The 57,671-nt window shown below is 45.3% G+C and carries 43 protein-coding genes (1 of these 43 only partly in view); 17 read left to right on the top strand and 26 right to left on the bottom strand.

Annotated features, from left to right (window positions below; genetic code table 11):
• Nucleotides 1–18: 18 nt before the first annotated feature.
• The gene (locus tag AB4185_RS00635) at nucleotides 19–624 is read right to left on the bottom strand and encodes a LuxR/HapR/OpaR family quorum-sensing transcriptional regulator (RefSeq protein WP_032549310.1); all 606 of its coding nucleotides are present in this window, start codon (nucleotides 622–624) and stop codon (nucleotides 19–21) included.
• A gap of 337 nt (nucleotides 625–961) precedes the next feature.
• Here AB4185_RS00635 and hpt point away from each other — a divergent pair, with 337 nt between their 5' ends.
• Nucleotides 962–1,492 carry a hypoxanthine phosphoribosyltransferase gene (gene hpt, locus AB4185_RS00640; protein WP_017059438.1) on the top strand — a complete coding sequence of 177 codons (531 nt, stop codon included), beginning with the start codon at nucleotides 962–964 and terminating at the stop codon, nucleotides 1,490–1,492.
• A 74-nt stretch (nucleotides 1,493–1,566) separates the two neighbouring features.
• Here the strand turns inward: hpt and can are convergent, their stop codons facing one another.
• Nucleotides 1,567–2,235: a carbonate dehydratase gene (can, locus tag AB4185_RS00645; protein WP_017063246.1), complete on the bottom strand. Its 669-nt coding sequence runs from the start codon at nucleotides 2,233–2,235 to the stop codon at nucleotides 1,567–1,569.
• Between the two features lie 286 nt (nucleotides 2,236–2,521).
• On the opposite strand from can, the gene AB4185_RS00650 reads away from it, so the two are divergent.
• From AB4185_RS00650 to AB4185_RS00660, 3 genes are all read left to right on the top strand, one after another.
• Complete coding sequence (locus AB4185_RS00650; protein WP_017063247.1) at nucleotides 2,522–4,153, top strand: SulP family inorganic anion transporter; 1,632 nt, start codon at nucleotides 2,522–2,524, stop codon at nucleotides 4,151–4,153.
• A gap of 336 nt (nucleotides 4,154–4,489) precedes the next feature.
• A complete protein-coding gene (locus AB4185_RS00655; protein WP_017059435.1) occupies nucleotides 4,490–5,407 on the top strand; it encodes an ABC transporter ATP-binding protein in 918 nt (305 codons plus the stop codon).
• Between the two features lies 1 nt (nucleotide 5,408).
• Nucleotides 5,409–6,179, top strand: coding sequence for an ABC transporter permease (locus AB4185_RS00660; RefSeq protein WP_010435987.1), 771 nt, complete (start codon nucleotides 5,409–5,411; stop codon nucleotides 6,177–6,179).
• A gap of 85 nt (nucleotides 6,180–6,264) precedes the next feature.
• Here AB4185_RS00660 and panC read toward each other — a convergent pair whose 3' ends face one another.
• The 7 genes from panC to sfsA form a co-directional block, all read right to left on the bottom strand.
• Nucleotides 6,265–7,155 carry a pantoate--beta-alanine ligase gene (gene panC / locus AB4185_RS00665; protein ID WP_017059434.1) on the bottom strand — a complete coding sequence of 297 codons (891 nt, stop codon included), beginning with the start codon at nucleotides 7,153–7,155 and terminating at the stop codon, nucleotides 6,265–6,267.
• Nucleotides 7,156–7,163: 8 nt separating this feature from the next.
• Nucleotides 7,164–7,958, bottom strand: a complete 795-nt coding sequence (panB, locus tag AB4185_RS00670) for a 3-methyl-2-oxobutanoate hydroxymethyltransferase (RefSeq protein ID WP_017059433.1) — start codon at nucleotides 7,956–7,958, stop codon at nucleotides 7,164–7,166.
• Between the two features lie 22 nt (nucleotides 7,959–7,980).
• Nucleotides 7,981–8,466, bottom strand: a complete 486-nt coding sequence (gene folK, locus AB4185_RS00675) for a 2-amino-4-hydroxy-6-hydroxymethyldihydropteridine diphosphokinase (protein WP_004735459.1) — start codon at nucleotides 8,464–8,466, stop codon at nucleotides 7,981–7,983.
• On the bottom strand, nucleotides 8,463–9,818 hold the full coding sequence (gene pcnB / locus AB4185_RS00680; protein WP_372134660.1) for a polynucleotide adenylyltransferase PcnB: 1,356 nt from the start codon (nucleotides 9,816–9,818) through the stop codon (nucleotides 8,463–8,465). The genes folK and pcnB overlap by 4 nt, the downstream gene beginning before the upstream one ends.
• Before the next feature lie 183 nt (nucleotides 9,819–10,001).
• Nucleotides 10,002–10,877 carry a tRNA glutamyl-Q(34) synthetase GluQRS gene (gene gluQRS, locus AB4185_RS00685; RefSeq protein WP_372134662.1) on the bottom strand — a complete coding sequence of 292 codons (876 nt, stop codon included), beginning with the start codon at nucleotides 10,875–10,877 and terminating at the stop codon, nucleotides 10,002–10,004.
• Nucleotides 10,878–11,095: 218 nt separating this feature from the next.
• A complete protein-coding gene (gene dksA / locus AB4185_RS00690) occupies nucleotides 11,096–11,542 on the bottom strand; it encodes an RNA polymerase-binding protein DksA (RefSeq protein WP_017059430.1) in 447 nt (148 codons plus the stop codon).
• 135 nt (nucleotides 11,543–11,677) lie between these two features.
• On the bottom strand, nucleotides 11,678–12,403 hold the full coding sequence (gene sfsA / locus AB4185_RS00695) for a DNA/RNA nuclease SfsA (protein WP_017066814.1): 726 nt from the start codon (nucleotides 12,401–12,403) through the stop codon (nucleotides 11,678–11,680).
• 34 nt (nucleotides 12,404–12,437) lie between these two features.
• Here sfsA and hrpB point away from each other — a divergent pair, with 34 nt between their 5' ends.
• The 4 genes from hrpB to acnB all read left to right on the top strand — a co-directional run bounded on the left by hrpB (nucleotide 12,438) and on the right by acnB (nucleotide 22,565).
• Nucleotides 12,438–14,936: an ATP-dependent helicase HrpB gene (gene hrpB, locus AB4185_RS00700; RefSeq protein WP_372134664.1), complete on the top strand. Its 2,499-nt coding sequence runs from the start codon at nucleotides 12,438–12,440 to the stop codon at nucleotides 14,934–14,936.
• Nucleotides 14,933–17,332, top strand: coding sequence for a penicillin-binding protein 1B (gene mrcB / locus AB4185_RS00705; RefSeq protein WP_102331931.1), 2,400 nt, complete (start codon nucleotides 14,933–14,935; stop codon nucleotides 17,330–17,332). Before hrpB ends, mrcB begins: the two co-directional genes overlap by 4 nt.
• Nucleotides 17,333–17,370: 38 nt before the next feature.
• Nucleotides 17,371–19,704, top strand: coding sequence for a patatin-like phospholipase family protein (locus AB4185_RS00710; protein WP_372134666.1), 2,334 nt, complete (start codon nucleotides 17,371–17,373; stop codon nucleotides 19,702–19,704).
• Between the two features lie 272 nt (nucleotides 19,705–19,976).
• Nucleotides 19,977–22,565, top strand: coding sequence for a bifunctional aconitate hydratase 2/2-methylisocitrate dehydratase (gene acnB, locus AB4185_RS00715; RefSeq protein WP_017072021.1), 2,589 nt, complete (start codon nucleotides 19,977–19,979; stop codon nucleotides 22,563–22,565).
• 101 nt (nucleotides 22,566–22,666) lie between these two features.
• On the opposite strand, the gene AB4185_RS00720 is transcribed toward acnB, so the two are convergent.
• The 3 genes from AB4185_RS00720 to AB4185_RS00730 form a co-directional block, all read right to left on the bottom strand.
• Entirely contained in the window at nucleotides 22,667–23,800 is a 1,134-nt protein-coding gene (locus AB4185_RS00720; RefSeq protein ID WP_017059424.1) for a glycerate kinase, read from the bottom strand.
• Nucleotides 23,801–23,816: 16 nt separating this feature from the next.
• Nucleotides 23,817–25,082, bottom strand: a complete 1,266-nt coding sequence (locus tag AB4185_RS00725; protein ID WP_017059423.1) for a GntP family permease — start codon at nucleotides 25,080–25,082, stop codon at nucleotides 23,817–23,819.
• A 127-nt stretch (nucleotides 25,083–25,209) separates the two neighbouring features.
• On the bottom strand, nucleotides 25,210–26,364 hold the full coding sequence (locus tag AB4185_RS00730) for a sugar diacid recognition domain-containing protein (RefSeq protein WP_371724361.1): 1,155 nt from the start codon (nucleotides 26,362–26,364) through the stop codon (nucleotides 25,210–25,212).
• A gap of 131 nt (nucleotides 26,365–26,495) precedes the next feature.
• On the opposite strand from AB4185_RS00730, the gene AB4185_RS00735 reads away from it, so the two are divergent.
• The 6 genes from AB4185_RS00735 (at nucleotide 26,496) to AB4185_RS00760 (ending at nucleotide 32,905) form a co-directional block, all read left to right on the top strand.
• The gene (locus AB4185_RS00735) at nucleotides 26,496–26,864 is read left to right on the top strand and encodes a YacL family protein (protein WP_019824378.1); all 369 of its coding nucleotides are present in this window, start codon (nucleotides 26,496–26,498) and stop codon (nucleotides 26,862–26,864) included.
• Between the two features lie 238 nt (nucleotides 26,865–27,102).
• Complete coding sequence (gene glnK / locus AB4185_RS00740; RefSeq protein ID WP_004738200.1) at nucleotides 27,103–27,441, top strand: P-II family nitrogen regulator; 339 nt, start codon at nucleotides 27,103–27,105, stop codon at nucleotides 27,439–27,441.
• A 27-nt stretch (nucleotides 27,442–27,468) separates the two neighbouring features.
• Nucleotides 27,469–28,698 (top strand): ammonium transporter, encoded by a 1,230-nt coding sequence (locus AB4185_RS00745; RefSeq protein ID WP_017059420.1) that lies wholly within the window; start codon nucleotides 27,469–27,471, stop codon nucleotides 28,696–28,698.
• 295 nt (nucleotides 28,699–28,993) lie between these two features.
• Nucleotides 28,994–30,007 carry a Fe(3+) ABC transporter substrate-binding protein gene (locus AB4185_RS00750; protein WP_017059419.1) on the top strand — a complete coding sequence of 338 codons (1,014 nt, stop codon included), beginning with the start codon at nucleotides 28,994–28,996 and terminating at the stop codon, nucleotides 30,005–30,007.
• A 244-nt stretch (nucleotides 30,008–30,251) separates the two neighbouring features.
• Entirely contained in the window at nucleotides 30,252–31,877 is a 1,626-nt protein-coding gene (locus tag AB4185_RS00755) for an iron ABC transporter permease (RefSeq protein ID WP_017059418.1), read from the top strand.
• On the top strand, nucleotides 31,877–32,905 hold the full coding sequence (locus tag AB4185_RS00760) for an ABC transporter ATP-binding protein (RefSeq protein ID WP_065584918.1): 1,029 nt from the start codon (nucleotides 31,877–31,879) through the stop codon (nucleotides 32,903–32,905). Before AB4185_RS00755 ends, AB4185_RS00760 begins: the two co-directional genes overlap by 1 nt.
• A gap of 150 nt (nucleotides 32,906–33,055) precedes the next feature.
• On the opposite strand, the gene AB4185_RS00765 is transcribed toward AB4185_RS00760, so the two are convergent.
• From AB4185_RS00765 to AB4185_RS00825, 13 genes are all read right to left on the bottom strand, one after another.
• Nucleotides 33,056–34,468: a phosphoglucomutase/phosphomannomutase family protein gene (locus AB4185_RS00765; RefSeq protein WP_371724358.1), complete on the bottom strand. Its 1,413-nt coding sequence runs from the start codon at nucleotides 34,466–34,468 to the stop codon at nucleotides 33,056–33,058.
• 74 nt (nucleotides 34,469–34,542) lie between these two features.
• Nucleotides 34,543–36,948, bottom strand: coding sequence for a GH36-type glycosyl hydrolase domain-containing protein (locus AB4185_RS00770; protein ID WP_017066806.1), 2,406 nt, complete (start codon nucleotides 36,946–36,948; stop codon nucleotides 34,543–34,545).
• A gap of 127 nt (nucleotides 36,949–37,075) precedes the next feature.
• Nucleotides 37,076–39,022 (bottom strand): beta-N-acetylhexosaminidase, encoded by a 1,947-nt coding sequence (locus tag AB4185_RS00775; protein WP_372134668.1) that lies wholly within the window; start codon nucleotides 39,020–39,022, stop codon nucleotides 37,076–37,078.
• A gap of 12 nt (nucleotides 39,023–39,034) precedes the next feature.
• Entirely contained in the window at nucleotides 39,035–39,919 is an 885-nt protein-coding gene (locus AB4185_RS00780) for an N-acetylglucosamine kinase (protein WP_017066804.1), read from the bottom strand.
• A 2-nt stretch (nucleotides 39,920–39,921) separates the two neighbouring features.
• On the bottom strand, nucleotides 39,922–41,643 hold the full coding sequence (locus tag AB4185_RS00785; RefSeq protein WP_372134670.1) for a glycoside hydrolase family 9 protein: 1,722 nt from the start codon (nucleotides 41,641–41,643) through the stop codon (nucleotides 39,922–39,924).
• 98 nt (nucleotides 41,644–41,741) lie between these two features.
• A complete protein-coding gene (locus tag AB4185_RS00790) occupies nucleotides 41,742–42,737 on the bottom strand; it encodes an ABC transporter ATP-binding protein (protein ID WP_017059411.1) in 996 nt (331 codons plus the stop codon).
• A 74-nt stretch (nucleotides 42,738–42,811) separates the two neighbouring features.
• Nucleotides 42,812–43,795, bottom strand: a complete 984-nt coding sequence (locus AB4185_RS00795; protein ID WP_017059410.1) for an ABC transporter ATP-binding protein — start codon at nucleotides 43,793–43,795, stop codon at nucleotides 42,812–42,814.
• A 2-nt stretch (nucleotides 43,796–43,797) separates the two neighbouring features.
• Nucleotides 43,798–44,823, bottom strand: coding sequence for an ABC transporter permease (locus AB4185_RS00800; protein WP_017056648.1), 1,026 nt, complete (start codon nucleotides 44,821–44,823; stop codon nucleotides 43,798–43,800).
• Nucleotides 44,824–44,825: 2 nt separating this feature from the next.
• The gene (locus AB4185_RS00805) at nucleotides 44,826–45,812 is read right to left on the bottom strand and encodes an ABC transporter permease (RefSeq protein WP_017059409.1); all 987 of its coding nucleotides are present in this window, start codon (nucleotides 45,810–45,812) and stop codon (nucleotides 44,826–44,828) included.
• Between the two features lie 169 nt (nucleotides 45,813–45,981).
• Nucleotides 45,982–47,664: an ABC transporter substrate-binding protein gene (locus AB4185_RS00810; protein WP_017056650.1), complete on the bottom strand. Its 1,683-nt coding sequence runs from the start codon at nucleotides 47,662–47,664 to the stop codon at nucleotides 45,982–45,984.
• A gap of 700 nt (nucleotides 47,665–48,364) precedes the next feature.
• Entirely contained in the window at nucleotides 48,365–51,754 is a 3,390-nt protein-coding gene (locus tag AB4185_RS00815; protein ID WP_017059408.1) for a response regulator, read from the bottom strand.
• A 216-nt stretch (nucleotides 51,755–51,970) separates the two neighbouring features.
• Nucleotides 51,971–52,993 (bottom strand): 16S rRNA (guanine(1207)-N(2))-methyltransferase RsmC, encoded by a 1,023-nt coding sequence (rsmC, locus tag AB4185_RS00820; RefSeq protein ID WP_017066801.1) that lies wholly within the window; start codon nucleotides 52,991–52,993, stop codon nucleotides 51,971–51,973.
• 110 nt (nucleotides 52,994–53,103) lie between these two features.
• Nucleotides 53,104–54,189, bottom strand: a complete 1,086-nt coding sequence (locus tag AB4185_RS00825; RefSeq protein ID WP_017059406.1) for an AI-2E family transporter — start codon at nucleotides 54,187–54,189, stop codon at nucleotides 53,104–53,106.
• Between the two features lie 76 nt (nucleotides 54,190–54,265).
• Here AB4185_RS00825 and AB4185_RS00830 point away from each other — a divergent pair, with 76 nt between their 5' ends.
• Nucleotides 54,266–54,391, top strand: a complete 126-nt coding sequence (locus tag AB4185_RS00830) for a hypothetical protein (RefSeq protein ID WP_004734537.1) — start codon at nucleotides 54,266–54,268, stop codon at nucleotides 54,389–54,391.
• A 139-nt stretch (nucleotides 54,392–54,530) separates the two neighbouring features.
• Here the strand turns inward: AB4185_RS00830 and hemL are convergent, their stop codons facing one another.
• Nucleotides 54,531–55,826 (bottom strand): glutamate-1-semialdehyde 2,1-aminomutase, encoded by a 1,296-nt coding sequence (gene hemL / locus AB4185_RS00835; protein WP_010436060.1) that lies wholly within the window; start codon nucleotides 55,824–55,826, stop codon nucleotides 54,531–54,533.
• A 296-nt stretch (nucleotides 55,827–56,122) separates the two neighbouring features.
• Between hemL and erpA the strand changes: the two genes are divergently transcribed.
• Nucleotides 56,123–56,464 carry an iron-sulfur cluster insertion protein ErpA gene (gene erpA / locus AB4185_RS00840; protein ID WP_004734539.1) on the top strand — a complete coding sequence of 114 codons (342 nt, stop codon included), beginning with the start codon at nucleotides 56,123–56,125 and terminating at the stop codon, nucleotides 56,462–56,464.
• Between the two features lie 271 nt (nucleotides 56,465–56,735).
• Nucleotides 56,736–57,671, top strand: partial view of an efflux RND transporter periplasmic adaptor subunit gene (locus AB4185_RS00845; protein WP_372134672.1) — the 5' portion only. It continues 189 nt past the right edge of the window; 936 of the gene's 1,125 nt are visible here — the first part of the coding sequence; it begins with the start codon at nucleotides 56,736–56,738; the stop codon falls past the right edge of the window.

Consider the following 57,671-nt stretch of genomic DNA (forward strand, 5'->3'; position numbering starts at 1 on the left):
GAATCTCGAATCTCGAATCTACTTATAAATGCACAGCATGTTCAAATAGCTATCCGTTAAGCTTGAAAGCTCTTCTGGCGTTTCTACACGTTTCGCTTGGATGAATAGCGAGTAGCAAATGCCGTGGAATAGATTCGCTAGATGTTTAGGGTCGTGATCGTCACAGACTTCGCCGCGTTCAATAGCTTTGCTAAACATGTTTTGTACTAACATTTGGTTAGTGCGGTTCGTTGTTACGAATAGCGGCCATATTTCATCACGAGTCGAAGCGCTCCATTCGAACCATACATTTAACCAATGGCTATCTTGAGCCACTAACGTCACCATTTCAGTCGCAATATTATGTAGGTTTTGTTTTGCGTGAATATCCAGATCGATATTGTCTGAAAGGAAGTTAGAGAATTGGCGTACAACGTGATTTAGTACTTCATCAACCAGATCTTCACGGGTTGGGAAGTAGTTAAATACCGTTGCGACAGACACCTGAGCGATGTCTGCAATATCAGCGTGTCCACCACGACCGATGCCGCGGCGAGAGAATACCTCAAGAGCGATTTCCATCAATTGAAGTTTTCTTTTTAAAGGTGAAAGCCTAGTTCTAGGTCTCTTAGATATTGAGTCCATTTTATTTTCCTTGCCAACGAAATTTTTATATTAATGATTTTATTATTATTTAAGCCAAGATGAGTGTAATGGTGCATATGCGAATGGTCAATCCTTTCAGCTTGTTTTATAGACAGTTACATCAAACTTGATACATAAAGCGTGATCAGCATTGATGTGAAAGGAGACGAGTATTGGATAAGGCACCAGCGCACATTTCGTTGAGAATCTGACAGTAAATTCGAACCATAAGGTGGTGTGGGTATTTGAGCAGTGCTAGACTTACGCACAAAATTGAGCGACACAACTGACGAAACTGTCAACATTCGTCGCAATCACCAAATAGAATGAGAGCAGTATGAAGCATACAGTTGAAGTCATGATCTCTGAGCAAGAAGTTCAGGATCGAGTGAACGAACTAGGCAAACAGATCACGGAACACTACAACGGTAGTGAAGATCTAGTTTTAGTTGGCTTATTGCGTGGATCTTTTGTCTTTATGGCAGATCTTGCTCGTGCTATCGATTTAACTCACCAAGTTGATTTCATGACCGCGTCTAGCTACGGCAACGGCATGGAAAGCTCACGTGATGTTCGTATTTTGAAAGATCTTGATGATGATATCCAAGGTAAAGACGTTCTACTTGTAGAGGATATTATCGATACAGGTAACACGCTGACTAAAGTAAAAGAGATTCTGAGCCTACGTGGTCCTAAGTCTATCGAAATTTGTACGCTATTAGACAAGCCTTCTCGCCGTGAAGTGACTGTCGATACAAAATGGATTGGTTTTGAGATCCCAGACGAGTTTGTTGTTGGTGTTGGTATCGACTACGCACAAAAATATCGTCACCTACCGTACATCGGTAAGGTAGTACCTCAAGAGTAATCATTACGCTTGTGGTTTAGAAGTCATTAAAAAGCCCGCTTGATGCGGGCTTTTTGTATATATGACGGAATGGGTTAGCTTTGTTGACTAAGAAGAGGCGTCGTTAAGATCTTGTTTAATGCATCTAAGTGACTGTTCTCTAAAGTATCGTTACTTGAGCAACGTACGCCAAGGTCCTGTAGCTTGCCATCGCCAATACCATAAACCACACCATGGATTTCAACGTCTTGGCCACGCTCCCACGCATTTTGCATAATGGTTGAGTTACCTAGGTTATAAACCTGTTCTGCGACGTTAATTTCGCATAACTTGTCACCCCATTGCTCACGAGGAAGCCCCTCGATTTGCTTGCGGTATTTTAGGTAATTGTCACGGATGTGCAGTAACCAGTTGTTGATAAGACCAAGTTTAGGGTTATCAATCGCCGCGTTAACACCGCCACAACCGTAGTGACCACAGACAATAATGTGTTTCACTTTAAGCACATCTACTGCGTACTGAACAACAGATAGACAGTTTAGGTCTGTATGAACCACTTGGTTGGCCACGTTTCGGTGAACAAACAGTTCTCCAGAATATAAGCCAGTCAGGCGCTCGGCTGGAACTCGGCTATCTGAACAACCTATCCATAGAAAGCCAGGGCTTTGACCCTCTTCAAGCGTTGTAAAATACTCAGGTCTTTCAGAGCGAATTTCTTCAGACCATTTGGAATTGTTCTCAAAAAGCTGTTTTATTTCTGGCATCTTGCTTCTTACATCCCTCAATTAAGATGCTTAACTATACACAATGTTACAAATTCAATCTCGTAAAAACTGCGTCAAAATGTACTCATCTGACGTGTTCTAGTACGGAAAATCATAAACTTAGCCCACTATCAATAATCCGGTTATAAGACATGAATAATGTGATTGAATTAACACTTTCTGAACACTTGATACATTTGCTAAAGTTATAAGGTTTGTCATTTCATCATCAGGAAGGTGTGTTTTGTTTGGAAGTCGTTTTACGGATATCAATCTCAAAGGGGATATGTTTGGCGGTGTAACTACAGCCATCATCTCGTTACCTTTAGCATTGGCATTTGGTGTTGCTTCTGGCGCGGGAGCTGAAGCTGGCTTGTGGGGCGCCATTATGGTTGGCCTATTTGCAGCATTGTTTGGCGGTTCGAGTAGTTTGATTTCTGAACCTACCGGCCCTATGACGGTGATCATGACTGCCGTAATGACGAGTATGGTTGCTAAATATCCTGAAACGGGTATGGCAATGACCTTTACTGTCGTGATGATGGCCGGTGCATTCCAGATATTACTTGGTACGTTAAAGCTAGGAAAATACGTCACTTTGATGCCATATAGCGTGATCTCCGGATTCATGTCGGGCATTGGCGTTATTCTGATTATCTTGCAGCTGTCTCCATTGTTAGGGCATGCCGCTCCATCCGGTGGTGTAATGGGCACGCTCTCTGCTTTACCTGATACGCTAGCAAACTTAAAAGTGAGTGAGCTATTTCTAGGTGCTCTGACACTCGGTATTCTTTTTGGCTTCCCCGCTAAGTATCGTAAGTATGTGCCTGCTCAACTGGTCGCGTTAGTGGCTGTAACGCTCTTGTCCGTCATTATTTTTGATACCGACTCTATTCGCCGTATTGGTGAAATCCCAGCTGGTTTACCTTCCCTCGTTATCCCTACGATCAGCGCTGAACAGTTTACTACTATGGTTATCGATGCCTTGGTGCTTGGTACATTAGGTTGTATTGATACGCTTTTGACCGCGGTTATCGGAGATTCATTGACTCGTAAAGAGCATGACTCAGACAAAGAGCTTCGTGGCCAAGGCATTGCCAATATGATCTCTGGCCTGTTTGGTGCACTACCTGGCGCGGGTGCCACTATGGGGACTGTAACCAATATTCAGGTGGGAGCGCGTTCTCCGCTTTCAGGTGTTATTCGAGCTTTAGTACTTGCGCTCGTGGTATTGGTTGCAGGTGGTTTAACAGAACCGATTCCTATGGCAGTGCTGGCTGGTATCGCGATGTATGTTGGTTTCAATATCCTAGATTGGAGCTTTATCCAGCGCGCGCACAAGGTTAGCTATGCCGGCATGGGCGTGATGTACGGCGTGATGCTATTGACTGTGTTTGTTGACTTGATTATTGCCGTTGGACTGGGTGTGTTTATCTCGAATATTCTGATTATTGAAAGATTAAGCCGAGAGCAAGCCAGACAAGTTAAGGCGATCAGTGATGGTGATGATGAAGACGATATCCCATTGACTGATAGCGAACGTCAGTTACTCGATAGTGCCAATGGTAAGGTGCTATTCTTCTACCTATCAGGGCCGATGATATTCAGCGTTTCAAAGGCGATTTCACGTCAGCACTCAAGTATCTCTGACTATGAAGCGATGATTCTAGACCTGACAGATGTACCTATGATTGATGTCACTGTTGGCCTAGCGCTAGAGAATGCGATTAAAGATGCATTGGATGCGCAGTGTGAGGTGTATCTGCTGTGTCCTAATGAGAATACTCGTCAACAACTAGAGAAGTTCCACGTGATTGACCTAGTACCTGAATCCAACACTTATCGATTCAGATATGAAGCCCTGACGGCAGCAACAAGCTATGTCGACAGAGATGAGCATCAATTTGAGTCAGTTTAATTTTTCAGTAATAAGCTGATATGAATAATCTAATATGAATAAGCTATAGACGCTCACTTCAAGACTGATCATTAATGCCGTTAAGTGAATCACTTAGCGGCATTTTTATATTTATTGAACGTTGATTTAGTCTTCACGTAGCCAAGACGCTTATTTGTTTTCGAAAGAAACTCTCACACGATATTTGTATTAATCGTCAATCAACGATAAACTTGTTTGCAAAATGGCCGAGTTAACAAGTTTGGGTTAGTTTTCTGCTAGCTCGTTTTAAGCATTACTCTCTTCCTCAAGCTCGGTCGTCTACATCTTATCTATAGCAAATGGCAGTCTATCTCTATGTATGCATTAGAAATTGAGCAATTAAGAAAAACTTATGCTGGGGGCTTCGAGGCTCTTAAGGGCGTTAGTTTACAAGTAGAAAAAGGCGACTTTTACGCACTACTTGGTCCCAATGGTGCGGGTAAATCAACCACCATTGGTGTTATCTCTTCACTGGTAAATAAAACGTCAGGCAAGGTTAAAGTGTTCGGCTACGACATTGATACCGATCTGGAATTGGCGAAGCAGAACTTAGGCCTTGTGCCTCAAGAGTTTAACTTTAACCCGTTTGAAACCGTTGAACAGATCGTGCTGCAACAAGCGGGTTATTACGGCGTGCCAAAAGCATTAGCGAAAGAGCGAGCGAAAAAGTACCTATCTCAACTCGATCTGTGGGAAAAGCGTGGCGAACGCGCGCGTAACTTGTCTGGTGGTATGAAGCGTCGTTTGATGATCGCGCGTGCATTGATGCATGAACCTCATTTGTTGATCCTTGATGAACCGACAGCAGGCGTTGATATTGAACTACGTCGTTCAATGTGGGAATTCCTAAAAGAGATCAATGAGAAGCAGGGCATTACCATTATCTTGACCACGCACTACCTAGAAGAAGCAGAAATGCTGTGTCGCAACATTGGTATCATCAATCGCGGTGAGCTGATTGAGAACACAACAATGAAAGCGCTGTTGGGCAAATTGAGTGCTGAGACCTTTATTCTGGATCTGGAAGAGGGCACGACTGAACCTAAGCTTGAAGGCGTGAATAGCCAAGTGATGGTCAATGGCTCGCTAGAAATCGAAATCGACAAGAACCTAGGTTTGAATACCATCTTTGCTCAATTGAGCGAGCAACAGGTTAAAGTCCTCTCTATGCGTAACAAAGCAAACCGTCTAGAAGAGCTATTTGTGAGTATCGTCCGTGAGGGGAGTAAATAATATGTACAGCCTATATTGGACCGCTTTCTGCAGTTTGTTGACCAAAGAGATCAATCGCTTTACTCGTATCTGGGTGCAGACTCTGGTGCCGCCAGCGATTACCATGACGCTTTACTTCATCATCTTCGGTAACCTGATTGGTGCGCGTATTGGTGAAATGAACGGCTTTAGCTACATGGAATACATTGTTCCCGGTCTGATCATGATGTCGGTGATCACCAACTCATATTCCAACGTTGCTTCATCGTTCTTTAGTGCCAAGTTCCAGAAGAACATTGAAGAGCTGCTTGTAGCGCCTGTTCCTAACTACGTGATTATCGCCGGCTTCGTAATGGGTGGTGTGGTTCGTGGATTGTTAGTGGGTACCATAGTAACCTTCGTGTCGTTGTTCTTTGTCGACTTACAAGTTGACCATTGGGGCGTGATCATTGCGACGGTATTTTTAACGTCGGTAGTATTCGCTTTGGGTGGCTTGATTAACGCGGTATTCGCACGCACGTTTGATGATATCTCTATTATCCCAACCTTTATCTTAACGCCGCTGACGTACCTTGGTGGTGTGTTCTACTCGATCAGTCTATTGCCTGAATTCTGGCAAGGTGTATCGAAGTTGAACCCTATCGTGTACATGGTTAACGCGTTCAGATATGGCTTCTTGGGTGTGTCTGATGTGGGGATCGTGACGTCGTTTGGCGTACTAGGTGTGTTTATCGTGCTGTTGTATGGCATTGCACACTACCTAGTGACAAAGGGTATTGGCTTACGTAGCTAACCTTTGGTTCATCTAAGTAACAGGTAAAGAAAAAGGTCGATATAACATCGACCTTTTTTTGTTTTGCGTTAAGAGCAGAAGCCGACTATTCAGTCGTTTCTTCTTTCACTTCTTCTTTGGTTTCCGTTACCAAATCGAGAACTTGGTTATCGATAAGACGCGTCTTACCTAGGAAAGCCGACATTAGAATCACTGCTTGAGTTGATTCTGAAGTGATCGCTTGCAGAGTTTTAGCATCACAAATGAAGATTTCGTCAGGTTGAAGATCTGCAGCGCGTAGCTGGTCAGTAGCATCTTCAATCACTGATGCGTAATCATCGCGACCACCACGAATAGCGCTGCTGATCCAGCGCATAGTACGCGCTAAAACGGGCGCTCGTTGGCGCTCGTCAATCGTTAGGTTGCTATTGCGAGAGCTCATTGCCAAACCATCCATTTCACGAACGGTCGCAACGCCGACAACTTCAATGTCTAATGCTAAATCAGTGGTCATCTGGCGAATAACAGCAAGTTGCTGAAAGTCTTTCTCGCCGAAGCATGCAAAGTCTGGCTGAACGATATTAAACAGTTTAGTGACAATGGTTGATACACCACGGAAGTGACCTGGACGAGAGGCACCTTCAAGCATGTGAGATATGCCAGGGACCTCAACAAACGTCTGCTTGTCTAATCCATCTGGGTACATCACCTCTGGCGTTGGTGTAAATACTAGCTCAACCCCTTCACCTGTTAGTTTGCTTAAATCTGCTTCTAACGTTCGAGGGTAGTTGTTTAGGTCGTCTGCACGGTCAAACTGCATTGGGTTTACAAAGATGCTTACCACAACGATGTCGGCCAGTTCACGAGCTTTCTTTACCAGAGTCAGGTGGCCTTCATGCAGGTTTCCCATTGTCGGTACAAAAGCAACCGTACGTCCATCACGCTTAAACTGTTTAATCTGCTCACGAAGAGCCGCTATTTCAGCAAAAGTTTGCATACTTACTCCTAAGCGATTGTATGAGCTTCATCAGGGAAGCGCGCGCTCTCTACTTCTTCTTTGTATAGAGCTACTGCCTTACGCATATCACCTGTTTCTGCTAGGAAGTTCTTAGAGAACTTCGGCATGTAGTTCGCAGAAATACCGAACATGTCATGCATAACCAAGATCTGACCATCGGTAACATTACCTGCGCCGATACCGATAACCGGTACGTCACAAGCTTCTGTAATTCGTTTTGCCAATGAAGCTGGCACACATTCAAGTAGAACGATTTGAGCGCCTGCGTTTTGCAGTGCTAACGCGTCAGCAACCATTTTGTCGGCTTGCTCGTCGTCACGACCTTGAATCTTGTAACCACCAAAAATGTTCACAGACTGGGGCGTCAAGCCTAAGTGTGCACATACTGGTACTGCACGTTCTGTTAGCATCTTCACAGTATCAACCAACCAGCTTCCGCCTTCGATTTTTACCATGTTCGCACCAGCACGCATCAAAGTCGCTGCGCTCTCACAAGCTTGTTCTGGCGTCGCGTAGCTCATGAAAGGCATGTCAGCCATAAGAAGACAATTTGGGCTACCAGCACGCACTGAGCGAGTATGGTAAGCAATGTCTTCAACGGTTACTGGTAATGTATCGTTATGGCCTTGTAAAACCATACCCAGTGAATCACCGACAAGCAGAACTGGCATTTCTTGGCTTTCGAATAATTGAGCAAAGCTCGCATCATAAGCTGTCGAAGTCGCAAATTTACGGCCTTCACGTTTGCATTTGATCAGGTCGTTAATGGTTACTTTTTTCATTGGTTTTCCTTAATGCGCTTGGCTATTGTTGCCAAACATTGAGCCCGTTCTTATCTACTATTTTCAGTAGTTCTGTCAGCTCAGTCCCATCAGGGAGTTGTAAACTTGGTGCGATTTCAGCAAGCGGGTAGAGTACAAACTCTCGTTCTTTCATTCCATAATGAGGAACGATTAAGCGCTCTGAATCGATCACCTCATTGCCGTATAGCACAATGTCGAGATCCAAGGTTCTTGGTCCCCAACGTTCGTCTTTACGGACGCGCCCTTGCTCTAGTTCGATCTTTTGAGTGCAATCAAGCAGTTCAATTGGCGTTAATTCGGTTTGGATAGCGACTACCGCGTTGATGTAGTCTGGTTGATTTTGCGGTCCCATTGGAGTGCTACTATATAGCTGAGAGGTCGCAATAAACGTTGATCGCGGTAGGCTTTTTAGCGTTTCGATAGCCAAATTTGCTTGGCTAACTGGGTCGGCAAGGTTGCTGCCGACCGCAATGTAAGCAGTTATCATTCTGATTGCTTACTCTTTTTGTTTCGGTAAGTCTTACGGCGACGATGGCCTGACTTTGATGGTGCTACAACGTCGTTAGCCATTGCTTGACGCATGTTACGACCTGCAGTCTGATAACGCTCCCACCATTTTGCTAACTCTTTGGTTTCGCCACCTTCAATCTCACCACGCATTTCTAGGAAATCGTAGCCTGCACGGAATTTGTTTAATTCCATTAGACGAACAGCGCGTTTACCGTTGCGACGAGGCAGTCGAAGTTGCAGTTGCCAAACTTCGCGAATGGTTGCTGTGTGACGACGAGGAATCGCGATAGACTTTACTTGCTGATCTAGAATGATGTTACTCGCTTCCATGATCGCATCGTAGTGTGCCATACCCTGTTCAGCGACAAGTTTGTCTGCCAGCTTGTTCATTGGGTACCAAAGCATCGCTGCGAACATGAATGCTGGGTTTACTCGCTTACCATCTTCGATGCGAAGGTCGGTTGAATCGAGAACCAAATCAAGCATCTGCTCTGTGTGAGAGTCATAATCTTCGGTGAAGTGCTCAGCTACCGCTGGGAACATCTGTTGGAATAGATTGTACTCGCGCATCAGGTGGTAGGTTTCTAAACCGTGACCTGATTGCAGTAATTTCAGAGACTCTTCGTAAAGGCGCGCTGCTGGGATATCTCTTAGAAGGTGAGCTAACTCTTCAATCGGGTCAGCCGTGTCTTCTTCGATGTCGAAATCCAGTTTAGCGGCGAAGCGCATTGCACGTAGCATACGTACTGGGTCTTCGCGGTAACGCGTTTCTGGATCGCCAATCAGGCGGATCAGTTTATCTTCTAAATCTTCTACACCACCCGCGTAATCGTGGATGCTGTAGTCTGCAATGTTGTAGTACATCGCGTTGATTGTGAAATCACGACGCTCTGCATCTTCATCAACACTGCCGTACACGTTATCGCGAAGTAGCATGCCTTCTTTCGATTGTGCAGAAACGTTCTTCGATGGTTCTTGGTGGTGACCACGGAAAGTTGCCACTTCAATGATGTCGCGACCAAACATGATATGTGCCAAGCGGAAACGGCGACCGATAAGACGACAGTTTCTGAAGAGGTGTTTGATTTGCTCTGGCGTTGCGTTGGTCGCAATATCAAAATCTTTTGGCTGAGAGCCTAATAAGATATCGCGCACACCACCACCGACTAGAAATGCGTCAAAACCCGCACCATTCAGGCGATATAGCACTTTTAGTGCGTTGTCGCTGATCTGCTTGCGTGAAATATTGTGCTCTTGACGAGTATAAATATTCAGAGCTAATTCGTGGAATCCGCGTTGTTCGCTTGGGGTATTGTCGTTTGTATTCATTAGTTTAGAACAAAGTAGGTATCGCCAACTTTGTTTTTCTCTTAGTCCAAAGTGGTAGTGCAGAGTTTAATTGCGGCTAATAATAGCTTAGCGCGAGCCATTTGAGAACATCGTCTGCTTAACCACAGTGGTTGGTTATGGCATTTTTATGTGTCGTTTTTGCTATTTGCCGTGAGTTTCGAGCTAATTACAGTGCTCTTTTTGTAAACTATCAGGTAACTGACTGACGTTCCATTGCTGGCAGCCCCACAATAAAATCTCATCCATTGAAGCCTCACAAAGAGCCGTCGGGATATCAAAACCTAAGAATCGCATCGCGTTGAGTAACGTTGGTTTTGGGTTGTCGAGATCTATCGCGGTGGCATGGTTCTGTTTTGACAGTTTATTCCCCAAGCCATCGGTTGCCAATGGTAAGTGCAAGTAGCTCACTGTTTTTTGCTTGAGCGTCTTATACAAACTGATTTGTCGACCGGTGGGTTCTATCAGATCTGCGCCTCTTACGACTTCTGTTACTCCTTGGTCGATGTCATCAAGGACAACGGCCAAGTTATAGGCAAACAATCCATCTCTGCGTTTAATAATAAAATCTTCTACAGCTAGTGCTTTAGGGATTTGAATGGTGCCGTGGCGAACATCATCAAAGGACTCTACTGGAAAGTCCATGCACAAGCGCACCGCCTGTTCACCTGAATCGATTAGGCCTACATCTCGACAGTGACCATTGTAAAAGCCGCCCAAAGCCTTTATCTGCTTGCGGGTGCATTGGCAGTAGTAGGCTTGATTGTCAGCAACCCATTGATCGATTTGAGCTTGATACAAGTCATGACGTTGGCTTTGATAGACGACTTCACCATCCCAAAATAGATGGTAAGCCTCAAGCGTCTTAAGAATGAGGTCTGCAGCGCCGGCCATTTCTCTTGGTGGGTCGAGGTCTTCCATACGAACTAACCATTTTCCTTGGTTAGATTTCGCTTGAAAGTAGCTACCAAGAGCAGCAACAAGTGAGCCAAAATGAAGAGGACCTGACGGTGATGGTGCAAAGCGCCCGATATAATTCATGAGTGAACAACCTAATCTAAATGGTACCGCAGTAGCCGATTCTTAAGACGTTTGACAAGAGCTTTAATGCCTAGAACTAAGCTTCAATCTATAGAACAAGGTTTGATGTATAGAACTAAGGCTTAAAGCTGCTATTTACTATCAAGCGTGTGAAATACTTCGCTTGGATAACAAACAAAAAAGGGAGCCAAGGCTCCCTTTCTTTACATCTGCAAGAATTAACCTTGCATCTGTTTTTCTTTGATCTCTGCAAGTGTTTTACAGTCAATACAAAGATCAGCAGTTGGACGAGCTTCAAGGCGACGAATGCCAATCTCGATACCGCAAGAATCACAGAAGCCGAAATCGTCTTCTTCGATCTTGTCTAATGTCTTCTCAATTTTTTTGATAAGACGACGTTCACGGTCACGGTTACGTAACTCTAAGCTGAATTCTTCTTCTTGAGAAGCACGGTCAACTGGGTCTGGGAAATTCGCTGCTTCGTCCTGCATGTGGTGCACAGTACGATCAACTTCTTCCCTGAGCTGGTTGCGCCAAGCTGCTAAAATTTTTGTAAAATGTTCCGTTTGCTCAAGTGACATGTACTCTTCACCTGGCTTCTCTTGGTACGGTTCAACACCTGCGATGGCTAGGATGCCTAGCGCTTTTTTCTTAGATTCTGGCATACAGCATCTCCTATTTACACCTAGTCAACTGCAAAGCAGCTAATTTTAAGGCGGGTATCTATAGCAGAAAGAACGAATGGTGGCAAATACTCTTATTCAAACTTGCAATCAATGTGATTAGTTCAGCATCTTTGCTTAGCTATTGATAAATTCAACAGCTTGTTTTAGTTGTATTTGAGTACTGCTGAGCTCTGCTTTATAGCAAAGCACTTCAACTCCAGCGTCTTGTGCTTGTTTTAGTAATAACGAATATTTGGCGTCTATATGGTGTGCCGCAGACACTTTTTCAATACCTGAATGTAAAACAGTGAATAAAAGTACGGCTCTATTTCCAGATTCGACCATTTCTGTGAGTTCACGCAGATGTTTTTGGCCTCTGGTTGTGACCGCATCAGGGAAAAAACCTTGCCCTTTAGTTGACGTTTCTTGCTCGTCGAGCAAAGTGACGCTTTTCACTTCGATATAGCAAGGCGGCTTTTCGTTATCTTCAAGCAGAATATCAATGCGACTATTCTCACTGCCATATTTCACTTCGGTTCGTAACGCGTTATAACCTAAGAGTTCAACTATAGTCCCATTTTCAATTGCTTCCACTGCTAGCTGGTTTGCCCGCGCAGTATTTACACAAATACGATGACCTTTGTCTGTTTCTGAGATCTCCCAGCTGTTTGGGTACTTTCTCTTTGCATTATCGGAGGTTGAGTACCACACCGTATTGCCAGGAGTCGCACATCCTGTCATCGCTCCAGTGTTAGCGCAGTGAATAGTACGCTCGCTACCGTCAGGAAGTTGGATGTCAGTGAGGAAACGTTTATAGCGTTTAATAAGAGTCGCAGGCTCTAATGGCGGATTGAAGTGCATATTACTTATTTAGACAGGTAGGTTTTTATGTACAATGTTGCCAACATTACACCACAAGGTTCTCCCATTGCCACAACTGCCCATAGAAGCTGTGATGCCAGATCTGCTCGCTGGCGTAGAAACACACACTCAACTTATTCTAAAGGCCGCTCCCGGTGCGGGTAAGTCAACATTCTTCCCTTTACAGTTAGTTAAGACCAACGCCGTTCAAGGCAAAATCATCATGCTTGAACCGAGGCGTTTGGCTGCAAGGAATATTGCTACTTACTTAGCGAGCCAATTGGGAGAAAAGGTGGGAGAGAGCATTGGCTTTAGAGTTCGTGGTGAATCTAAAAGCAGCAGTACGACTCGCTTAGAGATTGTTACTGAAGGGATCATGACAAGAATGATCCAAACCGACCCTGAATTGACAGGGGTTAATATGGTGATCTTTGATGAATTTCATGAGCGCAGCATTCACGCAGATACCGCATTGGCGTTTAGCTTAGAGATCCAAGACGCGCTGCGTGACGATCTAAAAGTGGTTGTGATGTCGGCAACCTTAGATCAACAAGCGCTACAAACTTTGCTACCGGATGCCAAATACGTTGAATCACAAGGTCGCACCTTTCCGGTCGATTTCCGTTATCAGCCTCTTAGTGCAAATGAATATCTAGCCCCTAAAATGGCTAACGTGATTCGCTCTCTGATGGAGAAAGAGTCAGGCTCACTTCTGGCCTTTTTGCCGGGCGTTTCTGCGATTAAGCAGGTGGAATCTCAACTAGAACAATTCGCCAATGATATCGATGTGTGTCCTCTGTATGGGCAACTCAGCTTTTCTCAACAGCAGAAAGCGATCGCGCCATCAGAGAAAGGGCGTCGAAAGGTGGTGTTAGCGACCAATATTGCTGAGACTTCTTTGACGATTGAAGGTATTCGATTGGTGGTTGATTCCGGGCTTGAACGTGTGGCGAAGTTCGATCTGAAAACCGGTATTACTAAGCTTGAGCAAGTGAAAATCTCGCAATCTTCAGCTGAACAACGAGCGGGCCGTGCGGGACGAATTGAAGAGGGCTTGTGCGTTCGTTTGTACAGCGAAACGCAGCTGATGCAGCAACCAGCTATACCAGAACCTGAAATTCTTCATTCTGATTTGTCTTCGCTGGTGTCTGAATTGACGCAATGGGGCGCTGCGAGTGCTGATGAACTGCAATGGTTAGACGTTCCACCCAAAGCTTCTATCGGGCAAGCCAAGCAACTCTTACAGACTCTTGAATTGTTAGACGATAATGGTCAATTTACGGCATTAGGAAAACAGGTCCAACGTTTAGGTCTAGAGCCTCGTATTGCCAGCATGTTGGTTAAAGCGCAGCAAGGTAGTCCTGCTCTGTTGAATGTCGCGATTGTTGCTGCTGCTTTGCTGGAAGAGCCGGAGCGCAATGTGACGGATATTCAACACTCTTTGCATCGACTTAAGCAAAGAAAACATTCCAAAAATAGCGTTGTGATGCAGCGAGCGAAAAGTCTCGCGAGCAAACTCAATCATCACTTAGATTTGTCACAAGCTGACGAATCATTGCTACCATTAGTGCTTTGTTTTGCCTTCCCAGACCGGATTGCACAAGTGAGAAGCGCGAGCAGCAGTGCTTTCCTTTTGGCGAATGGTCACGGCGCTGAGGTTCGTGATGATGATTCACTGGCGAACAATGACTATATCGTAGTGATTGATTTGATGCGTAGTACAGGGCGAGCCAGTCAAATTTTCTTAGCCACCGCGGTTGATATCGCGCAGTTAGAAGCTGAATTTCCAAAGCTGTTTGTGCGTTCCGATTATGCCGATTGGGATGAGAAACGTGGCCGTTTAGTTGCCGAGCAGCGAGTGTCTCTGGGCAAGTTGATTATCAGCACCAAAGCTTTACCTGATCCCGATGCGAATCAGGCGAGCCAAGCGCTGCTCAATTATGTCGCTCGATGCGGGCTGGATCGCTTAAATTGGACAGCTTCGGCTAAGCAGTTGGTTGAGCGTGTGCGCTGTGCAGCACTTTGGATGCCTGAGCATGATTGGCCAGCGATGGACGATGCGAGTTTGATTGAACACCTTGATGAGTGGCTATCTCCATATTTGAATGGCATTAAGTCGGCAAAAGGGCTGGCTAGTGTTTCGATTGAGCAAGCATTGTCGGCTTATCTTGGTTGGCCTTTGAATCAAGAAATCGACCAATGGTTGCCAACGCACTATCTGATGCCAACAGGCAGCAAGAAGGCCATTCGTTATCAATATCAATCTGAACCAGTGATCTCAGTGCGAATGCAGGAAGTCTTTGGCGAACAGGACTCGCCATTGATCGCGCAAGGGCGTAAAAAAGTAGTGCTTGAGCTCCTTTCTCCAGCACAGCGACCACTACAAATTACTCAAGATTTAGCTGGCTTTTGGGCTGGCGCGTACAAAGAAGTACAAAAAGAGATGAAGGGCCGTTACCCAAAACATCCTTGGCCGGATGACCCTGCTAACCATGTAGCAACCACTAAAACCAAACGACAGTTGAATCGATGATGACCAAAATGTTAACGCCAAAAAAGGCACCACCTAAAAAAGCGCCAGCAAAGAAGTCACCAGCGACCAAAGCCAAGCCAAGAAAACCAAGAGCGGCTGCGAAAAAGACCAAACCTAAGGCTAAGAAATCTGGCAAAAGAGGTTGGTTGAAGATCCTATGGGGCATTTCTTGGAAAGCGGGCTTAGCGCTTGCGGCATTGCTGTTGTTCGTCGGTATTTATCTTGATTCTGTGGTCAAACAGCGCTTTGAAGGTCAGCTGTTTGATTTGCCAACCGTGGTTTATGCGCGAGTGCTAGACCTGTCTCCGGGAACTCCGGTGAGTTTGGTTCAGGTTAAGAATGAGCTCGATGTACTTAATTACCGTAAGGTGAACGCGCCTCGTCACCCAGGCGAATACTCTTCTTCTTCGACCAAGATTGAAATGATTCGTCGTCCGTTCGAGTTTGTTGATGGACCGGAAGCGGATCGTCATGTGATGCTGCACTTCAATGGTAACGAATTAACTCGCATTCAGTCGCTGGAGAAGAAAGGTGACATGGGCTACCTGCGTGTTGAACCGAAAATGCTTGGCATGCTTGAGAAAAGTAACGATGAGCAGCGCCTGTTCTTAAAACGCAATCAGTTCCCAGAAGTGATGGTTGATGCCTTACTGGCAACCGAAGACCGAAACTTCTATCAACACGATGGTGTGTCGCCACTGGCCATCGCTCGTGCAATGGTCGTTAACGTCAAAGCTGGGCGAACGGTACAAGGTGGTAGTACGCTGACACAACAGTTGGCAAAAAACCTGTTCCTGTCCAGTGAACGTACATTGTGGCGTAAGGTTCGTGAAGCCTACATTGCACTTATCTTAGACCATCGTTACAGCAAAGACCGTATCCTAGAGGCTTACTTAAATGAGGTTTATCTTGGACAGAATGGTGGGCAAGCGATTCATGGCTTCGGTTTAGCGTCTCGTTTGTATTTTGGTCAACCTATTCAAGAGCTGCGCATCGATCAGCTAGCACTGCTGGTGGGTATGGTGAAAGGACCGTCGTATTACAATCCGGTTCGCTATCCTGAGCGTGCTAAGACTCGACGCGATCTGGTTCTTCGCTTATTGATGCAACAAGACATCTTAACTCCGCGACAATACGAAGAGGCGGCGAGTCGTGATTTGGATATTCAAGACAACCCACGCATTGCTAGCCGTCAGCCCGCTTATTTCCAACAAGTAAACATTGAGCTTAAGAAGTATGTCGGCGATCGATTTGAGGCGAAAAAAGGGATTCGAGTCTTTACCTCTCTGGATCCGGTATCTCAAGACAAGTTAGAGAAGTCGATTGCTCGTAAGGTGCCTGATTTATCGAAAACCGCAGGTAATAAGCTGGAAGCAGCAGCTATTGCCGTGGATAGAAATACCGGTGAAATCCGGGCGATGGTCGGTGGTAAGCGTACTGGCTACGATGGCTTTAACCGTGCCTTGAACGCGAGTCGCCCAATTGGTTCTTTGGTCAAGCCTGCAATTTACTTAACCGCACTAGAGCAGCCTCAGAAGTACACGTTGGCGACAACATTGAAAGACACGCCACTGAGCTTGAAAGGCAGTAAAGGTAGCGTGTGGAGCCCGAGAAACTTCGATCGTAAGTTCCGTGGCGATGTGCCTTTGTATGTGGCGCTTTCTAAGTCTTACAACGTACCTACTGTTCGTTTAGGCATGCAATTAGGCATTGATAGTGTCTCGGATACGATTGGAAAACTGGGTGTCGATAAAAATGAGATTCGCCCAGTGCCGTCGATGTTTTTGGGTTCGTTCTCACTGACTCCGTTCCAAGTTGCGCAGATGTATCAAACCATTACCAATTCTGGGCGTATAGCACCTTTGTCTGCGCTTCGCTCAGTTGTTGATAACGATGGCGAGGTTCTGTATCAGTCGATCCCTCGTGTATCACAAAGCGTTGACCAGCAAGCCGCTTGGCTTACAACCTATGCAATGAAACGTGGCGTGTCGGAAGGCACGGGCCGTTTCCTACAAGGTCAGTTTGCATGGGCAGGGTTAGCTGGTAAAACTGGCACTAGTAATGACAGCCGAGACAGTTGGTTCGTGGGCGTAGATGGCCGTGAAGTGACGACCATCTGGCTAGGGCGCGATGATAATAAGCCGACTAAACTCACGGGCTCTAGTGGTGCGCTACGTGTTTATGCCGATTATCTGAAGCATCGAACTCCAGAGCAGTTACTGTTGCCTTGGCCGAATGGCATTACGACGGCAAGTTTTACTCGAACTTCTCAAGGGGCTTTAGAGTTTGACTGTGATGGTACGGTTAAACTGCCGGTTTGGGATGAGAATGGAAACATTAAAAAGGGTTGTGAAAGTCAACCAAAACAGTGGCTAAAAAAGCTTTTTCAGTGGTAAAGTCGTAAAAGAAAAGAATGACAAGGATAGTTTAAATAATGATTTCTCGTTGGATAGTGAGCAGCTTAGGCATTGTCGGTACTGTGATCAGTTTTCAGCTGTTTGCATCGACTGTGACACCGGTGGAACAATCTCAGCAAGCTGGACAAGCTCATAAAAGACCAACCGTTGCTGTTGTGCTTGCTGGTGGAGGAGCCAAAGGAGCGGCTCACATTGGTGTACTTAAAGCGCTAGAAGAGATGCAAATTCCGGTTGATTACATTACTGGTACTAGCATGGGTTCTTACGTTGGTGGGCTTTATGCGACAGGGATGAGTGCTGATGAGATTGAAAGTTTTATTTATACGGTTGATTGGAATCGCGGCTACCGTGATCGTGTTAACCGTAGTGATCGCCGAGTACGTGACAAAGAATATGAAGACCGTTACCAACTGAACACCGATCTCGGTTTAGGTTGGGGCGAAATCAAAGCTAGGAAAGGCGTGGTTCAAGGTCAGAATATGTTGCGTATTCTGCGTGAGACCACAGGTAACCTATCTCCACTCGACTCTTTTGACCATCTTGCTATTCCCTACCGTTCAGTCGCAACCGACATTATTGAGCTTGAAGAAGTGGTCATCGACCATGGTCACCTTGTTGATGCGATGATGGCCAGTATGTCAGTTCCCGGAGCGCTTCCCCCTTATGAATTAGATGGCCGAATGCTGGTTGATGGTGGTGTCACCAATAATATGCCAGTCGACGTTGCTAGAGCGATGGGCGCGGACATCGTCATTGCGGTGGATATCAGTACCAATTACAAAGGCAAAGAAGACTTCACGAATTTTCTAGCGGCAGCTGACCAACTCTCGAATTATTTGGTCCAACGCAGCACTCAAGAGCAAGCTGAAACACTGACTGATGATGATGTTTTCCTGCGTCCTGATGTTGGGCAAATGGAGACGACTGACTTTGATAAAATGCCATCGGCTTTCCTCGCGGGCTATGAAGCCGCTAAGCAGCATACTGATGAACTTTCTAAGCTATCGCTCTCAAATGCCGATTATCAGCATTATATCGAGGACAAACAAAAAGCACGCAGACAGCTGAAACATGGCGATAAGACTGTCGTCGATAGGGTTGTCATCAACAACAACACCCACTATTCAGATAAGTTGATCGAAAACCGCTTAAATCTCGATTCTGGTGAGGTTTTGAAAACCAGTGAAATCGAATCTAAAGTGAAAGATCTCTATGCACTGGATAGATTTGAGTTGGTCACTTATGAATTTGACAACGTTGACGGTGAAGATCAACTTCAAGTCGATGTGAACGAAAAGTCTTGGGGCCCAAACTACCTCAACTTTCGATTCTTTCTTGAAGATGATTTCTCTACTACCAGTCAGTACTCGATCGGTGTCTCAGCCAACTTTACCGATATTAATAAGCATGGTGCAGAGCTAAGAACCAATATCGAGATGGGAACGGACAAGCGAATTGAAGCGGAACTATACTCGCCATTCTTTTCGAGTCAAAAGCTGTTTACTTCGGCATCGGTTGTTTACAGCAAAGAGAACAGAAACCTACCCGCAGATATTGATGATATTGAAGAACCGACACTGGACGTAACGAAAGATTATCTCCCTATGACGTATAGTGAATATGTCGGTGAATTGGCATTAGGCTATCAACCAACCTTGTGGCAGGAGCTGACATTTGGTGTTCGTTATACAGATGGGGATGTTGAGGTTTCTTCGTTACCTTCATTGGGCAGTGGTGGCTACAAGCGTATTGGTGGCTTCATGGGTTACCGACTGGATACTTTGGATAATTTCAGCTTACCGACCAAGGGTTACTTTGTCGATTTAGAGTACCTCGTTTCTCATGATGATTTTGATAATGACAGCTCTCTTGGTGAATCGGATTTAACGTCTGAGAGTGATACGGTTTATGAGTTTTCGGCCAATTTCATGGCAGCAAAGAGTATTGAGAAGCATACTTTAGTCGCAAAGCTGGATTACGGTATTGTAGAGAGCAAAAATTCGATTTTCCCTATTGATCCCAAAGAGCTTGGTGGCTTCTTAAACCTGTCAGGTATTCCAAGGAATAGTATGATTGGTCAGAACTTGGCTTACACCAGCCTTATTTATCGTTATAAGTGGTTTGAAAATGACTTCGGCCTTTTTAAATCACCATTCTACGTGGGCGCATCCATTGAGCATGGTGGTGTTTGGTCGAACAATGATTTGAGTATTGATGAAGCGCCAATGTACACCGCGGGTTCTGTTTTCGCGGGTGTTGATTCTCCAATCGGGCCGATCATTTTAGCTTATGGCCGAACCGAAGATAATTTCGATTCGGTGTATCTGATTGTAGGTACGTCCTACAAATAATCATGCGCAGAGTCGCCATTTAAGTGCGTAATTAGGCAAAAATAGTGGGACTTTCGTCTTAACTTGCTATGTTGGTCAAAATGATAAGATTTTAATTTAACGTTAAATTTGCTATTCTACCGCCCACAGTTTGGCCTCTATGACGCCGCTCATCAATACAAATTGAATGACAAAAATGGCAATGGAGAGCCAAGTTTCCAAGGATGTTCACTTCTTTATTTTACTAACAATTATGAAGGGAAGAAGTGAACCGCAATGAGAGGAAAAAAGTCGTGCTTGAAGCCTACCGTAAACACGTCGAAGAACGTGCTGCCGAAGGAGTTGTTCCAAAACCACTAGATGCTGAGCAGGTAGCTGGCCTAGTTGAACTTCTGAAGAATCCACCTCAAGGTGAAGAAGAAATCATTCTTGACCTACTAGAAAATCGCATTCCACCGGGTGTAGATGAAGCTGCTTACGTAAAAGCTGGCTTCCTTACGGCTATCACTAAAGGTGAAGTAGCTTCGCCACTAGTAAGTAAAGCAAAAGCTGCAGAACTGCTTGGTACCATGCAAGGCGGTTACAACATCGAATCTCTAGTATCTCTACTAGACGATGCTGAGCTTGCTCCAATCGCTGTTAAAGCGCTATCTCATACTCTACTGATGTTCGATGCGTTCTATGACGTAGAAGAGAAAGCGAAAGCTGGCAATGCTGCTGCACAACAAGTACTTCAATCTTGGGCTGATGCTGAATGGTTTACAGCGAAAGATAAAGTAGCAGAAAAAATCACAGTAAAAGTATTTAAAGTCACTGGTGAAACGAACACCGATGACCTATCTCCAGCGCCTGATGCATGGTCACGTCCTGACATCCCAGTACACGCGAAAGCGATGCTGAAGATGGAACGTGATGGCATTACTCCTGATGAACAGGGTAGCGTTGGTCCAATCAAACAAATTGAAGAAATGCAAAAAGATGGCATTCCACTGGCTTACGTTGGTGATGTTGTTGGTACAGGTTCTTCACGTAAATCGGCAACAAACTCAGTACTTTGGTTCATGGGTGAAGATATCCCATTCGTACCAAACAAGCGTACTGGCGGTGTTTGTCTTGGTGGTAAAATTGCACCAATCTTCTACAACACAATGGAAGATTCAGGCGCACTACCCATTGAACTGAACGTACAAGACATGAACATGGGCGATATCATTGATATCTACCCGTACGAAGGTGTTGTTCACAAGAACGGTTCTGTGATTTCAAACTTTGAGCTAAGCAAAGTACTTCTTGATGAAGTGCGTGCTGGTGGCCGTATTCCACTGATCATCGGTCGTGGTCTAACGGGTCGTGCTCGTGACGCTCTAGGTCTAGCTGAAACGGATCTGTTTGCTAAACCAATCGATCCATCTGCATCTGATAAAGGCTACACGCTAGCTCAGAAGATGGTTGGTAAAGCATGTGGCGTTGAAGGTGTTCGTGCTGGTCAGTACTGTGAACCTAAAATGACGACAGTCGGTTCTCAAGATACGACCGGTCCTATGACTCGTGATGAGCTTAAAGATCTGGCGTGTCTTGGTTTCTCTGCAGACCTTGTAATGCAGTCTTTCTGTCACACATCGGCATACCCTAAACCAGTCGATGTAAACACTCACCATACGCTACCTGATTTCATCATGAATCGTGCGGGTGTTTCACTTCGTCCGGGTGATGGCGTTATCCACTCATGGCTAAACCGTATGCTTCTTCCTGATACTGTAGGTACAGGTGGTGACTCGCATACTCGTTTCCCTCTAGGTATTTCATTCCCTGCGGGTTCTGGCTTGGTAGCATTTGCTGCAGCAACAGGCGTTATGCCTCTTGATATGCCTGAATCTATCTTGGTTCGCTTTAAAGGTGAAATGCAACCGGGTATCACGCTACGTGACCTAGTACATGCCATTCCTCTTTACGGCATCAAGCAAGGCCTACTAACGGTAGAGAAAGCCGGTAAGATCAACGAATTCTCTGGTCGTGTACTAGAAATTGAAGGTGTTGAGCACTTATCTGTTGAGCAAGCATTTGAGCTTTCTGATGCATCTGCTGAGCGTTCTGCTGCAGGTTGTACCGTTAAGCTTTCTGAAGAGTCTATCTCTGAGTACTTGAACTCGAACATAGTGATGCTGAAGTGGATGATCGCTGAAGGTTACGGTGATGTTCGTACGATTGAGCGTCGTATTACAGCAATGGAAGAGTGGCTAGAGAACCCTGAGTTGCTATCTGCTGATTCAGATGCGGAATACGCGCACGTTATCGAGATTGATCTTGCTGACATCGATCAACCAATCCTATGTGCACCAAACGATCCAGATGATGCTCGTCTTCTTTCGGACGTTCAAGGTACTGAGATTCAAGAAGTGTTCATCGGTTCTTGTATGACGAACATCGGTCACTTCCGTGCTGCAGGTAAGATGCTAGAAGAGTTTAACGGTTCGCTAAATACTCGCCTATGGGTGGCTCCGCCAACGAAGATGGATAAAGACCAACTGACAGAAGAAGGCTACTACGGCATCTTCGGTCGTGCTGGGGTACGTATCGAAACTCCTGGCTGTTCACTATGTATGGGTAACCAAGCTCGTGTTGCTGATGCTTCGACGGTTATGTCGACGTCAACGCGTAATTTCCCGAACCGCTTAGGTAATGGCGCGAACGTTTATCTGGCTTCTGCTGAGCTTTCTGCTGTTGGCGCGATTCTAGGTCGCATCCCAACGAAAGAAGAGTACTTAGAGTACGCTGAGAAGATTAATGCAACCGCTGCTGATACATACCGTTACCTGAACTTCCATAAAATGGGTCAGTACACGGAAAAAGCAGACACGGTTATCTTCCAAGAGCCTGCGTAACGTCTGATTTTGTTGTAAATATAATTAAGGCCGCTGTGAATAGCGGCCTTAATTGCTTTTAGCATACAGCGAAAATTGCTTTTAGCTTACAGAGAGCTCGATTAGTGCTTAATCGTATACATTGCTGCAACATTGCGAGCAGTAAGTTCAATATTTTCAGCCGCTTCAGCCAAAGCTGTCGGCAAGTCTACTGAACGGTTCACTACCGCAAATACCGCGTCGATACCATGCTCATGAACCACACCACAATCACTGGCTAGACAGCCGGCAATACCGATGACAGGCAGTTTATGTTTTTTGGCTGTGCGAGCGACACCAATCGGTGTTTTGCCATGAATGGTTTGGCTATCAATGCGCCCCTCTCCTGTAATCACAAGATCAGCATCTGAGACTATTTCATCTAAATTGACGGCGTCCATTACGATGTTAATACCAGGGCGAAGCTCCGCATTTAACAGGCCAACAAGTGCCGCGCCTAGACCGCCTGCCGCGCCAGCACCAGGGAGATCAATGACATCGACGCCTAACTGGTTTTTCATGATACTGGCATAATGAGCAAGGTTAGCATCTAACAGCTCAACCATTTCTGGTGTTGCGCCTTTTTGCGGACCGAATACCTGTGATGCCCCTTTTGGTCCGCATAATGGATTATCGACATCACAAGCGACCTCTAAGCGTACGTTTTGTAGGCGTGGGTCGAGGTTGGTGAGATCAATGGTTGTCAGTTTTGACAGTTCACCACCACCAAACACCAGCTCGTGACCCTCTGCATCTAGCATACGAATGCCTAGCGCTTGAGCCATTCCTAAGCCACCATCATTGGTCGCACTACCACCAATGCCAATAATAATATGCTCAACACCTTTATCTAATACGGCTTTGATCAACTCACCCGTACCATAGGTAGTGGTTTTTAGTGGATTACGTTGTTCTGGAGAGACTAAATCTAGGCCGGAAGCGGCCGCCATTTCAATAATGGCAGTTTTACCGTCACCGAACATACCGTAGAAGCCTTCGACAATTTCACCTAATGGACCAATCACTGGATGTTGGATGATAGAGCCATTGGTCGCATCCACCAGAGATTGTACTGTGCCTTCACCACCATCAGCCATTGGTAATTTTACGTATTCGGCGTTTGGTATTAGCTGTTTAAAGCCATCTTCAATCGCTTGAGCAACGCCCATTGCTGATAGGCTTTCTTTATATGAGTCAGGAGCAATTACAATTTTCATTTTGATACCTTTAAACTTAAACAAACAGACCAAATACACCGAAGATCATTACTGAGACGAAGGCGATAACAAGACCGACCGCTGACTCATAAGGGATGAGTTTTAGACGTTCATGAATACTCATATGTACCGCACCACCCGTGGCATGGAAGAAGCTACCATGTGGCATATGGTCAAGTACTGTCGCACCAGAGTGGATCATTGCAGCGCCTGCGAGAGCTGGAACACCTAGCTCAAGAATGGTGCTGGCAAATACATTCGATGCCACTACTGTTCCGGCAGTTGTCGATGCGGTTGATAGTGCCATCAGTGCGCCAGAAAACGGAGCAAGTAAGTAAGAAGGCAGCCCAGACATCGTCAGCACTTCAATCAGATCAGCTTTTAGTCCTGAGTTAGCAATGATGCCTGCAATGGTTCCTGTGCCCAGTAGCATTACAGCAACCGGTGCCATACGTGACAAGCCTGAAACCGCAAAGCTATTGGCTTGTTTGAAGCGACCCATAGCCAGTGCACCCAGCAATCCACCCAAGGGTAATGCAATTAGAGGATCAACATTGATATCAGCGAGTGGTCGCAGCGCGAGTAGGGCAATAGCCACTAACGGTGCAACGATTGAAGAAGAAAAGCTTGGCAGTGAACTTTGATCCGCTTTGACCACTTCACTTTCCGCTACTTTTGAACCTTTATTGACGAGGCGCTTTGCCAAGAAGTAGGCGAAAAGCAGCCCAAATAGACCCGGAATCACGCCTGCAGCCATCACAGAGGTTAACGGAACATTGAACGCATCAGCCGCCGCAATGGCATTTGGGTTAGGCGACATGACATTACCTGCTTTACCGCCGCCCACCATCGCCAAAAGGATCGCGGTTTTAGAAAGGTCTGCGCGGCGAGCAATAGCCAGTGCAATAGGAGAAACCGTGATAACGGCCACATCAACGAAAACGCCAACAGCGGTTAAAATCATGGTCGCAATGGCAAGAGCAAGTAAGGCGCGAGTTTCGCCTACTTTTTTGATGATGGATTCTGCAATCGAGGTAGCCGCCCCTGATTCAATTAGTACGCCGGCCAACACACCAGCGGCGAGAATTCGCATCACTGAAGTGACGATCCCTTGGGCACCACCTATCATTAACTCAACGGTTTCGGTGAGAGAAACGCCGCCAACCACGCCGCCAACCAAAGCACCGATGATCATGCCGTAGGTGGGTGGCACTTTTTTAAGAATGAGCGCGATAGCAACAATCAATGCTGAAAGTGCGCCAAGAGTTGAAACTTCAATCATGTTCTATTTCCCAGATAACGATGTGTCATTTTCGGCAAATATAAAGATATAGGGTTGGTAAGTCTTTGTCATTCTCTACAAATAAGTGCTCAAATCGGTCCTTTTAAATTGTGCAGTTGCACATTTTTTAGCTCGACCAGTGGAATAGATTTATTGCAATGTAGAGTTGAAATAGATCGTCTATATTGTTGATATTTAATGATGTTATTTGGTTTATCTTGTCTGTTCGATAGCGTAGCGTATTGCGATGGATATGTAGTTCGTTACAGGTGAGAGCTGAATCACAGTTCTGCTTTAAATATGTCTTCAAAGTTTTGATCAGTATCCCTTTACTGTCCTGTTGTTGAAGATGTAGGTAAGACTGCTCCAGTTGCTCACGAATCCATGGATCTTGTAACAGGCTACTCATAATGGCCGGCAGTCGATAGTCTTGATAGAAAAACATGTCTCCGGGGCGGTTACCGACACTGCGCATAGTGAGCTCAGCGGTATCATATGAGCGTGCTAAACCAGAAAGTCCGGTAAAGTAATCCCCAAGCGCAATCTTGATTTGAAACTTAGCTTCTTTCTTTATTCTTTTGAGTAGCAATTTCACGCGCTTGGTTTCTGCATCCTTGGACCAGCTGTTCCCTATCAGGGTTATAGGCTTGAGTACCACCACTTCGTTTTGTGAAACAGACAAGATACCGACTAAATTATCGCGCTCGGGATATTCAAGTAAATGTACTAATTGCTGTAAGTTTTCCAATGAAGGCGCAGTGTCTCCTATCGGTAACACCTTGACGATGGCGGCAATCCGCGGTTGTGCAAGGTCGAGATCCAGACGCTGTGCGATGGATTGCAGTTGCATGTCATTAAGCGTGCTACCTCGGATTAATTGCAATACCAATTCTTCACGATGCCTCTTATTCCATTCTACTTGAGACATAAGTACAGCTTGTTCAACAATAAGCTCAGCGGTCATCTTCACCAGCTCACCAAAATGATGAACTTGCTGCAGTGTCCCAGAAACCCCAATCGCCCCAATGACATTATCCTGAAATAGAATCGGTAAATTAACTCCAGGCTTAACCCCTTTTAGGTGTTCGGCAGTGGCTTCGTCAATATTAACGACTCGTGATTCGGTGATGGCAAGTACCGCTCCTTCATGTTTTTGGTATAAGCGAGTAGGATCACTGGATCCAATAATGCGACCTTTATTATCCATCACATTAATCGAGTGTGGGATGATCTTCATGGTTCGTTCGACAATTTGTTTGGCAATCATTTCGTTCAACTGCATAGAGCCCTCCTCTTCATTGACTGTGTAGGTTGGATCGTAACGATAAATTCGTCAATACGCTCGTTTCTGACAAGACAATGGTATACTCAGAAATAGTATCGCTTGAGTATTAATGCAGTATAGGTTGAGTTATGGAGTTTGAATTTACTAGAAACACTCTAATGGGTGAATACTATGTGAAATGCAGCATGGGCCATGAGATTGTTGGCCGTTGGCTTCAAGAAGAGATCGGTAAAGATAAGCAAAAATTAGATCATGTGATGGCGTTGATTGAGCAATCTCGACAGGACTTGAGCAATGAAGTGACGTTGCTTGGCAAAGAGATTAGCCTTGCGATTAATGAAGACGAAGTAACGATTCAAGAAAACGTGTTAGCGCATGAGCAAGAGATGGAAGAGGGCAGTGAGTTCGACTTCTATAACTGTGAAAGCCAAGCAAGCTGTGGAATCGACGATTTCGAACTGCTCATCGAACGCTGGATGGATTTTTTAGGTTACTAGTCCTAAGACCTATTTGTTAGTCATTCAGAGCTTTGAAGGCTCCGTTGCCCAAAACTGGAGCAATAAGAGCATCGCGCATTAAGATAGTGAAAAGGCTGCACCATGTTGGTGCGGCCTTTTTCGTTATTACGACCTTATTATCTTCATCTTATTTAAAATCAAGCACTTAAATTTTTGGCACGCTACTTGGATTGTAATAAGAGAATTAACGGATTAAGTAAGAATTTAAGGAACGAATATGAAATTAATAAATGCCATTGTTAAGCCATTCAAATTAGACGATGTACGCGAAGCGCTCTCTGATGTGGGTATTGAAGGTATGACTGTTTCTGAAGTGAAAGGCTTTGGTCGTCAGAAGGGACACACTGAATTGTATCGTGGTGCAGAGTACCAAGTGGATTTCCTACCAAAGGTGAAGCTAGAGATTGCTACCCAAGCTGAGAATGTTGACCGAGTTGTTGAAGCGATTAGCCAAGCGGCACACACCGGAAAAATCGGCGACGGCAAAATTTTTGTGTATGACCTAAGCCAAGCCGTACGAATTCGTACTGGTGAAATGGATGCTGAAGCACTTTAAAGAATTACAAGGACTGGAGACTTTAATATGGAACTTACAACAACAGTAACGGAACTACGTTACGCACTAGACACTTTTTTCTTCCTCATTTCAGGTGCGTTGGTAATGTGGATGGCAGCAGGCTTCGCGATGTTAGAAGCTGGCCTAGTTCGTTCAAAGAACACCACAGAAATTTTAACTAAGAACATCTGTTTGTACGCAATTGCTTGTACAGCTTTCTTAGTGGTTGGTTACAACATCATGTATGTCGACAACGGTGAAGGCGGTTGGTTGCCATCATTTGGTACTCTAATTGGTACACAAGGTGAAGGCGCAGATCACTCTCTAGAATCAGACTTCTTCTTCCAGGTAGTATTCGTTGCAACAGCAATGTCTGTAGTATCTGGTGCGGTTGCTGAGCGTATGAAGCTTTGGTCATTCCTAATCTTCTCTGTAGTACTAACAGCGTTCATTTACCCTGTTGAAGGTTATTGGACTTGGGGCGGTGGTTTCCTATCAGAAGCGGGTTTCAGTGACTTCGCAGGTTCAGGTATCGTACACATGGCTGGTGCAGCAGCAGCGTTAGCTGGTGTTCTACTACTCGGTGCTCGTAAAGGTAAATACGGTAAGAACGGTGAAATCTACCCGATTCCTGGTTCAAACATGCCACTTGCAACGCTAGGTACATTTATCCTTTGGTTCGGTTGGTTCGGTTTCAACGGCGGTTCTCAACTGATGGTTTCGGATTTTGAGAACGCAACAGCAGTAGGTCAAATCTTCCTTAACACCAACGCAGCAGCAGCAGCAGGCGCAATTGCAGCACTACTAGTATGTAAAACAACTTGGGGTAAAGCAGACCTAACAATGATTCTTAACGGTGCGTTAGCTGGCCTAGTAGCAATCACTGCAGACCCTCTATCACCATCACCTCTATTTGCTGTAGCGATTGGTTCGGTATCTGGTGCATTGGTTGTATTCAGCATCATCGCACTAGACAAAGCTAAGATTGATGATCCAGTAGGTGCTATCTCTGTACATGGTGTATGTGGTTTCTTCGGTCTAATGGCTGTGCCACTAAGCAACGCTGATGCAACGTTTGGTGCTCAGCTAATGGGTGCAGCAGTCATCTTTGCATGGGTATTCGGTGCTAGCCTAGCAGTATGGGCGGTGCTTAAAGCAACAATCGGTATCCGAGTAACGGAAGATGAAGAACTTGAAGGTATGGACATGCACGATTGTGGTGTCGGCGCTTACCCTGAGTTTGTATCAGTAAAATAATCAACAGTCGTCGCCTAATCTGAATGGGTTAGGTTGGACAAAGAAAGCCCCGCAACTCTTGTTGCGGGGCTTTGTTGTATTTACGGTTGCACAATATATAAACACGAACGTTGAAGTTAGGCTCATTGTTTAAGGGGAACGACAAGACACAAAGTTGAAATGGTTTGTTACAAAAGTGAGAGTTTGAATGGTCTGAGTAGACGGATTTTTTGTTGGTCGTCATTGTAATTATGTTAATGATGAATATAATAACGCAACTGATAGACATTATCATTTCGATATAAAGGATTTTACAATGAAGAAACTGCTAACACTTTCAGCTCTAGCGTGTGGTGTAATTGCTCCGACAGCAATGGCTGCGGAAGAAGTAAACGTATACTCTTACCGTCAACCTTTCCTTGTTGAGCCAATGTTCAAAGAGTTCACAAAAGAGACTGGTATTAAAGTAAACGTTAAGTTTGCTAAAAAAGGTTTAGCAGAGAAGTTAGCTCAAGAGGGTGAATACAGCCCAGCTGACGTTGTCTTAACTGTAGATATCAGCCGTCTATCTGAATTAACTAAACAAGGTCTAGTTCAATCTGTAGAGAGCGATGTACTTGAAAAGAACATCCCAGCTCAATACCAAGATACAGATAACGAGTGGTTCGCTCTAACAACTCGTACACGTAGCGTTTATTCTTCACGTGACCGTGTTGGTCGTCTAGGTGAAGAGTTCACTTACGAAGATCTAACTAAGCCTGAATTTAAAGGCAAAATCTGTACTCGTAGTGGTAAGCACCCATACAATGTTTCTCTAGTATCTTCGATGATTGCTCACAAAGGTGAAGCTGAAACGAAAGAATGGCTAGAAGGCGTAAAAGCAAACCTAGCACGTAAGCCTCAAGGTAACGACCGCGCGCAAGTTAAAGCGATTAAAGAAGGTCTATGTGATGTTGCTCTTGGTAACAGCTACTACCTAGGTAAGATGGTTAATGATAAAGAGCAAAAAGCTTGGGCTGACTCTGTTTACATTAACTTCCCTAACCAAGAGACTACAGGTACTCACGTAAACATCTCTGGTATGGCAATGGCTAAATACTCTCCAAATGAAGAGAATGCCGTTAAGCTGATGGAATTCCTATCTGGTGACACAGCACAAAGCATGTACGCAGAAGTGAACTACGAATACCCAGTGAAAGCAGACGTTAAACCTTCTGAGCTTGTTGCTTCATGGGGCGAGTTCAAAGCGGATACTATTTCTCTAGACGAAATTGCAAACCACCACGCGGCTGCAATCAAGCTATTAGACGAAGTTAAGTTCGATCTATAATTTATTACGGTAGGCTTCGGCCTAAGTAAAATGACAACCTCAAGTCGCCATTTTGGCTACTTGGGGTTGTTTGTTATTGGAAAATCACTTTTTGATACAAAGCACCCCGTTGATCCCTTGAGTTATTAGCATCTCACCTTGAAGTCATTAGAGTATATGGGTATAAATAACCCCACCATTAAAAGGATATGAGATGTATTTGCAAATGCATTTGTGTTTCATTAAGCCTCGTTGTAGTTAGGCGATGAAAGAAAAGAATTATTTATGGAACACCAGTAGCGGCATTATTGCTGTATTACTGGTTTTACCGATCTTAGCGATTTTTACGACGGCTGTTGGAGAAACAGATGAGCTATTTTCTCATCTGATGTCCACAGTGATGCCTACCTATGCCTACAATACGGTGGTTTTAGTCATAGGAACCATGTTCCTGTCTTTAGTTTTTGGTATTCCGTCGGCTTGGGTTATGGCAATGTGCCGTGTTCCGGGAGAGCGTGTTTTGCAGTGGGCACTCGTCCTGCCATTAGCAATGCCAGGCTATATTGTTGGCTATATCTTTACCGATTGGTTCGACTTTGCCGGCCCTGTTCAGGTTCTACTGCGAGATCTTACTGGGTGGGGACCCGGTGAGTATTGGTTCCCGGATATTAGAACCTTATCCGGCGCTATTATTGTTCTGTCTCTCGTTCTCTATCCTTATGTTTATTTGCTGTGCCGCGCGGCATTTATGGAGCAAAACGTCTCCTTATTACAATCTGCTCGTTTGCTAAAATGCTCGCCTTGGGAAAGCTTCCGTCGTATCTCCTTACCACTTGTTCGTCCATCAATGGCGGTCGGTTTATCGCTTGTTGCTATGGAGACCATCGGTGACTTTGGTACCGTGAGTTACTTTGCGGTAAATACTTTAACGACTGCGGTTTATGATACTTGGCTAGGCTACTCAAGCTTAACGGCAGCTGCGAAAATATCGGCAATCATGCTGGTTATCGTGATCCTACTGTTGAGCTCAGAGCGATACAGTCGCCGTAAGCAGAAGCTATTCCAGAATCAGTTCAGCAGCCGCGAAGATTTTCGTTACGACCTTTCTGGTTGGAAAAAATGGCTGGCACTATTCTGGTGCTGGGGATTAGTTTGCGTTGCGTTCTTATTCCCTCTTGGCCAGCTCATTATTTACGCCTACAAATATTTTGCTCAAAGCTGGACCCCTGAATTCAGAGAATATGCCATCAACAGCCTTTACGTTTCGGTAGCTGCTGCGATTATTGGCGTGATTATCGCGATGATTGTTAACTTTAATCAACGCGTTAGTCCGAGTAAGAAAAATCAGGCTTATATGCGTCTCGCTTCGATGGGCTATGCCGTTCCAGGCACCGTGTTAGCGATTGGGGTGATGGTACCTGTTTTGTTCATGGATCACTTGGTCAATGACATTGCGAAAGTGATGGAGTGGGGGCGACCTGGTTTGATCTTCTCTGGCTCCATGTTCGCGCTAATCTTTGCCATGGTCGTACGTTTCTCAGCAGTGGCAATTGGCAGTATTGAAAGCAGCTTGAGCAAAGTATCCCCTTCATTGGATATGGCTTCTAAAACCATGGGCTGCAATACCAACCAGATGTTACGTCGTGTTCATTTACCTTTGATTAAACGTGGCGCATTGATCGCTGGCTTACTGGTGTTTATCGAATCAATGAAAGAGTTGAATGCGGCATTGCTGCTGCGTCCTTTCAACTTCGAGACATTGGCGACTTATGTTTATAACTATGCCTCAGATGAGCACCTAGAATTGGCGGCGATGCCTGCTGTATTATTGGTGTTGGTGGGTTTAATTCCTCTGATCATCGTAAACCGTTCCTTGGAGCAGAAAAACTAATGAGTTGTGCATTATCAATTAAAGATCTGACTTGTAAGTATGAGTCGCAAACCATTTTGGAAGCGCTCTCGTTAGAAGTTGAGCATGGTGAAATTGTTTGTCTTCTTGGTGCGAGTGGCTGCGGTAAAACGACCTTACTGAAGGCGATTGCAGGCTTACTTCCATTAAGTAGCGGTGTGATGAGTTTGAACTGTCAAACCATTGATGATGGCGAGAATTGGTTGCCACCAGAGCAGCGTAACATTGGTATGATTTTCCAAGATTACGCCCTGTTTCCGCATCTGACGGTAAACCAGAATGTCGGCTTTGGCTTGAAAGACCTTTCTGAGCAGCAAAAGAAAGACAAAGTTCAAGAGATGCTGGAGCTGGTTCACTTAGGTGAGTTCGGTGACCGCTACCCACATCAACTTTCAGGTGGTCAACAGCAGCGTGTCGCTATTGCTCGTTCTTTGGCGTACAAGCCAGACTTGCTACTGTTAGATGAACCATTCTCAAACATCGATACTCAGGTTCGTCATGAGCTGATTTCTCAGATTCGCAAGATTTTTAAGAAGCAGGGTGTTACAGCTATCTTCGTAACTCACAGCCGTGAAGAAGCGTTCGCATTTGCAGATAAAATGGCAGTAATGAACCATGGTGTGATTGAGCAGTATGGTTCGGCATCTGAGTTGTATTTCCATCCTTCAAGTAAGTTTGTTGCAGACTTTTTGGGTGGCGGTAGCTACCTCAATGCACAGCGTATTTCGGAGCATGAATTTGAAACCAGTTTGGGTATGGTTGAAGCCAAACCGCAAACGGAGATTGAGTTCGGCAATACATGTGAGCTTCTGCTAAGGCCCCAGCATATCCAAGCAAGTTACGAGCAAGATAGTGCTATTTCGGTGCTAGAACAGCAATTTATGGGTGATCACTGTCGTTATGTAATCGAAGCGCATGGTCAGAAGTTATTAGCAACCTCGTCAGAAGCACTTGAAGTGGGTATGCCGGTCAACGTAAAAGTCGATACCAAAGGCGTATTGGCTTTTTAAAGAGATATAACGCGATACTAATCGTTACAAGAATCGCGATAAAAAAGCCCAGCACTTTAATCAAAGTACTGGGCAAGAGTTCTTCACTTATAGGCTTTAACAAGGCAGTGATTTGTTAAGTCCCATACAAAACTGCTGCACTCTATAAGCCTATAGAGAGAGGAAGTCTTTCACTTTTTGAAGAACACGTTCTGCAGTGTCTTTATCTTCCATTTCTGCGAAGATTCGTAGTAACGGCTCTGTTCCTGAGAAGCGAGCAATCACCCAGCCGCCATTCTTGAAGTACACCTTGGCACCATCTTCATAGCTTACTTTTTCAATTTCGTATTCAAATTCAGGCAGTTGCTTCTCGACGTAGATCTTAGTGTAAAGCGCTTCTTTCTCTGAAGGTTTAAACTTACAATCGCCTTCTGCGGTGTAGGCATAGCCATATTTAGAGTAAATCTCATCAAGTAATTCAGACAACTTCTTGCCTGTCACACTGATCATCTCAACCAGTAAGCTTGAAGCAAATACGCCATCCTTACCTTTGATGTGACCACGAATGGTTAAACCACCTGAACTTTCGCCACCAATCAGAGAGTCATCGGCCTCCATTTGTGAGCTGATATGCTTAAAGCCTACAGGAACCTCAAAGCTCTTCTCACCATGATCTGCCGCGACTTTATCCAGTAGATGTGTGGTTGCGATGTTACGAACGACAGAGCCCTTCCAACCTTTGTATTCCAGCAAGTAGTAGTAAAGTAGGAGTAGTACTTCGTTAGGGTGAATGAAGTGACCTTTCTCATCGATGATTCCCAAACGGTCGGCATCGCCATCAGTACCAATACCAATGTCATAGCCTTCTGCTGCAACTAAGTGCTTCAAGCGATAGAGCGTTGCTGCGCTAGGAGAAGGCATTAGGCCACCGAAGTCTGGGTTTTTACCATCGTTGATTACGTCGACATCACAACGACCGTTGATAAGAACCGTTTGCAGAGCGTTTTTCGCCACACCAAACATTGGGTCGATCAGCACGCGTAGATTCGCTTTCTTAATCGATTCAATATCGATGGCATTAATGATGGAATCAACAAAGGCGTTCATCGGGTTGATGATTTCGATCTCTTTGTCATTCAACGCTTGCTCGAAATCGACACGAATAATATCTTCGTTGGTCAGTGTTGCGATTTGCTGTTCGATCTTCTCTGTGATGATCTCATCAGCATCACGGCCACCTTCAATGAATACCTTGATGCCATTGTAATCGGCTGGGTTGTGAGAGGCGGTAATACACGCCGAGTAGGTGCATCCCATCTCTTTTGCTTGGAACATCACGATAGGTGTTGGAACAAACTTATCGATGAAGCTTACTTTGATGTTGTTCGCCGCAAGTACTTCTGCAAACCAACATGCGGCTTTATCGGAAAGGAAACGACGGTCATAGCCGATCACAAACCCATTCTTGGCTGCATCTTCGTTGTTGATGATGTTAGCGAGTGCTTGCGCTACCAAACGGACGTTTTCTCTAGTGAACTCCTCACCAATGAAAGCGCGCCAGCCACCTGTACCAAATTTAATCATTAGAAAATCCTTTTAGTCTCATTGTCTCAAGCCTGTAAAGACTTGAGACAAGAGCTGTTCGTTAAATTGCGTGACTAGCCTAGAACAACGACAACATCGTTCACGCTGCCTTCTGCTTGTACTGGGATAGCGCCTTCAACTGATTCACCATTGATAGTGATAGAGGCAACGCCTTTGCTTACTGCATTCGGGTTTTGCACTGTGATGTTATAAGTCGCGCCACGCCATTGACGAGTAACCTCGAATTCTGGCCAATCAGTCGGGATACAAGGATCAACCGTTAAGCCTTCAAAGCCTGTACGAACACCAAGAATGAAGTTGGTTACCGCGAAGTAAGCCCAACCAGAGGTGCCTGTTAACCATGGGTGGTTTGCACGGCCGTGGTCTTGGTGGTCTTTACCCATGATGAACTGCACGTACGAGTATGGTTCTGCGTAGCGTGTTTCAATCATGTCATTTTGGTTGTATGGGTTTAGTGCGTCGTAGAATTTCATCGCACGGTCACCACGGCCTAGCTTCGCTTCTGCCACCCAGGCCCATGGGTTAGGGTGAGAGAAGATTGCGCCGTTCTCTTTTACGCCTTGGTAAACGCGAGTTACGAAGCCGATATCATCGTTTGGTGTTGCAAATGATGGAGAGTTTAGGTGTAGGCCGTATTCAGAGAATAGGTTCTCATCGACTGCGTCCATCGCTTTCTCACCGCGTTCTTGAGATACAGCACCAGATAGAACGGCTAGCGTGTTTGACTCAAGGTGTACACGACCTTCAGCTTGTTGAGCGGTACCGATCTTGTCGCCATTTTTAGTTAGACCACGGATGTACCAGCCGCCTTCGTCATCCCAAAGGTGCGTTTCACACGCTTCGCGAACGTTAGCTGCCATTTCAGTGTATTTCGCAACATCAGCATCGTTATTACGGAACTTAGCAAGATCTAGGAATTCTTGTAGCGCCCAGAAGTGTAGGAATGAAACCATTGAAGATTCACCACCACCTAGGTTCAAACAGTCATTCCAGTCAGCACGAAGGCCTTTACAGATACCCGTTTGACCCACGTATTCAGCAGAGAAGTTCAGTGCCGCTTTCATGTGTTCATAAACTGTCGCCTCGCCACCGTCTGCGTATGGAATCACTTCATCGAAGAAGTCGTGCTCACCGGTTTCCATTACGTATTTGATAATGGTCGGAACGATCCATAGGTGGTCATCAGAACATGTGTCTTCAATGCCGTGGATCTTGTCGTCATCTGACGGTGTTGGAACAACTGTTGGTGATTTTGATGGCTCAACGTCGGCTTTCTCTGGATCGAACCAGTCAGGATCGAACAAGTGTAGACCGTAGCCCGCTTTCACTTGGCCGCGAAGCAGGTCGATAATACGTTTCTTGGTCATTTGTGGGTTGGCATGGGGTACTGAAATAGCATCTTGAGCCGTATCACGGTAACCAAGACCAGTACGACCGCCAACTTCGATGAATGATGCAAAGCGTGACCAAACCACACAGGTTTCCGCTTGGTATAGCGTCCACGTGTTGATCATTGTGTCTAAGCCTTCGTTTGGCGACTTAACTTGGAATTTGTTGCAACGCTCGTCCCAGTGATCTTTGATGCCTTGGAAAGCGGCGTCTACGTTTGCTGTGTCTTGGTACTTCTCACGTAGGCGTTCACCGTTGCCTTTACCGATACCGAGTACATACGCAAAGCGAACTTCTTCACCGGGTTGAATCGTAAATTGCTTGTGCAGAGAACCACAATGGTTGTAACAAGTTTGAGCGCTGTTAGAACACTTACCGTTTTCAACCGCAATTGGATTTGCTTCATCACGGTACATACCAAGGAAGTTGTCACGTTGGCCATCGTAGCTGTCTGGTGAGAAAGTTGAAGCTAGGTAGTAGAAGCCTTCAAAGTCGTTAGTGTTGTAGTACAGGTCGTATTCCAGAACACCTTCTTGGTAAGACGTGCCCGCAGAGTACAAAGACATCTGATGGTTTTGATTGTCTGATTGAATATGGCTGAAAGAGAACTCAACAAACGAGAAAGTGCTGATAGTACGTGGCTTGTCAGTGTTGTTCTTTAATACAACGTCCCAAACTTCTGCATCTTCACCCTTAGGTACGAATAGCGTCTTGGTTGCGGTAATGCCGCTGTATTCACATTTGAATTTTGAGTATGACAGGCCGTGACGAACTTCGTAGTTCGCTTCATCTAGGCTCTTTGCCACTGGTTGCCAAGAGATAGACCAGTAATCACCTGTCTCATCATCACGCAGGTACACATAGTGTCCAGGACGGTCAAAGGTGCCGTTTGGACGGAACTTAGTAACACGGTTGTATTCCGGAGAATTGTAGAACGAGTAACCGCCCGCATTGTGCGAAATCACGGTACAAAACTTTTCAGTACCTAGGTAGTTTGTCCAAGGTGCTGGTACATCAGGGCGAGTGATGACGTATTCGCGATTGTCGTTATCGAAATAGCCGTATTTCATTGTCATTTCCTTTTTAACAAACTGCATCTATGCAGCTAATTTTTAAATAGTGATGCTGAGTCGTATCTAACTGAGCACCTTAATTTGAGTCAGCAACCACTCGATATGAGTGTCGCTTTGGTTTGTTTTATTGAGCTTTCCAAGGGTTGCGATAATCAACATTGAGTTTGTCGAGTAATGGCAGATGCCCCTTTAGGCGAGATAGGTAATCTAGCCAGTTTCGGTTGTTTTTATGTGTCCAACATCCTTCAGCTAAAGCGCTAATTCTTGGGAATACCATGTAATCCATACGCTTTTGGTTGGTGACGATCTCACACCATAGAGCACACTGAATTCCGCGGATCCGCTTACGAATTGGGTCGGTGTCGGATACCTCAGCAAGTGCTTCGTAGGTATAAGCTTGTTCTAATGGGATAACGGCAGCCCAATCTACGCCCGGTTCTTCCGGTGCATAATCTTGGGTCATGTCGAGATAGGTAAACTGTGCAGGTTGCAACACCACATCAAAGCCTTGGCGAGCGCAATTGACAGCCGCTTCTTCACTGAGCCATGAGTAGATGATGGTCTCTTTACTCACTTTGTCGCCGTGCTGTGCTTCTTCCCAGCCGACCATGCGTTTGCCGAGTTGCTTAAGCTTGTTTTCGGCATAGCGGAATAGGTGGCCTTGTAGGTCTTTGCTGTCTTGGTACTGGTGTTCTTTCATCAATGCTTGAGCAGCAGGGCTGTTGGTCCACACACCGGGTGGCACTTCGTCTGCACCCATGTGAATCAATTCGCTCGGGAATAGCTCTGCGACTTCTTCAATAACTGCATCTAGAAATTGGTAAGTACCGGGCAAACCTGGGTTTAGTACATTGTCGTTGTAGTGCTGAATGCTCTTGTATTGAGTGGTATCCGCTTGCTCTACCAGCATGTCAGGCAGTGATTTGATTGCGGCACGGCAGTGTCCCGGAATATCGATCTCTGGGATCACCGTGATGCTGCGTTGCTCTGCATATTCAATGACTTCACGAATTTGTTGTTGCGTGTAGAAGCCGCCGTAGTTTTCCGCAATGTGGGTATATTGCGGCTCTAGTGCATGATCAGGGCCACGCCAAGCGCCAATTTCTGTTAGCTGTGGCAGGCTCTTTATCTCAATTCTCCAACCTTCATCGTCAGTTAGGTGCCAATGAAATACGTTGAACTTGTAGTGCGCCAGTTGATTGATTAAACGCTTCACTTGCTCTACTGAGTGGAAGTGACGAGCGCAGTCCAACATCATGCCGCGGTACTTAAAGCGCGGTTGGTCGGCTATCTTGCAACATGGTAGAGAGAAGCTCTCTGCGTCCACTTGTTGAACTAGTTGAATCAAGCTTGCCACAGCGTGTGTAAAGCCCGACTGGCTGCCTGATTCAGCAATAATCTGTTGTGCAGTGATGGTCAGTTTGTATTCGGCTTCATCTAACGTCGGGTTGCTGCGAAATAGAATGTTGCCGCTTTCGTCTTTTGAAAGTTCAGCTGAAAGAGCGGTCGAAAGAGACAGATCAAAGGTCGAGAGCAATTCTTGCTGGAACCAAGAGACTGCCTTATCAGCAAGATGAGATTGAACCTCAATCTTGCATTCGCTGTTTAGGGAGAAGCGACCTTGCTTAAGTTCGATCTGGTTTGGTTGAGGAATCAATGCAATCTCAGCAGCGTTAACTTCTGGGATTTGATTGCGTTCACGGTATGGCGAAGCCAGTACAATGGGTGATATCGCGACAGGCAGTACCGATGTTTCTCCATCATTATGTGACTGGATAAAGGCATCGTTAAGGCCATCAGAATAGAAGCGGAATGGTGCGCTCTGAATACTGAATTCAAGGTAGTAATGGTTGTTGGCTTTTAACACTGACGAACTTGGTGTGAACGAGCAAAAGCTGCCAACTTGAGTCAGCTCTCCTTGCGATAAACTCTCTGGAAGGATGAAACGATCAAATGCAAAGTGCAGAGACCAATCTTTTACGTCGAGGTCACTTAAGTTATGTACCGTAAGGCCAAATCGGCAGTTATTTTTTTGTTCAGAAAGAACAGCTAAGTCGATGCGATAATTCATATAACTTCCCTGCTAAGCCTGTTGATACAAGTTGTGTTGTGGTTTTCCGGCAAACATCAATGCGCCTTCAATAGCGTCGAATTGAGGTTTAACGATCCATTGTTGTACTGGTGGTGATAGCCAGTTGAGAATACGCTCAGCGATACTTCCCATTAAGCACACCTTGTCAGCGCCTTTTCGATGCAGTGCTAAGACAAACATTTCGATATCAGCCGCGGTTTGCTTGAGCATATCGATAGCCAGTTCGTCTCCTTCGTTAGCGAGTTGAAAAATAACTGGTGAGAATTGACCGTAATCCTTTGGAATAGCACCTTTTGACCATTCGACAATGGCATCCACATCATTATTAAAGTGATTCATCACATGTAGAGTCAGCGGGGTTTTGTTGCGAATACCGTCTTCTGCAAGCAAGACTTGTTGAATCAAACGTAAGCCCATGACTGCGCCGCCGCCTTGATCTGAAATCGGAAATTCACGACCGCCAACCACATATTGCTCACCGTCTTTTAGGAAGATACCGCAAGAACCCGTACCACCGATCATGATTGCGCCGTCTTGGCCATTGTGAGCACCAATGCAAGCGCCATAAGCGTCGGTATTTAGTGTCATGCTTGCGAAAGGGTGTGGTTGAGCCATGAAGTCGAACCATGCTGATTTTTGCTCAGCGCCAGCCAGCGCTAGGCCAACATGCATATTTGAAAAATGGTCTGAGTTGAGTTGCCCTTGTTGTGCCGCTTTTGTGATGGCATCAATAATTGAGCTCATCGCAACATCAACACCCAAAAGGATGTTGCCACTGCCACTTTTCGCTTCACCAATCAGTTTGCCTTGAGCGTCACGAATACGAGCACGACAAGAAGTACCACCACCATCAATACCGACGTAGTAAAGAGTCATTATTATTGCTCCTTACGCTGAGCTAAGAAGTTGAACTGTGCAGCGGTTGCTAATAAGAACCACGCACCATGAGGGATCCATTGCTCACCCCAGCGCCAGTTTTGAAGCATGTCATCTTTTTGTGCTGGTGGATTGAACGCAATGTCTTGTTCATCTTCAAAACCAGCTGTGATGCCATTACAGATACCGCCTTTCGCATTGAAGAACCCAAGCTGAGGTAGGTAGTCTGGGTTGTTATGGCCATGACCATCGAGCATGCACATGTGGTATGGGTTGAGGCCCAAGATCCAATCAAGGCTATTTTGTGAAAGCTGGATTAAGCGCTCTTGAAGTTCGCTATCTTTAATGTGCGGTTGAACTAGGTAAGCCATGGTTGCGAGTGAGCCAAGGCGTGCGTTCTCGCCTTGCCACCAGTAACCGGTTTCGTTCTGTTGAGCGACGAAGAAGGCATCACGTTTATCACCATCGACAGATTTAACGTATTGTCTTGGATAGCCAAATGGGTTGGTGACTTTGTCGGTGATGTTGATTTCGAACTGACAAGCTTGTTCAACAACTGTGCGCACCTGTTCTTTTAATTCAGCATCGGTTTCGTTGTCGATGTATTCACATAGTGCAATCACAGGAAGACCGGCTTCAGCTGCGTGAAAGTATGGACGAGAGCCATCAGAGTTTGCCGACCAGAAGTGCTCAAATGAATCATCGGATTGCTGACGAGAGATTAAACGAGTCGCCCAAGTTCTTGCTTCTGATAGGTATTGCTGGTCTTGTGTTACGCGATACAGCTCATTGGCTGCGAGTAGGGCGCAATACTCATCGATGATGTTCTCTTCACCATCGTTTAGATACTGGAGGTTGTACTCTTTTAGATGCCAGTAACCCTTAACCGCCATTTCAAGGTATGTGTGGCTCGAGTAGCTGCCAGAGATTTCAAGCTCAGAAGCTGCGGCTAATGCTGCGATAGCAACACCTGCACCTTGTCGGTAGCCCGCTTGTAAGTCCGTTGATTTATGACCTTCTTGAGTCGCATAAGCGCAGATATCGCGTTGGTTGATATCTTTGCTCCATTTGTCGAATACCGTCATATAGAAGTATCCGTCAGCGTCTTGCATACGCACTAAGAAGTCGGCACCGAACAGAGCCTCTTCCGTTAGACGAGTCATGGAGAATTTCGGGAAGTCTGGGTTATGGCTAGTCAAGCGTACGCTTTTTAGCATGTTCCAAACGACCATCGGAATTTGTTGTGGGTTTAGGTAGTTACCATAAGACAGGTGGCTAAAATATTTACTGACATCACCTGATGCGTCATACCATCCACCGTGGACATCGACGTATCGGTCGGTACCTAGAATTTGTGCTTGTCGATCTTTTTTGTCGAAAATACCGCCACAGCGTTGTGACTTAAAGTAATGAAGCACATCAGAAAACGTGTGGTTCATTAATAGGTTGCTACCAATCTCAAATACTTCTGAACGCAGGTTGTCAAAACGTAGGTAGTAGCGACCAGATTCAGTGACTGAACTGAAATCAATAGTGAAGAATTGCCCTTGATGCCAATTTGCTACGCGGCCTTGTTTAACCACATCAAAATTTCCGACAGTCATATGGTTGTCAGCACAGACGAGTAGAGCCGTAGTGCTTGATAGGCGAGCTTTCTTAGTTTGTAGGATAGCTTGCTTCGGGCCTGTGGACTCATAGCCAATATGGTTGGTCAATAACAGCATCAATATTCTCCGACAGTCCTAGTTTCTATTGGCTAGGTACTTGAATGTTTTGGATATAAATAGTTAGGGTCCGAAGACCCTAACTTGGGTTTTATTGCTTAGCTTTCGTGTAGGTAACAGCGCACAAAGTGGTTATCAGCGAGCTGCGTAACCCCTGGTAGCTGCTCTTTGCACTTATCCATTGCGTGAGTACAACGGCCAGCAAAAGGGCAACCAGCTGATACTGGAGTCCACAGAGGAATCTCCCCTTTATTGCCTGCAAGTTGCTCGTGGATCGACTTCTTAGGATCTGGAACGGCCGAAACAAGCAATTGGGTGTATGGGTGCTGAGGGTTAGCAATCACGTCATCGGTATCGCCCCATTCCACCATGTGTCCCACGTACATCACCGAAAGGTCTTCAGCGATGTAACGAGCGGTTGCGATATCGTGAGTGATGTAAAGCAGAGACATTTGCTTCTCGAACTTCATCTCTTCCATTAGGTTCAAAACACCGGCACGAATCGATACATCAAGCATTGAAGTTGGCTCATCGGCTAGTACAACTTCGGCACCTACCGCTATGTTGCGGGCTAGGTTGACACGTTGACGCTGACCACCAGACAGTTGGTGAGGGTATTTCTTCGCCGTCTCTTTTGGCGGAATGAGACCTACTTGCTCTAAAAGATCGTAAACGCGTTCTTCTAGCTCTTTCTTGTTGCCCGGAGATACTTTCTTGTGGATCAACAGTGGTCGAGCAATGTGGTGGAAGATATTGTGCGTTGGGTTCAATGAACCAAACGGGTCTTGCCATACCATCTGCACGCCTTCACGGTAGTGCATAAGATCTTTTCTGCTTGAGATCTCTTGGATATCACGACCTTTGTATTCGATCGTGCCGCCTGAAGGTGCGTACATTTTTGCGATCATTTTTGCGGTTGTTGATTTGCCTGAACCAGACTCACCAACCACTGCTAGGCCACGGCTTTTGTACATCTTGAATGACACGTCGTTAATCGCACGCATCATTGGGGTTTGAATGGTGGTACTGCTTATTGGGAAGTCTTTTACGACATTCTTGCCTTCTACCAATAATTGACCGAAATCTTTGCTCATAATTGTCTCCAGAATCCTTATTCGCTTTGCTTGTTTTTAGGCGGTCGAGCCGCCTTGTTCGTTATTCACGCAAGCTATAGCTTCCTTTGTACTATTGGGTCACCGTACAGGTGGCAGTTAGACAAATGTCCCGGGTCGATAGAACGCAGCTTGGTTGGCACCTTGGTACACTTTTCATGTACACGGTCACAACGAGCTTGGAAACGACACCCTTCAGGGATCTCTAACAGGTTCAGAGGGTTACCCGGAATACCTGCTAACTTTGTCTTTGGCCCTGTCAGTGGAGGGAAAGAATTTCCCAGCCCTTTGGTGTAAGGGTGGTAAGGGTTTTCTAGAATATCTTGAGAGTTAGCCACTTCGATTAGCTCACCTGAGTACATGATGCCGATGCGGTCAGAGAACTCGACCATCAATGACAAGTCATGGGTGATGAACAGAATTGAGAAGCCAAATTCTTCTTTTAGTGCATAGATCTTTTGTAGGATTTCGCGTTGCACAACCACATCAAGTGCGGTTGTCGGCTCATCCATAATGATCAGCTTTGGATTCAGTGCTAACGCGATAGCAATAACCAAGCGCTGACGCATGCCGCCAGAGAATTGGTGAGGATAGTCACTCAATCGGCTCGGGTGAATATCGACGATTTCAAGTAGACCTTCAGCACGCTGCTTAGCTTGCTCGCGAGTCATGTTGGTGTGACGCATGATTACGTCACAGAACTGCTCTTCCATCGGTAGTACTGGGTTGAGTGCGTTCATCGCGCTCTGGAATACCATCGACATCTCACTCCAACGGAACGACTGCATACGGTCATCACTGTATTCAAGGATGTTCTCACCGTTGAAGATAACCTCACCACCACTGATGTAAGCGGGCGGCTTATGAAGACGCATAAGAGAGAAAGCGACCGTTGATTTACCACAGCCAGATTCACCAGCTAGGCCGAAGACTTCACCTGGAGCGATGTCGAAACTTACGTTGTTACACGCACGAACATCGCCAGACTCTGTGATGTAATCCACGCATAAGTTGCGGATAGAAATTAGTGGTTCAGACATGATTATTTATCTCCGCTCCAAAGTGCATTTTGTGGTGGTAGTTCTGGTTCACGTTCTTCTTTGTCTTGAGCTGCTAGTTTCTTCCAACGCTTCATGCCTTTGTGAGAACGCAGTTGCGGGTTAGCAATTTCATCGACCGCGAAGTTAAGTAGAGCAAGGCCAGTTACAAGTAGTGTCAGTGCGATACAAGGAGCCAGCAGTTCCCACCAAGCGCCAATCAGCATTGATGAAGAGGTTTGAACGTTGTAAAGCATGATGCCCCAGCTGATTGTGTTCGGGTCACCAAGACCTAGGAACGAGATGGTTGCTTCCATCATGATTGCGTACATCACCGAACCGATGAAGCTTGCGCCAACGATAGAGATAAGGTTTGGCAGAATCTCTACGAAGATGATGCGGAATGAAGATTCACCCAAAACTTCAGCGGCTTTTACAAACTCTTTTTCACGCAGTGCTAAGGTTTGGGAGCGAACAACACGGGCACCCCAAGCCCAAGACATAAAGCCGATAACCAAGGTTATGGTGAGTGGCCCTGCCTCACCGATAAAGGCTGCTACTACGAACAGTAATGGGTATTGAGGGATTACCAGCATGATGTTCATTGCGGCTGTTAGAACGTCATCGACACGGCCACCGAAGTAACCTGCAGAAACACCAATAACAGTTGCGAGTAAACATACGGTTAGACCCGCACCAAAACCTACAGCAAGAGATACGCGTGCGCCGTATACCACTTGAGACCAAACGTCACGACCCATACGAGTTGTACCTAGTACGTGGTCTGCCTTTTTAGACATGATCAATGTACGACGGTCGTCTGCTAGATTTTGAGCAACCCAGCCATCAGGGTTAGTTTGTGCAGACTTCACCACGAAACCAGGATATTCGTGTGGGTTACCTGTACGCTTGTCTGGTACATGTTTGGTGATTAATGGAGCTGCAATCGCGCCAAGAATAAAAATACTTAGGATGATGACGCCTGTTAGGGCCATCGGGTTACGCCAAATGAGTTTTAAAAAGTCTTTCATGATTATTTACCACCCTTACGAAGACGAGGGTCAAGAACAACGTAAAGCATGTCTGCAACTAGGTTAAAGAACAGCATGAATAGCGTCATGATAAGCAGCTGACCTTGCAGTACTTGGTAGTCACGAGCGTTAATTGCGTTGAAAAGTACGCTGCCAAGACCTGGGTAGTTAAAGATGATTTCGATAATTAACTGACCGCCGATTGCCATACCTAGCGACATTGACAGGGCTGTCACACTAGGTAGCATCGCGTTACGAGCTGCGTAGTTGAATACCACTCGGTTTTCGCTCAGGCCTTTGCCTTTCGCCATGGTGATGTAGTCTTCGGCTAATAGGTTGATCATGTTGTTACGCATGTTTACTAGGAAGCCACCAATTTGAACAACAGAAGCACAGAACAGTGGTAAGAAGGCGTGGTAAGCGACATCTTTAATGAATGCCCAGCTTGTCCAATCAGGTATAGTACCAGCGGTGTAGGCATACCCTGTTGGGAACCACTTCAAGCCAATTGCAAAGGTAAATAGTGCAATCATCGCGATAACAACTTGAGGAACGGCTTGTAGAATCAGCATCCCTGGCGTTACGAAGGCATCGTACTTACTGCCGCGTTTCCACGCTGCGAAAATACCTAGGATTGAACCAATCGAGAAAGAAAGAATAACTGCGGTGCCGGCTAAGAAAAGCGACCAACCGAATGCTCCACCCAACAGTGTGTTTACAGAAAGTGGGTAGAATTGAATTGATGTACCAAGTTCCCAGCTAAGAATGTTCTTCATGTACGCCACGTATTGAACTAAGTAGCCACCATCAACGAAGCCTAATAGTTCTTTCATTGCAGCAATACGCTCTGGAGTAACTTGTACAGAAGCGTTCGCAAACATCATGGTAACTGGGTCACCAGGCATTGCTCTTGGAATAATAAAGTTTAACGTCGCAGCAACTAATAGCGCGACAAAATAAAATGACAAACGTCTTAAAAAATAACCCATAACTCACACCTTACTCACCCAGATTGTTTCCCTGTTTCTGGATTCAGGTCGCTCCTAGCGAAATTTGGAACGAAAAATCCCCTGACGACTAGCGCCATACTTTCAATTGAGAGTGTGGGGATTTTTATAAGCGGCGTAAGAGGTTACGCCGCAAGGATTGAACGATTACTTATTTAACTGGTTTTAGGTCCAGTACATGAAGTAGACGCTCTGGAATACCAGCCCAAATGTTTGGACGGCCTTTTGGATTTTCTTCGTTCCACCAACCAGTGAAGCGAGTTGTGTTGTATTGGTACATGTAAGCACCAGACATCACAGGGATTGTCACTTGGTCTGCAGCGATGATTTGCTGGATACCGTGTGCAATATCTAGCTGTTCGTTCTTATCAGCTGTTTTGTAGAAGCTGTTTAGAAGACCATCTAGCTTGTCGTTTTTGTAGAAGTGCATTGCGAAACGAGGCATACCATCACCAGATTGTAGTGATGAGTTGTAAGCACTGTTCCAGTACGTGTATGGATCCGCACCGTGGAAGTAGTTTGTGTATGCTACGTCGTATGTACCTTCAAGCATTGCTTGGTTGTAAACAGAGAAATCAGGTGTACGAGCTTTCGCTTTAATACCGATTTCGTTCAGTTGTTCTACCGCTAGTTGAACTGTGTTGTTGAAGTCAGTCCAGCCGTTTGGCGATTGAATCATTAGTTCGAAAGATTTGCCTGATGGAGTGTCAACAAAACCATCTTTGTTCACATCTTTGAAGCCAGCGTCAGCAAGAAGCTTCTTCGCGCCTTCAGCGTTGTAAGTGTTGAAGCCTTTGTACTTGTCGTGAGTTTTTTCATCAGACCAAGCTTCAAACGCGTAGCCAAGACCCGATGCGAAATCGTTCACAGTACCGCCACCGTAGAATGCGATGTCGATGATAGTTTGACGGTCAAGAGCCATAGAGAAAGCACGACGGAAGTCAACGTTGCTCAATGCTTCATGCTTCGCAGCATCAGGGTGCTTGAAGTTAACGATGAATGCCTGTGTACCTGCTGGCGGGTACCAGTAGTGGTGTTTAGGGCTAGCTGCTGCGTATGTACGATCGATATCTGGAACGAAAGAAGACGTCCAGTCCATTTCACTGTTTACAACTTTACCTAGGAATTGGTCGTTGTTCGCAATTTGTGGAACACGTAGACAGTCAACATCTAGGTTGTCTGCATCCCAGTAGTTCGGGTTTGCACACTGGATGTATAGCTGCGCTGTAAACGTATCGATTTCTGTAAATGGACCAGAACCTACCGGGTTCTCATTGGTAAACGTTGATGGATCTTTAACGTCTTTCCAGATGTGCTTAGGTACTACAGGTACTTTAGCAATCTCGTAAGGTACGTTTGAGTTTGCTTCTGTTAGTGTGAACTTAACTTGGTTGTCGTTCAGTTTTTCTACAGAAGTTACCCAAGAGTTGATACCAGATTGGTCAAGCTCTGGCTTCTCTTTTACAAGGTTGAAAGAAAAAACAACATCATCAGCAGAGAAAGTTTCTCCGTCTGACCATTTAACACCCTTACGAATGTCGAAAACAACGCTCATCAGATCATCTGACATCTTGAAGTTTTCAGCTAGACGGAACACTGGAGTGTTACCGTGCATTTCGTTAAATACTACTAGCGGCTCATACATGAAGTCAGTTGTAGTATGTAGGTTAGTAGCACCAAGGTACGGGTTAAAGTTACGTACGAATGTAGTGTACTCTTTCGGGTGAACGGTCAGTTCACTGCGTTCTGCAGCGGTTGCTACTGATGCAAAACCTGTTGTAGCAGTTGCAATAATTGCTGTTGCTATTGCTGTTTTTTTTATATTGGCAAGCATAGCTGTTCCTTACTATTTGCTTTCATTTCACTAATGGATTGAATGTTATCTGTCGCTAAATTGTTTAGTAGATACACACTCTGGTTAAAGGCCTACCTCTTCTTCGTTGATCCAGATTCATCGTTGATTCTGAGAAGTGGTAAGAGTGGCCTGTAGGCCTTTGGCAGGAGTAAGAAAACACCTTATCGATGAATTAATCAAACTCGTTTCCCGTCAAAAACGTTAAAAACACACAACCCCACGTCATTAACGTCAAAACAGGTTGCTTTGGTGGTTTTTCGTACGCAATTGTTAAAGTGATGTGACTCGCATTTGGTTTTGAGGTTCTTGCAGGTTGTAAGTGGCCACTAACTTTAAAGGCTTTTTATTATAATGCCTTACCCTACGTTGGTATAATTGTAGATCTCGGTCACTTGCCAGTTTTACGTTAAATTTCCCTAGAAAATTAAATCTGCCGTTCTGTTGTGACTCGCTTCTCAAACTGCAACAAAGAGTCAGATATGATTGAGAATAGAACGAAAAGTACTGACGGTTACGAGCTCACACTGTACGTAATTGGCGTGAATTCCTCATTGTTTAAGGGCGTAAAAAAAGTGCGTTGCAAGCGATGGGATTCTACTTTTTGTGATTATTAGGCGTACAAAAAAGCCCACGCTAGGTGGGCTCCATTATTCAAAGTATCGTGATGTTGGTTCAGGGATTAACTGGTCAGTAGTTTCTGAAGTTTATCTCTTAGCATCTCAATATGGGTTCTTTCTGGCGTTTGTTCTTTACAGTGTTCCAGTATGAATTCGATTGAGCTCAGTACCGTTCGCCAGCGAGGGGTTTTCGGTAGGGTTTCTACGCGTAGGTATTTGTCTAGCGTTCGAGTTTGCAGCGTACTGCGGTCTAAGTAGACGCGCCACAAGCCACTCTTCTCGGCGAAAGCAAACTTGGTTTCACCAGTCACCGATTCCCAGTAGATGATGGCATTCGTCATCGCATCGACCAGTACCTCACGCATTAACTCTTGCTTGTTTTTACCTTCACCGGTTGCCTTGTCAGCAAGACGAGTAAATTCTCCGCCAAGCTCTTTCAGCTGCTGTAACTTATCTTTGTCGCCTTCAAAGGCATAACTAGAGAGAGCCTCAACCGCCGTTTCAAGGTTATTGATTCGGTTTGAGTTAACACCACCACCTACATTAAAGATATACATGGTGTCGAGCCCTGAGCCTTCAGGCAGCTTAAGGATGTCACTTGGTATGCGCTGACGTGTGTCATCTATATAGATATCAATGTCACCGCAGTAGTGGGCTTGTTCTACCTTAAGGTATTTAGGTGCAATGATCTCGTCAGCCATTGAGCGTTTGAGTTGCTCCTGTCCGCGTCTGAATAGCTTCGCTGCGGCTTCGTTGGCAAAACGAATGCGTTGGTCATCGCGAATACAGATGATGGCTTCAGGTGCCGATTCTAGCTGCTCCAATAAGCGGCCTTGAGTTTCTAGCAAGTTAGCTTCAACCATCGCTCTATGTTTGAGTTCGAGTTGCAGTTGGTCGTTTTCAAGGCGTCTCTGTTCGGCTTTGCTTGCTGATAGATGCGCTGTAATTCGAGCCGCCAGTTCTTGTTTGTTGAACGGTTTAGACAAGTAGTCATTGGCACCCGCTTCGAAACCTCGAACACGGTCTTCTGCTTGGTTGAGTGCCGTTAGCATGATGATTGGCAACTGAGCATGGTCATATTGTTTACGCAGTGCTTCACAAACCTGATAGCCGCTCATTCCTGGCATCATTATGTCGAGCAGAAGCAGCTCTGGCTTCTCTTTCTCAATCAGTTCAATGGTTTCAGGGCCATCACATGCAGTACGTACTCGATAACCTTCTAACTTCAAGAAGCTGTCTAATACTCGCAGGTTAACCGGCTCATCATCGGCGATAACCAATAACGGGCCATCTGGGTTTTCACTGATAACACTGTTTTCTTGTTGGCTGTTATCAATTAAATCAGGCGCTTGGAAGTGAGAGTAGTGACCTGATTCGTTGTAACTGTCCAGCTCACCTTGAGTCGCTAGGGGCAGGGTAAAGCTAAACGTAGTGCCAAGCATTGGTTGGCTACTTACGTACAGTGAACCGCCCATTAGCTCGATCAACTGACGGCTGATCGATAGTCCAAGCCCTGCACCTTGGCGGTAGTTACTCGCATCTTGGCCTGCTTGAATCAATGGCTCAAAGATGTGCTCAAGGTACTCGGCCGGTATACCTTGGCCAGTATCGACAACTTGTACACGAATGTTGTCATCGATAACGCTGGCAGAGATAACAATTTTACCTTCTGAGGTGTACTTGATGGCATTGCCGACCAAGTTATACATCACTTGCTCAAGTCGTTGAGGATCCGATGAAACCAGACCTAAATCACTTGGGACTTGGTTAATAATACGGATTGGCTTATTGCCCAATAGGTGATGAGACAACTCTAGGACCAAGCTGGTGGCTGCCGACAAATCAACGGCTGATTTCTTAATATCTAAGCTGCCATAGCGCATCTTGTGATAATCAAGCAGATCATCAACCAAGGTCGCCAATCTCTGACCGCTATTGATGATGATATCCAACTGATATTTCTGATTAGCAGGAATAGGGCCGTTAGCTCCAGATATCAACGCTTCAGCGATACCCACCATGCCATGCAGTGGTGTTCTCAATTCATGTGAAGTAGTCGCTAAGAACTCATCTTTGAGTTTATTTGCCAGTTGTAACTCTTCGTTTTGCTTTTGAATGGTCTTAAGGTTGTCCTCAAGCTCATCGTTTTGGCTTTTGATGAGCTGCATTTTTTCACGAATAGATCGCTGCATTCTTTCGAAGCTCACCGCGAGTCGGCCTATCTCATCTTTGCGCTCGGTATTGATCATGGTTTCATCGAGATCACCCGCCGATACTTTTTCGGCAGCCCACGTCAGTTTAAGCAGTGGGGATGTGATGAAGTTAGACAGATAGTGCGATGCAACGACTACCAGAATGATCGCCGTTAGCATCACGATCACGAAGATCTTTTCTAACTGATGAATACGGGCAAACGCCTCTTTCTCTGGCAGCTCTACGACAAGAGCCCATGTTGCGTATTTCAGCTCAATTGGCGTATATGCCGCGATGATCGCTTGATCTAGGGTGTTGTCGAAGGTGCCAACCGCTGTTTCGCCAGCCAATGCTTTATCGACAACATCTAGGCTCAAGTTGATAGATTCTTGTGAATGAGCAAGGCTACGCGGCAGGTGATCATCACCTACAAGCAGCGTTTGAATATTCGAACTCTTGTTGAGATCCGCAATCAACTTAGTAATGCCGTTGATTGGTAGCCTAAACATCGCGTAACTGTGTAGGTAGCCTTGTTGAACGATAGGTGCGCCTAGCCATGCGGTCTGTTTGCCATTCTCGTCTTTAAAGTCAGAAACGATAACCGGCGTGTAATCTTCGTTAGATTTGCGTCGGTCGGTTACGTCTTTGGCTAGTCGTTGAAAGGTAATACCTAGGTTGGAGTCCTTGTATTTTCCTGTCAGCAGATTGGTGCCGTAATCGTCATTTTTAAAGACGGAATAAGCGACGTTACCGTTGATATCAACTAAGAGAATATCGTCAAAATCAGAGCGTTTAAGCAGTTCTAGGTAAGCATTATGGTAGCGCTTGTGGAGCAGGCGATAACGCTCGCTGCCAATAAAGCTGCTGGATTCAGGGAGGATCGACGTTTTGATTTGATCGCCAGAGCCTTGAATATAGCGCTGCTGTGCATTACTGCGTGCCTCGTCAATATCTAACCCCAATCGTTGAAATGCATTGATCAAACCATAAAATCGCCCGCCACTGGCATTGGCCAATTCTGAGCGAACAAAGCCCATCACTTGGGATTCTTGAGCTTGTAGGTAATCGACAATTTGCTGCTGCTTAGTATCACGAACCGAAACAAGGTGTGAGGTGCTTTGTTCCTGGAGATCCTGACTGTGCGATTGGAGGAAAAATATCGCGATAAGTGTCACAGGGGTAATACTGAGGACAAGAAATGCCAGCATTAGGGTATTTTGAAGGCGCTTAAACTTCTGCTTACGATAGAATCTAAACATAAATTGGGTACTACTTTCCTTTGATGTACTGCTAAAAGGGGCGAAAACAAGTACAGAGAATAGAATTAACGGGTTCCAATTTAACGAAATTAACGAGTTTTTTTACTTTGACAAGTAAGTGGTATTTAAAGCGTGTGCAAAAGCTCATTTTTATAGAGTTTTGACAAAAATATGAACAGACAGCGCAGATAATGACCCTGCGCTGTGCTAGAGAGGTTATTTGTTTGCGTGATAGATCGCGAATTTAGTGGTCTTATTTAGAGTCGCGCATTTTCCAAACGCTTGTTCAATAATTGGAATGTATTTTAAGAAACTATTCGCAACAATAATCATCTCACCAGAACGCTTCAAATGCTTAGGAGCCTGAGAAAGTAAGGTCTCAGTCGCGCTGTAGCTAGTGTCTAAACCTGAATGGAATGGTGGGTTACTGATGATGAACTGATAGTCTTCTGCAGTATCAGAATAGACATCGGATGCGAAGACTTTACCCGTTAAACCATTCGCTTCTAGCGTTGCTTGGCTTGATGCCACGGCAAATGCACTGATGTCGCACATTTCTAGCTCGATATCTGGGTTACGAGATGCCATCACCGCGCCCAATACGCCTGCACCACAGCCAAAATCCAGTACCTTGCCTTTTAGTTTTGGCAGAGTATCCAACAGAAGTTGGCTACCGACATCGAATTGACCGTGACTGAAGACGCCAGGAAGGCTTTTTACCGTAAGTGATTGCTCACCAATGTTAACCGTGTAGGTCTTAAACCAGTCTTGCAGGTTGAACGCTTGTGGTTGCTCGAAGCATTGACCCCAGTAGAAAGAGCAACGACGCGCTGAATCGTATTTAACAACTTTGCCGTAAGGAGCAAACATCTTCTCGATGCTTTTCACGCCTGAACGGTTTTCACCAACCACGACGATCTCGGTATCTTTGCCTAGCTTGGCAAATAGCATCGCCAACAAAAATTCCGCTTCCGCTTTGGCTTTTGGCCAGTACAACATCACTAAGTCGGCTTTAGTCTCTTCGGTAAACTCCGCACCATAAAAACGTTGGATGGTGTTGTAGCCTTCTAATTGACGGTAGTAGCTGTAATTAGAAGTAAACACAGAGACAGATTCACAATGCTTCGCTAACTCAACAGGGAACAAGTCTTCTGCCTCACCGGCAACTAAAACATGTTTGCCTTCAAAGTAGGCGAGTTGGCGTTGAGCAATCTGGCTTGGTGCAATATAAGCTGACATAGGACACTCTGTTGAATCGTTAGCAAAAAATGAGGGCGGATTTTCGCATAATCCGCCCAAAGCTTGAAGTGTTTAATACGGGTTCGCCAATCAAGTTGACGTCAAGTTCGTTAACTCTTGTCTTGCTGGTTTAAAAAGTCCTTAAACTCTTCATCGTAGATGTTGAATAGGACAATGGTAATCGCAAAAATCAATGGTCCGTAGATAAGACCAATTAGGCCAAACAGTTGAATACCACCCAATAGTGAGAAGAAGATCATCAGGGTATTCATGCCTGCACTGCCTTGCATTAGCAGCGGACGCAGAAGGTTATCAATTGAACCAACAATCGCTACACAGTAAACCGTTAGGAAAATCGCCCACGTGGTATCACCAGTTAGGAACAAGTAGGTTGCTGCTGGAATCCAGATTAATGCGGTACCCACAACTGGGATGAAAGAGGCAAAGCCCATCATAGTACCCCAAAATAGACCTGGGAAACCGGCAATCCACATACCTAAACCGCCGGCAAAACCTTGCGCTATTGCGGTTAAGAATGAGCCCATTACTGCTGATTTAGATACTTGTTCTATCTCTGTTAGAAGTTTGTCTTCTTGGCTACGAGACAGCGGCAGAATATGACGAACCACACTGATGATTTTGTCATGATCTCTTAATAAGAAGAACAAAACGAACAGCATCAAGAAGAAATCCATCAAGAAATTGGTTGCGTCACCTAAGATTTTGGCACTGATACCAACTAGCTTAGAACCAAAGCTGGTCGCAAACTCACCGACTTTTTGTGCGATGGCTTGGGGCTCAATGTTGTCGAAAGGCAGGTAGTTATTCACAAATGACAGCGCTTTGACCACTAACGGATGAGCAAACAGAGTCTGAATGCCACCGTGGGTCACCCATTGGTAAGTATTCTGAGAGAACAGAGAACCTTGCTGAACAATTGCTGCGAATACTGCCAATAAAGGGATAACAATAATGAAGGTCAGTATGATACAAGACAGCAGAGAGACGATGTTTTCTTTATTCGGGAGCTTTTTTTCAAGCCACTCATGGATTGGGAACATCAATAGTGAAATGATAAAGGCCATCACGATAGAGTTAACGTATGGCTCGATAAGCAAGTAACAAGCATAAGCCGCCGCGAGTAGGGCAATGATGATCACCCAGTGGCTGGAATTGATTTTGAGTTTTTCTGACACGGTAATGGTCTCTATATTTGCGTTCTGAGTTTATAATGGCTGCAAAACAGAGAGTTAGCAATGAGGAGTTTTGATAATGGGATGCTGTAATAAAGATAAGAAATGCCAAGACGAAGAACAGCAAACAAAAAAAGAGATCCCTTGGTTCAGAATGTTCCTTGGTACCTTGATGTTGTTGGTTTTCCTTTTCTGGGAACGTTAATGCTTTTGGTTCAGCTTTAGCCTTAGTCGACGGCTAAATAAGCTGTCATATTTGTGGCTGGTGAGCGCGATATATAAAAAGGGCTGCATTTAATGCAGCCCTAAATTCAATCGGTTAGCGACTTATAAAGTGCTTTCGATTATTTGCTTTCAGCAGCAATGATCGCAAGAGAGCGGTCAGCAGCTTCTAGTGTTGCATCAAGTTCTTTTGAACCATGAGCAAGAGAAGTAAAGCTTGCTTCGAATGCTGAAGGTGCAAGGTAAACACCGTGATCTAACATTAGGTGGAAGAAGCGCTTGAAGCGTTCTACATCACACTTAGTTACATCTTCGTAGCACGTCACAGTTTCTTGGTCAGTGAAGAAGAAACCAAACATACCGCCAACTTGATGAACTAGCATCGGGATGCCGTGCTTGTCAGCAAGTTGCTTGAAGCCTTTTGCCAACTGCTTAGTTTTTGAAGCTAGACGCTTTTCGTTGCCTTCTTCTCGTAGAAGGTTCAAACATGCGTAGCCAGCAGCCATTGCAACAGGGTTACCTGAAAGCGTACCCGCTTGGTAAACAGGGCCAGTTGGTGCGATGTATTGCATCACGTCTTTACGACCACCGAAAGCACCGACAGGCATGCCGCCGCCAATCACTTTACCAAGACACGTTAGGTCTGGCTTGATGTTGTAGTAAGCCTGAGCACAACCTTCAGCAACGCGGAAACCTGTCATTACTTCATCAAAGATTAGCAATGCACCTTCTTGATCACAGATTTCACGTAGACCTTCGTGGAAGCCTTCTACAGGAGGGATACAGTTCATGTTACCCGCTACTGGCTCAACGATGATACAAGCGATCTCACCTTTGTTTGCTGCGAAGATTTCACGTACTGAATCTAGATTGTTGAAGGTTGCTGTTAGCGTTAGTTTCGCAAAATCAGCCGGTACGCCTGGAGAGCTTGGTTGACCTAAAGTCAGTGCGCCAGAACCAGCTTTTACAAGTAGGCTGTCTGCGTGGCCGTGGTAGCAGCCTTCAAACTTAAGAATTTTGTCACGACCAGTGAAGCCACGAGCTAGACGAATCGCGCTCATTGTTGCTTCTGTACCTGAGCTCACCATACGTAGCTGTTCCATTGATGGAACCATCTCAGATACCAGTTCAGCCATTTTGATTTCAGTTTCGGTTGGAGCACCGAAGCTAAGGCCGCGTTGAGCTGCTGCAATAACTGCGTCACGAATAACCGCGTGGTTGTGACCAAGGATCATTGGACCCCAAGAGCCAACGTAATCGATATACGCTTTACCATCAGCATCAAAAATAAGTGGGCCATCAGCGCGTTCAACGAAGATTGGAGAACCACCTACGCCATTGAATGCACGAACTGGAGAGTTTACGCCACCAGGAATGGTTTGCTGTGCTTTTTCGTACAGCTCTGCTGATTTGGTCATTGATATATCCTCTTTTGACTGTCGGACCAATTGGCACGCATTGTACCTATCCCTAATCCAACTAGGAATGCTTTCGCCCAGATAATCACCCGAATCTGGTTGTTTTGTGTGGTTACACGTTTTAATTGTTAGATATTGGCGAGTTTACAGCAGTAAAAGGACCGATCCTGTGGTGAATACTTGAACGTTTCAGTCAGGTATTAGATAATCACCGGAATATAAGAAAATACTCAACAACTATGGTCTCGAATTAGATTTGTATCATGTTGTTTTTGACACAGGTAAGAGAGGTTGTCGTGAGCGAAGTAAATATCCCATTGTCTTTTTCTGATGCAGCAGCTACCCGCGTACAAACGCTAATTGCTGAAGAAGAAAACCCAGAACTAAAACTGCGTGTATACATTACAGGTGGTGGTTGTAGCGGTTTCCAATACGGCTTCACATTTGATGAAAAAGTAAATGATGGCGACACTACAATTGTAAACAGCGGTGTAACGCTGGTTGTTGATCCAATGAGCCTACAATACCTAATGGGCGGCATGGTTGATTACACTGAAGGCCTAGAAGGCGCACGCTTCTTTGTGAACAACCCGAACGCTACAACAACATGTGGTTGTGGCGCATCATTCAGCGTATAGCATGAGTTGAAAATAGCTTGAGCTCAAAGCTGTATTAGATACATTTCAAACGCCGAACTTATGTTCGGCGTTTTTGTTTTTACTTAGTAACTTATTACTTTTCAAAGCATTCCTCTCATTTTTAGTACACGGCATATTTTTTAAACTGTCGATAGCGTCCAACTTCGTTGAGGATTGGTCTGTTAAGGTTACCTTTGTGCATAAGGAAGTTGCACATCACGCTATTAAGCCAACTAGCGCGCCTGAATGACATCGGACAAAAGGATTTGTTATGCCCACTCTATTTTCTAACTCACCACTTTTTCAGAAATTGAAGCAGCCGTGGCTGGTTTCTCTGACTCTAGTCGTGTTGTTGTCGATCTGGCTTGGTTTAGGCGTAGGGCAAGCAGAAGAGTCACCTGAAAAAAAGGCAACAGAAATTCCGCTGGCTAAGGTTTCCTTTCAAACCTTCACCTCATCACCGACCTTTAAAACGATTGATCTCTATGGAAGAACGGCGCCCGATAGGCATGCTCGTCTAGGTGCAGAAGTCGCGGGTAAGATTGTCAGATTGAATGTTGTTAAGGGGGGGATGGTTAAAGCAGGACAAGCCATTGCCCAGATAGATAAGGGTGATTTAGAGATTCAACTAGAGCGAGCATCTGCGTTATATCGCTTGAAGCAGAAAGAGTTCAAAGCGGCGCAGTCACTGAAGAAAAGAGGACTGCAAGGTGAAATCGCCTACACCACAGCTGAGGCTTCATTAACAGAAGCAAAAGCCATGATGCGCAATGCGGAATTGGCTTTAAAGAATACTGTCATTACTTCGCCTTTTTCGGGTGTGGTTCAAGATTTGATGGTGGAGCTCGGTGATTTCGTTAGTGTTGGCGATCCTGTTGCTGGCGTGATTGACCTCGATCCTTTGGTTATTGAGGCGGATGTCAGTGAGCGTCATATCCAACATTTGCTAGTCAATCAATCTGCTTTGGTTCGTTTGTTAGGGCGAGAAGAAGCGGAAGGCCGTTTACGCTATGTTTCTCGTATCTCTTCTGTTGCTACTAATACCTTCCCAATCGAGATAGAAATCGATAACTCTAAAGGCCTATTACCAGCAGGTGTCAGTGCCGAAGTTAAACTCAACCTAGAAACAAGAGATGCAATAAAGATAACACCGGCGATGCTAGCATTGGATGAGGCGGGTAACCTAGGGGTCAAAACCTTGGTTTCA

The organism is Vibrio sp. 10N.286.48.F5, from assembly GCF_041469785.1.
In the GTDB taxonomy this organism is placed as follows: Bacteria; Pseudomonadota; Gammaproteobacteria; order Enterobacterales; family Vibrionaceae; genus Vibrio; species Vibrio crassostreae_C.

Coding starts and splice junctions, on each gene's coding strand:
- AB4185_RS00635 (WP_032549310.1), bottom strand. CDS start 624: ATGGACTCAATATCTAAGAGACCTAGAACTAGGCTTTCACCTTTAAAA.
- hpt (WP_017059438.1), top strand. CDS start 962: ATGAAGCATACAGTTGAAGTCATGATCTCTGAGCAAGAAGTTCAGGAT.
- can (WP_017063246.1), bottom strand. CDS start 2,235: ATGCCAGAAATAAAACAGCTTTTTGAGAACAATTCCAAATGGTCTGAA.
- AB4185_RS00650 (WP_017063247.1), top strand. CDS start 2,522: ATGTTTGGCGGTGTAACTACAGCCATCATCTCGTTACCTTTAGCATTG.
- AB4185_RS00655 (WP_017059435.1), top strand. CDS start 4,490: ATGTATGCATTAGAAATTGAGCAATTAAGAAAAACTTATGCTGGGGGC.
- AB4185_RS00660 (WP_010435987.1), top strand. CDS start 5,409: ATGTACAGCCTATATTGGACCGCTTTCTGCAGTTTGTTGACCAAAGAG.
- panC (WP_017059434.1), bottom strand. CDS start 7,155: ATGCAAACTTTTGCTGAAATAGCGGCTCTTCGTGAGCAGATTAAACAG.
- panB (WP_017059433.1), bottom strand. CDS start 7,958: ATGAAAAAAGTAACCATTAACGACCTGATCAAATGCAAACGTGAAGGC.
- folK (WP_004735459.1), bottom strand. CDS start 8,466: ATGATAACTGCTTACATTGCGGTCGGCAGCAACCTTGCCGACCCAGTT.
- pcnB (WP_372134660.1), bottom strand. CDS start 9,818: ATGAATACAAACGACAATACCCCAAGCGAACAACGCGGATTCCACGAA.
- gluQRS (WP_372134662.1), bottom strand. CDS start 10,877: ATGAATTATATCGGGCGCTTTGCACCATCACCGTCAGGTCCTCTTCAT.
- dksA (WP_017059430.1), bottom strand. CDS start 11,542: ATGCCAGAATCTAAGAAAAAAGCGCTAGGCATCCTAGCCATCGCAGGT.
- sfsA (WP_017066814.1), bottom strand. CDS start 12,403: ATGCACTTCAATCCGCCATTAGAGCCTGCGACTCTTATTAAACGCTAT.
- hrpB (WP_372134664.1), top strand. CDS start 12,438: ATGTTGCCAACATTACACCACAAGGTTCTCCCATTGCCACAACTGCCC.
- mrcB (WP_102331931.1), top strand. CDS start 14,933: ATGATGACCAAAATGTTAACGCCAAAAAAGGCACCACCTAAAAAAGCG.
- AB4185_RS00710 (WP_372134666.1), top strand. CDS start 17,371: ATGATTTCTCGTTGGATAGTGAGCAGCTTAGGCATTGTCGGTACTGTG.
- AB4185_RS00720 (WP_017059424.1), bottom strand. CDS start 23,800: ATGAAAATTGTAATTGCTCCTGACTCATATAAAGAAAGCCTATCAGCA.
- AB4185_RS00725 (WP_017059423.1), bottom strand. CDS start 25,082: ATGATTGAAGTTTCAACTCTTGGCGCACTTTCAGCATTGATTGTTGCT.
- AB4185_RS00730 (WP_371724361.1), bottom strand. CDS start 26,364: ATGCAGTTGAACGAAATGATTGCCAAACAAATTGTCGAACGAACCATG.
- AB4185_RS00735 (WP_019824378.1), top strand. CDS start 26,496: ATGGAGTTTGAATTTACTAGAAACACTCTAATGGGTGAATACTATGTG.
- glnK (WP_004738200.1), top strand. CDS start 27,103: ATGAAATTAATAAATGCCATTGTTAAGCCATTCAAATTAGACGATGTA.
- AB4185_RS00745 (WP_017059420.1), top strand. CDS start 27,469: ATGGAACTTACAACAACAGTAACGGAACTACGTTACGCACTAGACACT.
- AB4185_RS00750 (WP_017059419.1), top strand. CDS start 28,994: ATGAAGAAACTGCTAACACTTTCAGCTCTAGCGTGTGGTGTAATTGCT.
- AB4185_RS00755 (WP_017059418.1), top strand. CDS start 30,252: ATGAAAGAAAAGAATTATTTATGGAACACCAGTAGCGGCATTATTGCT.
- AB4185_RS00760 (WP_065584918.1), top strand. CDS start 31,877: ATGAGTTGTGCATTATCAATTAAAGATCTGACTTGTAAGTATGAGTCG.
- AB4185_RS00765 (WP_371724358.1), bottom strand. CDS start 34,468: ATGATTAAATTTGGTACAGGTGGCTGGCGCGCTTTCATTGGTGAGGAG.
- AB4185_RS00770 (WP_017066806.1), bottom strand. CDS start 36,948: ATGAAATACGGCTATTTCGATAACGACAATCGCGAATACGTCATCACT.
- AB4185_RS00775 (WP_372134668.1), bottom strand. CDS start 39,022: ATGAATTATCGCATCGACTTAGCTGTTCTTTCTGAACAAAAAAATAAC.
- AB4185_RS00780 (WP_017066804.1), bottom strand. CDS start 39,919: ATGACTCTTTACTACGTCGGTATTGATGGTGGTGGTACTTCTTGTCGT.
- AB4185_RS00785 (WP_372134670.1), bottom strand. CDS start 41,643: ATGCTGTTATTGACCAACCATATTGGCTATGAGTCCACAGGCCCGAAG.
- AB4185_RS00790 (WP_017059411.1), bottom strand. CDS start 42,737: ATGAGCAAAGATTTCGGTCAATTATTGGTAGAAGGCAAGAATGTCGTA.
- AB4185_RS00795 (WP_017059410.1), bottom strand. CDS start 43,795: ATGTCTGAACCACTAATTTCTATCCGCAACTTATGCGTGGATTACATC.
- AB4185_RS00800 (WP_017056648.1), bottom strand. CDS start 44,823: ATGAAAGACTTTTTAAAACTCATTTGGCGTAACCCGATGGCCCTAACA.
- AB4185_RS00805 (WP_017059409.1), bottom strand. CDS start 45,812: ATGGGTTATTTTTTAAGACGTTTGTCATTTTATTTTGTCGCGCTATTA.
- AB4185_RS00810 (WP_017056650.1), bottom strand. CDS start 47,664: ATGCTTGCCAATATAAAAAAAACAGCAATAGCAACAGCAATTATTGCA.
- AB4185_RS00815 (WP_017059408.1), bottom strand. CDS start 51,754: ATGTTTAGATTCTATCGTAAGCAGAAGTTTAAGCGCCTTCAAAATACC.
- rsmC (WP_017066801.1), bottom strand. CDS start 52,993: ATGTCAGCTTATATTGCACCAAGCCAGATTGCTCAACGCCAACTCGCC.
- AB4185_RS00830 (WP_004734537.1), top strand. CDS start 54,266: ATGGGATGCTGTAATAAAGATAAGAAATGCCAAGACGAAGAACAGCAA.
- hemL (WP_010436060.1), bottom strand. CDS start 55,826: ATGACCAAATCAGCAGAGCTGTACGAAAAAGCACAGCAAACCATTCCT.